The following is a 57671-nucleotide window of genomic DNA, read 5'->3' as shown; positions in this document are numbered from 1 at the left end:
TCTTGCAGTTGTCTCCAATAAAAGTATATCCAAAGCATCAAAAGCATTACATATTACACAGCCTACTTTAAGTACAAGAATACGGAAACTGGAGCAAGAACTCGATTTCGTGTTATTGAAACGCAGCTGGGACGGAATCGAACTGACAGAAGAAGGATATTTTTTCCTTCCCTATGCGATTGAGCTTCTTGAGGAACTGCAGGATGCATCATTTGCGCTCACTGGTGATAACAAGATCAGCTATCAGCTGCTGAGCAGTATTACAGCTGGCAAAGATGAATTGCGGATTGGAATCAATATATGGCTTGCACCGGTATTCAACCACATTATCATCCCCTACATGCAGGAGCACTTCCCGCACATTCCTTTTAAATTCATTACAAGACCGACGAATGTCTTGAAGAAGCTTTTGGAATATGGCAGCATTCAGCTTTCCATCCATTACGAAAACAGAGCTAGGACTCCGTTCCTTTGTGAGCCGCTACTCCAAGACGAATTAGTCTTCGTTTGTCATAAGGATGATGCACCAATTTTAGACGGGAAGCTCGCAAATTCAAACAAGCTCGATAAGAAATTGATCGTCTTCGAGCACGCAGCATTGACTAATAATTTGGATAAAATCAGTTCTCTTTTAGGATTAGTGCAGGCAAAAGACTATCAGATGGTCGATGATGTTCAGAACATGCTTGCTTTTGTAGAAAGCGGACATGGATTTACGGCACTGCCGCGATCCATCTTGTATCATATAAGCGAGCAGCGAATGCCCAATATTGTCATTCTGCCAATAGACGATCTGAATCATACGGCTTCAGTAGCAGTAGAATATCGGGAAAATTGCCGATTCCAGGAGCCGATCAGCGGTTTGACAAAGGAATTGAGACGATTCGTCCAAATCATGTACAAGGAAAAAGAGCTAAGCGAGTGATTCGCTTAGCTCTTCTCTTTTGATAAAAGTATCCCTGCCGGAACGTTTCGCCTCGTAAAGGGCTTCATCCGCTTGACCGATGAAATAGGATAGCTGAATACCGTTTGAAATAGCAGCACTATATATACCAATACTTACAGTCACCTTATCTGCTACAGGTGAAAAGGCATGGTCAATACGGAGTTCCTGGACCGCCTGCCGAATTGCTTCAGCCAGCTCGTCCAATGTCTCTGACGGCTGATCGAAAACAGCAAGTACGAATTCCTCGCCGCCATATCTGGCCCAGCCAGCTGTCGGAATATTTGTTGTCTGATAGACGCTTTGCGCCAAGACGCAATACCTCATCTCCCCGGAGATGTCCATAATGATCGTTATAGCTTTTAAAGGCATCCACATCCAGCAGGAATAAAGCAAGCTGCCGTTCTCGCTCATCCGCCAGCTCAGTATTGATATAGTCCTGGAAGCCCCGTCTATTTGGTACACCAGTCAATTCATCCAGCATCGCTTGTTGCTTCAGCTGCTCGTTCATCGCTTCGTTCTGGGCGATCTGTGCTTCCAATTCCTCATTCATCTCAGTCAGCAAAAGCTTATTGTAAAAGTTTGCAGCGAACCCTTTATACAGCAGCTGCGACGCCAGCCAGCAAAAAAAGATGAAAACAGTAAGATTCGTATAATGACCAGACAGTATATTGTCCGACTGCTGGTAAATAGGTAAGCCAACATAAAGAAAAATAACGTTCGGAAGAGCAAGCAAGAGATAATGCTTACCGTTTGCCAAAAATAACGTCGATACACACATATAATTGACCACAAATGCCATGACATGACCGTAATGGAGCTGATCAAGCAGTGTCACCATCGCCCCCCAAGCAAGGAACAGAAATACAAAGAAATGAGCCGTGATCATTCTATAACTAGTTGAAATCTTCTTTTTCCCCATTATGTATATACAAAGCAAGTAGATTGCAGCTGCACTGAATAGTCCGAGATACAAGCCTACATATAAATCAATTCCACCTGGAAGCTGCCGCACAAGCAAAATAGCTTCAAAGATCAAGATGATGATGGCGAACAGTTTCGTCCTTTTCCAATTTTCCTCTAAGACAGTTTCCTTCAGCTTCTGTTTGTTTTCCTTAGGAACAGACGGCAGTGTAAAGGCATGTTTTATACCCATCCTTCTCCTCGTTTCTCCATTGAATGAGCTTATTATACAGAAAATAAGACTTTTAGCCTAGCAGATTTCCAGCTTAATTAATTAGTATGTTGACAATTTTCTGAATTTAGTTTAGTTTTTATTAATATTCTTACATAAAATTGGAGGCAGATGTACATGTGGAGTGAGATCAGTAGCAACCCTGTCATGATCACCCTTTTATTAATTGCTGTATTAGGCTTAGGAGAACTCATCTCCATCTGGACAAAAGCACGCATCCCGATGCTGCTATCAGCTTTGCTTCTCTATGTTGGTCTCTTGTGGGCTGGAATTATTCCAAATGGACTTATGTCGGAATCCGTTATTACCGCATTCGGATCCCTGATTGTTGCACCATTCATTGTGCACCTTGGTACACTTGTTCCTTTCTCCTTAATCAAAGGACAGCTGAAGCCTATCCTGATTGCACTCATTGGCTCTCTTACTGCGGTAGCACTTGTCTTGGCGATTGTTCCGTTGTTCTTTGATTATGAAACTGCAGTAGCTGGTGCAGGTCCGGTTGTCGGCGGAATTGTAGCATATCTTGTTACGAGTGAAAAACTGACCGAATTAGGATTATCCAGTCTTGTTATCATCCCAGCACTGGTATTGAGCATTCATAAGCTATTCGGTATCCCGCTTGCTTCCTTCTTCTTAAAAAGACATGCAATCATTGTGAAACAGCAAGTACAGGCTCGCCTGCACAGCGGAGCAGCTTTGGAAAAAGGCGAAGTGACAGAAGAACGGCCGAATAAAGTAGTCAAAGCACAGAACGAACGCAAATTACTTTTGCCGGAAAAGTACCAAACATCCCTTATTTTCATCCTGCAGCTATATTTAGGCAGTGGCATCGCTGTCATCCTTGAAGCTGTCACAGGCGTCAACTACACCATCTTCTGTCTGATCATCGGGGTTATCGGTGCCTATATCGGCTTCTATCCCGCAAAAACGATGGAAAAAGCAAATGCAACCGGCATCGCTATGATTGCAGTTATCTTTATCGTTATTTCTTCCATGGATGATGTGACACCAGCAGCATTGGCGAGCTATATTCCAGAAATCTTATTGATTTGTGTGCTCGGTACAGCTGGCGTAACGATTGGAGGATTATTAGCTTCCAAGCTGCTTGGAGTAGGTAAATATCTTGGCATGCCTGTTGCACTGACAGCACTTTTCGGATTCCCCGCGGACTACATCCTTTGTGAGGAAATCAGCCGCGAAGTCGGGGACACGGAAGAAGAACGGGAGGCCATCATGAACGAGATTGTGACGCCGATGCTTATGGGTGGGTTTACGACAGTTACAACTTGTTCAATCCTCATTGCCACTGTTTTGATCGGAACTCTGAACTAAGAAATAAAGGAGAATTATATGAACGCATCTGCATTAAAAGATTATATAGAAACAAACAAACAAGACTTCCTGGACCAGCTGTTCACCTTGCTGCGCCAGCGGAGCATCAGTACACAGAATGACGGTATCGAAGAATGCGCTGAACTATTGAAAGGGATGATGGAGGAACTTGGGATCCATACAAGAATCATCCCTACAGCCGGCCATCCTGTCGTCTACGGAGAATTGATCAAGGATCCGGAAGCTTTCACTTTGCTTATTTATGGCCACTACGATGTTCAACCACCCGAACCTTACGATGCGTGGGATTCCCCTCCATTCGAACCCCAGATCCGCAACGGCAAAATTTATGCCCGCGGTGTGGGCGATAACAAGGGACAGCTGATGGCGCAGCTGTTCGGTGTCAAAAGCTACTTGGCTACAGTCGGCGAGCTGCCCATCAATATTAAATTTGTCTTTGAAGGAGAAGAAGAAAAAGGCAGTACAAATCTAGCAGCCTTCGTGGAAGAGCATAAGGAATTGCTGCAAGCGGATCTTGTCTACACATCTGACGGTCCATCCCATAATAGCTCTTCCCCGCTCGTACTGCTTGGGGTACGCGGGATGCTGTCCATTCAATTCGATGCCAAAGGAGCAGATCGTGATAATCATTCAGGCAACACTGGGAATATCGTTCCCAACCCTGCTTGGAAGTTGATTGAACTGATGCATACGATGCGTGATGCTGACGGTCACGTCAAAATTGAAGGTTTCTATGATGCGATCCGCCCGTTTACTGCTTATGAGGAACAGCTGCTCACAAAGCTCCCTTATGACAAAAAGTCCTTAGGTGAGAAAATCGGCTATCCCGAACTGGCCATGGACGGTCCATCCTACTACCAGAAGATGACTGGCGAGCCCACTTTCAATATCTTCGGAATGGAAAGCGGCTATACAGGTGAAGGAACGAAAACGATCATCCCTTCTACAGCCCGGCTCAAAATGGACATCAGGCTTGTAGTGGATCAGGATCCAAACGATATCTTTGAAAAGATTCAAAAACATGTTCAAACCTATGCGCCTGATGTAGAGGTTACATATTTGGGCAGCATGCAGCCATCTCGCACAAGAGCAGAGCTGCCGATTGTGCAAAAAGTTATCAGCGCTGTCGAGAATGCTTACCAAACAGACCCGCTCATCCAGCCGAGTATGGGCGGCTCCCTTCCGGATTATGTGTGGACGGGGATTCTCGGTCTGCCATCTATCATCGTGCCATATGCGAACTTTGACCAGCATAACCATTCGCCGAACGAGAACCTTGATGTGGATTACTTCTTGAACGGCATCAATTGTACAGCTCACGTTATCCATACACTGGGGAATTCTAAGTAGCAACAAAGCCATGCCTGCTCAGGCATGGCTTTTAAAATATTTACAACCATATATGAGAATCGACTGCCTTGTCTAATAAGAATTAACCTATCTCCTGCATTAAAATGAAAGCGCTTTAATAAAAAGGAGAGGAATGGTTATAGTGAAAAAATGTCTGTTATTGCTGCTCGTCCTGCTGCTGACATTCGCAATCCCCTTCTCTGCCGATGCCAAGAAACTGCCTAAAAGGCAAATGGAATATTTGGAACGTGGAGCTGTTGCCGTTAAGACGGAGGATGGTATTTTCTTAAGCTGGAGATTCCTCGGGAACGATACGAAGAAAACCTCCTTCCATATTTATCGTGACGGTAAGAAAATCACTCGGAAACCAGTGAAACACAGCACGAACTTCCTCGACAAAGATGGCACTGCGGAAAGCGTCTATCGTGTAGAAGCAATCGGGAAAGGTGTGGACCAGGATAATATCAAAGTATGGCAGGACAATCAGCTGCATATTCCCCTCAAGAAGCCAGCCGATGGCAAAACACCGGATGGAAAATCTTATACTTACAATGCCAATGATGCCAGTGTCGGTGATCTGGATGGCGACGGCGAATGGGAAATCATTTTGAAATGGGATCCATCCAATGCGCAGGATAATTCCCGCTCTGGCTACACTGGCAATGTCTTCATCGATGCTTATGAAATGGATGGAACCCATAAATGGCGAATTGATCTTGGCAAGAATATACGTGCAGGTGCTCATTACACACAAATGCTCGTCTATGATTTTGATGGTAACGGAAAATCCGAGCTTGTCGTCAAAACAGCTGACGGTACAAAAGATGCGCAGGGTAAAGTCATCGGAGACCCTGACGCTGATCATCGCAATGCATCGGGCTATATCCTCGAAGGACCAGAATATTTGACCGTCTTTGAAGGTAACACAGGCAAGATCAAACAAACAATCGACTACGAGCCAGCCCGCGGTGATATTTGCGATTGGGGTGACTGCTACGGAAACCGAGGCGATCGCTTCCTTGCCGGAGTCGCGTATCTGGATGGCAAAACGCCGAGTATCATTGAAGCCAGAGGCTACTATGAAAAGACAGTCATTGCAGCATATACCTATAAAGATGGAAAACTGAAAAAGCAGTGGATGTTCAATAGTGAAACGCCTGGAAACGAAGCATATGCACAGCAGGGTAATCATAATTTGAGTATCGGAGACGTGGACGAAGACGGCAAAGATGAAATCATCTATGGCGCAATGGCGCTGGACGATGATGGAACTGGTCTCTATTCAACCGGTCTTGGTCACGGAGATGCCATGCATCTTAGCGATTTAGATCCAAGCCGACCAGGGCTTGAAGTATTCCAAGTCCATGAATCGTACCCGAATGAAGCAGGTATAGAGTTCCGCGATGCTCGGACAGGAGAACTGATCTGGGGCATCCCGACAAACATAGATGTTGGTCGCGGGCTTGCATCTGACATCGACCCTCGCTATCCTGGAGCCGAAATGTGGGCAATTAACGGGGCTTGGAACAGTCCGACAGGAGGACTTTACGCTGCTTCAGGGGAGAAAATATCAACGAACATCCCTCCTGCCAACTTTGCTATCTGGTGGGACGGCGACTTGACTCGTGAGATTCTTGATCATACTTTCGATGAAAGCATCCAAACTGGCACTGGCTTGATCGGAAAATGGAACCCGGAGACAGAAAAATTGGATACTTTACTTGATGCAGAAGGAACTTATTCCAACAATGGAACAAAAGGGAACCCTGCGCTCCAGGCTGATTTAATCGGTGACTGGCGTGAGGAGGCCATCTGGCGTACTGAGGACAGCAGCGCTCTCGTCCTTTACACGACAACAGACATGACCGAAGAAAAACTCCCTACCTTGATGCATGACCCTGTTTACCGCTTAGGCGTGGCTTGGCAGAATGTTGCCTATAACCAGCCGCCGCACACAAGTTATTTCTTGGGAAATGATATGAAACAGCCAGAGATGCCGAGAATTGAAGTAACAAAAGCTAAATGATTGCTGTTTAGAGTACAGGAAACCTCCTGTACTCTTTCATTTGCCTCCTCTGATAAGAACACGGAGTAGGCAACAGCATAGGATAAGATATAAATGCAGCGAAGGAGAAGAAAAAATGTATTATAGAAATCAGTCCCACTATTACGGGTACCCAAGTCCAAACGATTGGCGCAATTATCAGTGGCAGCAGCCAATACACGATCACGGAAATTCACCATATGTTGTCGACATCGAACAAGCTACAGAGCATAATCGCTTCTTCCGGACAGCTATCTGGACTGGAAAGCACCTCCAGGTCACTTTGATGAGCATCAGACCAGGAGAAGATATCGGTTTGGAGAGACATCCGAATGTTGATCAATTCCTACGCATTGAATCCGGTCATGGGCTAGTTCAAATGGGTCCTAGGAAAGACTACTTAAACTATCAGCAATATGTTCAAGATGATTTTGCCATCTTTGTCCCTGCTGGAACCTGGCACAACGTTATAAATACCGGTCAAGCCCCTTTGAAGCTGTACTCAATTTACGCTCCGCCTGAGCATCCCTACGGCACAATCCACCGAACCAAAAAGGAAGCCATGGCCGCGGAATAGCATAAAAAAAAAGACCCACAGCTGTGGGTCTTTTTTTATTAGCTATACGGATATTGTCTGCGATCGTGCTGAATGCTGATCCATTTTGTCGTTGTGAATGCATCGAGGCTCCACTCGCCATTCAGGCGGCCAAGTCCGGAGTTCTTCACGCCGCCGAATGCGACTGTCGGTTCATCATTGATCGTACCATCGTTGATGTGGATCATACCTGTATCCATTTGTTTCGCAAGCTCCGCACCGCGCTCCACATCTCTAGTGTGGATTGCGCCGCTCAAGCCATAGTCACTGTTATTTGCATAAGCTAGCACTTCTTCATCACTTTTCACCTTCAATATGCTAACGACCGGGGCAAACAGTTCTTCGTTTGCAAGTGTCATATCTGGTGTCACATCGCCAAATACTACTGGCTCGACAATGTTTCCTTCAACTTTACCTTTGATTAAAGGTGTTGCACCTTCTTCGATACCCTTCTCAATCAATGCTACCGTCGTTTTCACTTGCTGTTCATTGATAAGAGGTCCGATGATAGTACTTGGATCTTTCGGATCACCGCAAGTAAGCGTGGAAACCTTTGCCAAATACTTTTCAACGAATTCATCATACACATCTTCATGCACAATCAGACGGTTGGCAGACATACAGATTTGGCCTTGGTGCGTGAAACGGCTGAATACAGCTGCACTGACTGCAAGTTCCATATCTGCATCCTCTAAAACCACCAATGCACTGTTGCCGCCAAGCTCCAAATGCGCCTCTTTCAAATTCTTACCTGCTACCATTCCGATATGTTTACCGACTTTAGTAGAGCCTGTGAAGGAAACAGCACGCGGAATCGGATGCTCTACGAAGTTATCACCGATTTCACTGATTTCTGTCACAATCACATTCAGCAAGCCCTTCGGAAGGCCAGCTTCCTCGAAAAGCTTCGCAATCATCGTACCGCCAGTAATTGCTGTATGCTCATGCGGTTTCAATACAACACCATTACCAGCTGCCAATGCAGTCGCAACAGACTTCATGGATAGGAAGAATGGGAAGTTGAATGGGCTGATAACACCAACAACTCCAACCGGCACACGATACACACGGTTTTCCTTGCCATCAATCGGTGACGGAAGAATTTGGCCGTTCATGCGGAATGGGAATGTAGATGCTTCCTTGATGATATTTGTAACGAGACCAATTTCGAATTCAGCCTTCAGTCTTGTACCGCCAATTTCCTCAATGATAGTCTCAACAAATGCCTCATGATTCGCTTCAAGATAAGCAACTGCCTTTTCAAAGACAGCACGCTGTGCTACCGGGTTCGTTTTCGCCCATTCTTTCTGAATCCGGGCAGAAGCTTCATACGCCTCATTCAAATCATCCAAGCTGGCTGCTTGATAAGTTGCGATAAGCTCACCGTTATATGGATTGCGGTTCTCCATTTTCACGCTGCTCTGGCCTTCACGCCATTCTCCGTTAATATACTGACTGTTCAAGTGCTTGAAATTTTCCATGTTGGTCACCTCTATTATTCTTTGATTGAGATATTCTCTTTTGCGAGATTTGCCAGAGTTTTCACATTTGCATTGATTTCTTCCATCGTTGCTGTCAGCTCTTCAATAGCAGCTGATTGTGTATCTGACTCTGCATTTGCTTCTTGAATGGAATTGCTCAGCTTACCGATGACAGTTTTAATTTTCTCGGTAATCTGATGAATCTCGGTAACCTGGTCCTTGGACCCAGTTGCCATCTTGCGGATTTCATCTGCAACTACACTGAATCCGCGGCCCTGTTCTCCAGCTCGTGCAGCTTCAATAGCAGCATTGAGACCAAGCAAGTTGCTTTGATCCGCAATACCTTTAACTACGTTGGATACTTCCTCGATTGTATCTACGCTTTCGGTTACCTCAGAAGCTTTCTTGGATATGTAATTCATGCCTTCTGCCAAACCTGAGATGGATTGCGCCATATCCTGAATTGTTGCTGTCACATCGCCAATAACGTTAGAAAGGTTTGAAGCAATCGAGGACAATTGATTTGCACTATCAATGCTCAAACCGACTCCAACACCGCCGATTACATTCCCTGCTTCATCGTGAAGCGGAATAGCCCGGGCGATGATACTGACACCAAAAAGCTCTTCCGGAACGACTGCATATTGATTCTTATTCTGCCGGATTGCCGCTGTTACGATATCCCCATCCATCAATGGATCTCCGGGTGTAACATTCAATGAAAAGGTCTTAGCCGGGAAATTGATAACCAGCTTCTCTGTGTTATATATACCAATCGTGACATCTTCATTGATTAGATCCTGCAAGAACGGCCCTATTTTCACGAAGGCGTCCAACATTGGATGCAATGCCTGTTCCGTTTGCTCATGTACTTGCATACTCATGACATCATGCTCCTATTTATAAAATTTCACTCTATTACTATATATCGACAATATTCCAGATTTGTAAAGTTAATTGGTAGAAATGGTATATGGATAGCCAAATATCCACAAGGCATTATTCACTATGCAAGCAACAAAATGGTTAAAATTTCGTGTTTAATAGACTTTATGACCTATCACAATAGAAGAGGTGATCAGCATTCAGGCTAGTGTTCATATTGGCAGACAGCAAACAATAAATGTAGGTGTAAGGTTTATTGGCTTTTGCTTAATCAATTGTGGACTTGCTTGATCAGTATCAGAAGAGATTATTTCTAGCGTGTCTTTATTAAAAAAAGTATTCAGCAAATTTCCCAGCCAAGATTCTTCTGCTATTGGTATCTCAGCTGGTATTGCGTTTCGGAAATCTTCTGTAATATATTTTCCATTTGTTTCTTGATACACAGGATCCGAACTGCAAATAAAAATATCTAAGTTCTTGTTTTTCATAGAAACGGATGAATTAGGGTCTGATGAGGCTTCAATGCATGACAAGAGAGGAAGATACAGCAGCATATAAGATATATCGTAATAGAAAGAGACTTGACCTTCATTGATGACACCCCTTTACGCCTGATACCATTAGCATAGCAGAACAATCGGCAGTCTTAGTGTAAATTTACACAAAAAAGCCAGCTGAATGAGCTTCCTCATCAGCCAGCTTCTTTATCTTCTTTTCATTCCTCTTTTACGAGCTTTTATGATACGCCAATATCCTATCTGGAAAAGAACCACTCCTATGACGATGATTACTATACCAGTACTAATCGCAAGCATATCATCAACTCGCCAGAACAAAATCAATAGAATACCGACGATTTCCATCAATACTCCAGCTATAAGCAGCCATTTGTTCATCCTATTTCCCCTCCTCTTTACATGAGGTCCCGAGGGTTAATGATAGCAAGAGTTTGGTGATCCTGCCACTTTCCATTAATTTTGACATTTTGCTTGGCGATACCTTCCTTATGGAAGCCTGCTTTTAGCAGCACCTTGATAGAACCGATATTATGCGGCATGACACCTGCTTCTAACCGATGGAATTCCAATTCTTTAAACGCAATAGATACTACTTGGCGGACTGCCTCTGTCATATACCCTTTTCCGTTTTGTTCCTTATCAAGGAAATAGCCGATCCAGCAGCTCTGAAGATTCCAGCGCACAACCTCCGACAGCATGATAATACCGATTATATGTCCATCCAATAGAATGACAAAAGAATATCCAGTATCCTCCGCGGCAGAAGTAATAGCCCTATCAGTACGCTCCCGTTGTCCCTCCAAAGTGTAAAAATGATCATCACGGCTACCCGTATATAGCTGAAAGAACTCCTTATTACGCAGTTCCAAAGATAAAAGTTCTGCAGTATCCTTTTCTTCGACTAACCTCACTTCAATCACTTCTGCTCCCCTCGCCTTCTCAACATAACATCCCAATCTTCCCCTGCTTCGCGGAATCCTAATGTTCGATAAAGTGATATGGCACGATAATTCTGCTTGGTCACAACCAGATAAAATGTTTCATAGCCTTGTTGACCCAACCCCTGCTCACTATACTGAATCAAGTTTGTGGCTACTCCTTTACCTTGCCATTCAGGAGCAGTGACTACATAAGCAAGCAAAGGAAAACTGCGGTAGATTGTCACCATCGTAACACCGTTGATACCTTCTGCAGTTTGAGAGAAATAAGAACATGAAGGCAGGAATTCACCGTACTTTCCATCAATTACAGCCTGTATTTCACCTAGATAGGCGCTCATGCTGTCATATTCCGCATCTATTGTATTGCGAAAACCCTTATGAAAAAGAGCAGCTAATGCCGTTTTGCTTTGCTCATTAAAAGGATGGAGACCAGTCTGCTTTCTCTCGGCAAACATAATGTTTTTGCACATAATCACCCGCCGCATCACTTTAAATCCGCTTCTCATAATAAATCAATGTAGCCCGTTCATTTAATGGCTGTACCCTACCAGTTAGCTGATATCCTATTTTCTCATACAAATAACAGTTACCCCTTTCTTCCCGCAAAGTAGCCAAACACCAAATCCTTGCATCCGAAAACATGGTCTCTATCAGCTTAAGAACATACTGGGCAATTCCTTTTCCTTGGTGGCTGGGATGAATGAAGATTGGACTAATCCAGTAGGTTCCTGGTTCTTTCGAAAAAAGACAAATTGCGCCCGCAAATTCCCCTTCTGTTTTTATCTTGTAAAATCCACCGTCGGTTCTGTTAATACGGGCTATTGTACGTGACAGCGGCTCATTTGCAGGGTTTGAGCCCATATCCTGATATTTATCAAGCAGAGGCTGAAAAGCTGCTACCTGGCATTCATGGATCAGCTCCGCATCAGCCACTGTCGCTTTATGTAATGTGATATGCATTCGCTTACCTCCTTTCGAGAAATGGGAACCAATAATATGACCAGATTTCTAGCAAACTCTCAGGTCTTTGGTTCTGATTTTTTCAAGATTGCTACAGTCTTAAGTCCCATCAAGAAAGCCCATATACTGTATACAATCAGCACTCCCCATTCCAACCATTTCAAATGACGTACATCTACACTTGTCATAAACACGAGGAAGGTGAACAATATAATTGCATCAGTATAGTTAAATTGTTTTATCATGGTTATCTCCTTTTGCTAATACTCTTTTTTCCGCCCGAAGCGAAGTATATAGGCAGTCAGGGAAAGTACAATAGCCGCACAAATAAGCAAATCCGGTATCCATAGTACATATCCGTCCAGATTGGGACGAATACCTATCATATAAATACATGCAAACACCCAAAATCCTAGTTCCTTCAACACTTGGATCGTCCGCAACTTGCAACTCCTCCTAAAAGATTGTACCTTTTATACGGTAATAATATGGAAATAGTTTCAATAATTACTCTATTCCAATAAGCTATTCGGTTAATTCACCATATGAGATACTAGAAAAGCCAGAAAGGAGATGTTCCATGTACGCTTATTTCAATTTTGCTGATGCAAAGGGACAGACACAGCATCGGCGCTTTACAGAGCAGCATACATTGCTGTCTGCACACTCAATAGATGAAGTCATTCCCTGCCTGGAGCAGGTGCAAGCATATACAGAGAAGGGATATTATGCTGCCGGTTACCTTTCCTATGAAGCCGCTGGAGCATTTGATCCAAGCTATATTACTGTTCCAGATTCAAAGCTGCCCCTTTTACAATTCGGTATTTACAAAGCCTTTCATCATGAACAGCCCGAATCAATAGATGAAGTACCAAATAAGCTCAATTGGCAGCCGGCAATCCCCAAAAAAGCATATGAACAAGCTATCCAGAAAATAAAAGAGGAAATCGCTGCAGGCAATACATATCAGACGAATTTTACGATGCGTCTGCGCACAGCATTTGCAGGTGATCCTGCTGCTCTTTTCCGCCAAATGCAGCGGGCGCAGTGTGCTGATTACACTGCCTATCTTGCTTGGGAGGATGCTGCCATTCTATCTGCTTCTCCTGAACTATTTTTCCGCTGGGATGGAGAGCGCATCATCACAAAGCCGATGAAAGGTACGATCAAACGCGGGCTTACGTACGCACAGGACCTTGAACAGCGGGAAATTCTAGCTGCATCTGTAAAGGACCGCGCTGAGAATGTCATGATTGTAGATTTGCTTCGTAATGATATCAGCCGGGTTGCAAAGCTTGGTACAGTACGTGTTCCAGCTTTATATACTATTGAAAAATACCCGACAGTATATCAGATGACCTCGACTGTGGAAGCAGAAACTGTCCCAGGTACAACAATAACCGATATCATGCGCGCCCTCTTCCCGTGCGGCTCAATCACAGGCGCCCCGAAGGCGAGCACAATGAAAGTTATTTCGGACCTAGAACCGGAACCACGCGAGGTCTATTGTGGTGCTATTGGCTATATTGAGCCCGGTGGTGAAGCTGTTTTCAATGTGCCGATCCGTACTGCAATCATCTCCAAATCAGAGAAACAAGCTACCTATAGTGTCGGCGGCGGTATCACCTGGGATTCGACTGCTGAGGGTGAGTATGAGGAAGCTATTGCCAAATCCTCTGTGCTGCAGGAGCAGCTTCCAGATTTCAAGCTGCTGGAAACAATCGCATATTCAAATGGTCGTTTTACGCTGGAAAATAGACATATTCGCCGTCTGCTGCAGTCAGCAGATTATTTCAGCATCCCGATTGAAGAAGCAGCTGTCCGAAAGCTCCTGCACCAACATCAAATCAAGCACTCGGGAGCATCACACCGGGTGCGTCTTTTAGCTGATTCGAACGGAGAGCTTGAGCTTTCCTACAGTGAAATGCCAGCATTGATGGAAAATAAACAGAGATTTGCTTTGGCTGCGACACCAATAGACAAGACCAATCGATATTATTATCACAAGACAACTTATCGTAAAGTGTATGAAGATTACAAGATAGACAAGCCTGACGTGTTCGATACGCTGCTTTGGAATGAAGCTGGTGAACTGACCGAATTCACGATTGGCAATCTTGTCATCGAGCAGGAAGGCAAACTATTGACGCCTCCTGTTGCCAGCGGTCTGCTGCCAGGTACGTTGCGGGAAGAATTAGTGGAAAAAGGAACGATTCAAGAAGCTGTCTTGACGAGATCTGATCTTCAAACTGCTTCTCGTATCTGGCTGATCAACAGCGTTCGTGGCTGGGTAGAAATGGAGCCCGTCCATTAAGGACGGGCTGTTTTTCTCGCTTTCAAAATAATGAAGGAAGGCCGGCGAAGCTCATGCTCTATCCGCGGCAGCTGAGCAATTGCCTTTTCACTTGGCATTGGCTCGGTTATTTCTTCGAGACTGAAACCATTTTGTATCAGGCCATTGCATAGCGCAGCAATCGACCGATGATAATAAACGACTCCATCCACATACCATTTCGCTTCACGTCGCCCTTGCTCCTGATAGTTGTCTACTGCGAAATGAATCCGGTTCCCTTCTGCATCCGTACTCCATTTGTTTCCTTCTTTTCTGGCAGTCACGATTGGATGCTCGGTGGAGAACAACAAAATACCGTCTTCCTTCAAAGCGTCATGGATGGACTGGATGACTGCTTCGTAGTCTGCAACATAATGCATGACAAGCGAACTGACAGCAATATCGTAACTATCTATTGTCATTACTGCATCCTCTAATGCTGTTTGAACATATTCGATTGAAGGATGACTATTCCTTGTTCTTGCCTCCTGCAGCATTTTGCTGGATGGATCAATGGCTGTTACATGCTCAGCTCCCTGCTCCACACAATACTTAGCTAAATCACCCATGCCACAGCCAATATCCAGGACACGCATGCCCTTCAAGTCAGGCAGCATTCGTTTTATCTCTGGCTGCTCTAGGAGTTCATTGTAATTCACCGGATCTTCCCGCAAAGCTTTGTAATTCTCAAAAAATACTTCATTGTCATAAATATTCTGCTTCATCCTAACGCCTCCTAATCTATAATCGAATACTATTTCATTTTGGCATCAAATAAAAAAAATACTAGACTTATAATTCTGACTTTTGTATCATTTAGATTGAGGCGTACCTTCTTTAAGGTAATAAAAAAGATCACCTATGTGATCTAATTAATTCTTCTCTTTTAGCTTCTCCATCTCTTTTTTCATCTGCTTTTTCATCTGTTTGAACAGCTTTTCCCGTTCTTTCTTTACTGCTTTTTTCACTGCACGTGAGACAAGCTTCTCCACATCCTCTACAGTTACGTTCATTATTTTCTCTGTTTCCGTTTTTTTCTCCTTCGTTTCGGTATGCCCGGTCAGCTTCTGGATTGCATCTGCAAAAGTCATTTTTTCTCCAAGTAATTTCTTTAGCTCTTCAAATGTAGTGATATCCTGTTCTGCATAGATCCGCTGCCCTTTTTCATTCCGCTGAAATGGATAATGTGCACTTTCCAATGCAATCGCCCATCTTCGCAGCGTCGAGGTTGTCACATCCAATGAAGCAGCCAAATCCTTTGCCGTATACTGCATTTCTTTTTCAGACAAATCCATCCCCCCTTGCTTTATGTATAAATGGAAACACTTTCCTAAAGTATACTATAGGAAAGTTAGAATCCAAAGCACAGATAAGCTGATCAAGGTTTAATCTAGTAATCTGAGGTATTGCCGTACAGACCAGGCTTGGTGCTGATGAAATAATCTGCTTGCTGCTTCTTCAGGGGTCAGCCAAATCAATTCATGATCCTCTTCCATTGGTCCACTCTTCTTTACGCCCAGTGAACAGCTGTAGAAACTCCCTATATTTTGTATATATTGGCTGCCATCTCCAGACTTGAAATATTGAGTCCCTTGACATAAAAAAGCCGGCTTGTTAATTGTGTAGCCGGTTTCCTCAAGCATTTCTCTTTCCAGACATTCTAATTCGTTCTCGCCGTTCTCTATTCCTCCTCCAGGCAACATTAACAAGTGGTCATTTTTTAACCGAATCACACCTATTTTTCGGGATGGGTCGTACAGTATTCCGTAAACAGCTCGTCTCTCCACATAATGTTTTCCTAATACCTTATTGCCAAACGCTCGCATACGTATCCCCCTTTGCTTCCGTACACGAAAGTATACAGTAAAAAGAAAAGCCCACAAGGGGCTTTTCTCATGATTTGGATATACGTATTGTCTTTATTTCATATGGAGTGAAGGATAATTCTATACTCCCTTCCTGAGGGCTTTGGTATAAGTTTCTTTCCCTCAAATCACATTCCTCCCAGAAGCTATATTCGAACTCTGGCTGTATTGCCACCTGCTGTGTGCCGCCCGTGTATTCATGCAGACGGATGATGATGTCGTCATCATCTTCAGCTTTCTTAACGGCATCCAGCTGTACATTCGGATTATCTATAGAAAATAGTTTTGCTCCGTCTTTGTCATTTACTCCGCTGTAAACCTGGAAAGGCTGATTCAGCTTCCATGCCTCCTGTACCGTATTCGCCTCTACCCATCCTTTCTCATGGGGATACAGAGAATACGTAAATTGATGTCGCCCTTGATCTTGTTCGATATCTGGCGCGATCGCCGATTTGATCAATGACAAGCGAATGGTATGATCTTTGATATCGTGTCCATACTTGCAATCGTTAAGCAGACTGACGCCATAATTTTGCTCCGAGAAATCGACCCATTGATGAGCGACAGATTCGAACCTGGCTATATCCCAGGACGTATTCCAATGTGTCGGCCGTTTGACGTTGCCGTATTGGATATCATAAGTTGCTTCTGTTGCTCGAATTCGGACAGGAAAGGCTGTTTTCAATAATTGCTGCCGCTCATGCCAATCTACCTCTGTCTTAAAATCTATTACTTTCCGATTGCGATAGAAGATAATATCCTGATGAATAATCGAACTGCCGTACTGCCAGCTTGCTTCTATCACAAGCTGCAGTGGTCCCGCTTCCTTCAACGTAAAATCAAGCAGGTTCGTGATTTCCTTCTTTTTCTCCTGATAAAATAGATCGATATCCCAAGCATCGTAATCCAGCGGCTTATCCTCAAACACCTGAAACACATTTCCATTCTCTGACTCAGCTAGCACATGACGCTTCGCTTTTCTATCGTATAGCGACTGAAGCTGGCCATATTCATTAAAGCTGGCTTCATAAAATGGTGTCACAAGCTCCCGATTGTTCAGTTCGAACCATTCATTTTCTGGTTCTGGAACTTTTTTGTCGGTTCTTAAATGAACCTGTTTACTTCCCGTCCCCGGAACAGCTGGCACATCGACAAACCATCCAGCTTTGTGTTTTTGTGCCACCAAAGCCTTGCCATTTTCATCCTCCCACACACCTTCATCCTCGGTCTCTATCTTAACGATACCATCCAATTCCCAGGATGAGGAATTGACAATACTCCATGTATGCTTTTTATCTGTAATCAAATCATCCGCGGCATCTTTCTGCAGAGATTGAAGCTTTGCATATCCATCCTTGTATTCCTTCTCACTATCTTCATACACTTCCCGAATGGAAGATCCCGGAATAATATCGTGGAACTGATTACGCAATACCGTCCGCCATACCTCTTCCAATGTTAGAGAAGGATACTTCAAAAAGTCTTCTGTCTGGATCGCTTTCCACACATGGAGGAACTCCGTTTCACGCAGCTTAAGCTCCATCCTGCGGTTCATTTTTTTATTATAGGCCTGGCTCGTGTACGTACCGCGGTGATATTCCAGGTAAAGCTCTCCATCCCAGACTGGCATGAACTCTGATGTATTCTGGGTCTGATCATGCAATGATTCAAAATAACTCTTAACATCGCCTGTTTTAACATTAGGCAGTCCCGGCATACGGTCCAGCCTTCTCCTCATCTCAAGCATCGTTCTGTTCACTCCGCCACCGCCATCTCCGTAGCCATAGGACAATAGCAGTTCCTTCGTGAGTGCTTTATTTTTATAGTTATCCCATGTACCTGTTACGGTATCTGGCAGGATTTGACCATTATAAGTGGCGAACCACGTATTTTCACGAGGTGATGGATCTGGTGTCGTGATAAATTGGGTCAATACTTCACTTCCATCTAATCCCCGCCATGTAAATGTATCATTTGGCATCCGATTGAATTGGTTCCAGCTGATCTTGGACGTCAGGAATGTATTGATTCCTGCCTTGCTGAGAATCTGAGGCAATGCCCAGGAATAACCGAACACATCCGGCAGCCAGAGGTAGTTCACATCTTTTCCGAATTCCTCTTGGATGAACTTAGCACCCTGAAGGATCTGACGCACCAGTGATTCACCAGAAGGCAAGTTACAGTCTGCTTCCAGCCACATCGCACCGTCCACTTCCCACTGACCATCAGCGATTCTTTCTTTTATCTGGGCGTACAGTTCCGGGAAGTCTTGCTTTACATAGCTATAGAGCTGCGGCTGTGTTTGGAGAAATTTATAGTCGGGATATTTTTCCATCAGACGCAGAACTGTCGAAAAGGAACGGCCAGCTTTTTCCCTTGTATGTTTCAAACGCCACAGCCACGCTACATCAATATGGGTGTGCCCGATACAGCGAATCGTTAGTGGGGAATCGCTGTCAAGACCATCCAATTCTTTTTGGAGATAGTCGTTTGCTTCATAAATAGAATGATAGAATGTTTCACTTCCAGGGGAGCTCCAATCAATTAACCGGATAGTTTGGTCTAACAGCGACAAGAGCTGAACCCGCTCTGCAGCATTTTCGTCTAGTACACGGATCGTTTCAAGAATGGCAAAGGCCGTATAATACAAATCATCCGTTTGCTCCTCGAAAATGGCTAGCTCAGCCCGTTTTATTTGATGCTCCTGCTCAACCCTTTTGCCGCCTCCTTCCAAGCCGGACCAGAGACGAAATGCCAAGTAGATAGAATCTCCATGCCAGTCGTCCTCAAAGAAAAGCTCCTGATGATTGGAGTCCACTGCTTGATACTGGACATTGTTCACATAGCACTGTGATTCAAAGCCTGAATTTCCTCCACCGCCAGTCTTGCCAAAATCAAATACACCCACAACCTGCTTTCCTGACCACTCCTCAGGAAGAGAAATTTCCTTAGCCAGCCAAAGATAACGATCCCGGCCTTTCCAATGGTCACCTACATGCAGCTTCTCCTTAAATTCGTCCAAACCAGGAACATTAGGTGCCACCTTTTTCTCTCGATCCTCCAATGCTAGAAAATGCTGCAAATCACGCGGATCACGATATCGGTATTTCTCCAATTCTTCTATTCTTCTTTCCAGCTGTCGTTCTTTCAAACTCAACATACTTACACTCCTTTAGCCCTTGGATGCTCCGCCGAGACTGAAACCCTTGGACATGTATTTTTGTGCAAAGATATAAAGAATAATAGACGGCATCGTGTACAGCATGGAGAACGCTGCTAATTTGCCGTACTCGATAATGCCGTAGTTTCCGAAAAACTGGTACAGTGTCACTGACGCCGGAAGTTTTTCCTGTGTCTGCAGCAAAATATAAGGAACAAAGAAGTTTCCCCAGCTGCCTGTAAATGTGAAGATTGCAATGGTGAAGATTCCCGGCAGCATTAACGGCCCAACCACTTTGCGCATGCTCGTCAGCACCGATGCACCATCCACCCATGCAGATTCCTCCAGTTCAATCGGCACCGCATCCATGAAATTCTTCATCATCCAGATAGCATAAGGCAGACCTGATGCTGCTAGGAAGATCGTCGTGAAAAAAATGGAATCCTGGATGTTCAGGAAGAGGAACAGCTGATAGACTGGCACCATAACTGCCGTGATCGGTAAAGACGTCATGAATAAGATAGTAAGAAGGAATGAACGCTTGTAACGCAGCCTGTACCGAGAAAGCGGATAAGCAGCCAATCCAGCAACAATCACGACAATCGTTGCCTGCCCAAGCGAGATGAACAAACCAATCGCAAAAGACCGGATATTACTTGGATCTGACAGAATGGCCGTAAAGTTATCCAGCGTCCATTTCTCCGGCAGCTTGATTGCTTGGGTTGCCTGCTGATCGAAGGAAGCGAATACGAGCCACAAAAAAGGCAGTAAGAAGCAGATAGCTAAGAAGATCAGCGCCAGATAGTGGATTACTAATTCTTTTTTCGATACCTTCATTCTGCATCCCTCCTCCTTATAGTTTTACTTTCATAAAACGCATGTACAGCAGACTGGCTATCGTCCCGATAACAAGCAATACGAGAGAAATGGCAGTACCATATCCGAATTGGTAATTTACAAATGCTTGATTGTACATGAATATCGGCAGAATCTGTGTAGCATTGCCTGGTCCCCCTCCTGTCATCGTGTAGATCAACGTAAAGACGCCGAGCGTCTGCAAGGTTACCAGCATCATATTGGTTACAATCGAGCCTTTGACAATTGGCAGCGTCACACGGAAAAATATTTGCCAGCGGGATGCACCGTCTATGACTGCAGCCTCTTGCACCGATTTTGGCACATCGTCCAATGCCGCTTGGAAAACCATCATTGAAAAGGCAGTACCATGCCAAATGTTTGCGATGATGACACTTACCATCGGGAAGGTGAATAACCAGGTGATTGGCTCAAATCCTATGCCTTGCAGGATCGCATTAAACGTTCCCGCATCACTCAGGAAAGCTACCCAGCAAAAAGCTACGACAATCTCTGGTGTCACCCAGCCAGCAATCACGATCACACCGATGAATCGGCGAAAGCCGCGTCGCTTCTCCTTCATTAACAATGCAAGGATCAATCCTAAGACAACCTGTCCGATTACGGCAGAGAAAAGTAAGAAAATAAGCGTCCGGAACACGCTTATTCGAAATTCAGGATCTTGGAACATATTGGCGAAATTTTGGAATCCGATAAATTGAATGTTGGCTGCATCGGTCCCTGTAAGTGACAAATTCGTAAAAGCAAAGCCGAAAGTCAGTAACATCGGAGTTATGAAAAACAATAATAGAAGAATCCACGACGGAGACAAAAAAAGTATCGCTTTTCTATGCATACATATTCGTCACCTTTCTCCCGCCCAATCAGAGGGGGCTGGATATTCCAGCACCCCTGATGGGATGGTTTCCTATTCAGCCACCTTCGTATTTTCTTTGCCCACCACTCGTTCTACTCCAGCTTTATATTGCTGCACGGCATCTTCCGGAGTCAGCTTGCCTGTTGCCACTGCTTCGACTACTGTCTGCAGCTGCGTGGACACTGCTGGATATTTATCATTTGCCGGTCTGAATTGCGCATTTTCCAGGTATGCCTGTGCCTCTTTGGCATACGGACGGTTCACATACTCTTCTACTTCGACAGCATCTGTACGAGTGTTCAAGTTCCCGTCTGTCAGCGAACGATTGATGCTGTTGTCTTTTTCCATCAGGAATTGAATGAATTCCCATGCTTCTTCCTTCATATCTGCTTTAGATGGAATGGCCCAAGCCCAGCCTCCACTCATCGTAATTGCCCCTGGCTCCTGGCCATTTTGCGTCGGCATCGGTGCAAACCCGATTTTCTCCTCGACATTTTCAATTGGAGCTGCTCCGTTCTCTGCCCAGTTGCGGGCATTCCAGCTGCCATCCAGTGCTATTGCCAGCTTCTTTTGCGGGAATAACTGCTGGAAAGCCACGTTTCCGGATTGACCGCTCATGACCACAGAGAAGTCAGGGCCAACTTTTTCTGTGTTGTATACCTGTTCAATGAAGCGGAACGAATCTAGCAAACCTGGACTATCCACTATCCATTTTTTATCGGAATCGTCATAAAGTGTGTCGCCTGTTCCATATAACAGCATCTCCAGCGTCTGCATGGAAACTGCCTCGCCATTGGCTTTTCCGACTTGCATGAATAGCGGTGTCACTCCGTCTGTCTTCTCTTTGATCGTTATAGCTGCATCCAGGACTTCATTCCAATTTTTCGGCTCCCAAGGAACAGGAAGACCTGCTTCCTTGAATAGTTCCTTGCTGTACCAAAGTCCGCGTGAGTCGGAAGTCGACGGCACTCCATACACCTTGCCATCTTCCGCTGTTACACCGGATTTCAGATTTTCTATGATGTAATCCCATTCCTCCCATTCAGCGATACGATCATCCAAAGGATCAAGATACCCGGCATTTGCATCGGAATTCAGCATGAAGGTATCCTCCGATACAACATCCGGTGCTGTTTCTTCCGATTTCATCTGCAAGGCAACTTTTGAGAAATAATCTCCTTCACTTGCTGTAATAGGTGCTATCTTCACATCAATATCCGGATGCTCTTTTTCGAATTCATCCACGACGCCTGAGTCGAAGAATTTCTTCAGTGAATCTACTGATCCAGGTGACCGATAAACGACAGTCAATTCTTTCTTCCCATCCGCTGAATCCGTATTGCTGGAGCATGCTGCCATCGTGACCAGAATGAGAATAAGCATCAACAAACATATACCTTTAGCACTCTTCCACATCTACAACTCCTCCTTCTGATTCTTGCTTAGAACTTAGTTATGAAAGCGCATACATTTAATTCGTAAAAGAAAAGCCAGGTTTTAACCTGACACCTATAACGGATTATATGCCCTCCTTTCCTCCTTATTCACACGAAAATAAATATTGAATTCTTAAACCCAGGTAGTGGGCTATCTTGACATTGAAAAGCACAAAGAAGAAGGGTGGATCAGAACTTCAATAAAAAAGCTGTCAGCCATTATGGCTGACAGCTTTTTACTAGTACATGGAACTTAATCGAGAAGGCTTGTAGGATATAGTAAAACCAGGAAGTTCCTGCTGTAATAAAACAAACAATAACCTGCCTGCATTGTTGAAATCTTCTTCTGTTTTTACTGCATCAGATATAAGTTTTTCACCTTCCCAATCCAGCCACTCTCCGTACCCCTCCGCCCAGCTTTCTATGTCCTGCTTCAAAGTCCCTGACACCGGAAGATCATCCAGGTCCAGATTCCATTTGCAATCAGCACACCAGACTGCTTCGGCAAAATCTGCCTCGAAAAGGATATGTGTAGTTCTTTGACAGCTGCATTCCATTTAGACAGCCTCACATGAAGTATGCACCAAGTGATCAAGCAGTTGCTTAAGCACATCAACATTTTTTGCTGGAAGCTCCGCCGCTTTCATTACTTCCTCGCTTTGGACGAACACTCCATCATCTAAATAATCCTTATCATGCATTATCAATTTTTCCATGCTTTCTCTAGTCGTTTCAAAATGGAATTGCAGGCCCATAACGTTATCTCTGTATATAAAGCCCTGGTTCTCGCACACTTCATTTCCGAAAAGGCGCGTGGCACCGTCAGGTAACGAGAATTGTTCCCCATGCCAATGAAAAACGGTCATTTTCTCTGGGACGAAGGGAAATAGAGTTGTTACAGTCTGAATTGGGTGCCATCCTACTTCCTTTTGCTCCCCCTGAAACACAGTGGCTCCTAATGCCTTCGCAATTTGCTGAGCACCGAGACAAATACCGAAAACAGGCTTTTGTAGGTCTATCAGCTGACAGATCAACGTGCGCTCATCTTCTATCCAGTGATCTGTATCATTGGCACTCATAGGTCCGCCAAGTATAATTAGCAATGATATATCCTTGGCCTCAGGAAGAACTGCTTTTTCATAGAGATGATGAACACGGAAGCCATGGCCACGCGACTCTCCCCAATCCTTTATAGCAGCAAGATCCTCAAACGGAACGTGCTGCAGAACGTCGATAACCATTCTCTTCCTCCTCTACAAGCCCAACTCATAATGATAAAACTGCTTATCCCGCTCGTATCCTTTTCTTTCATAAAGACGTTGTGCCTTCTCATTGTCAGGAGCTGTACTAAGCGCGATACTCCCTGCACCAGTTTCCCTCGCAAATGCCTCCGCCACATCAAGCAATTTTTCTCCAACACCTTGTTTTCTAGCATTTTCCGCTACATACAAGTCATTCAATATCCACGCGCGTTTCATTCCGATAGAAGAAAAAGTAGGGTATAGCTGCGTAAAGCCGACATATTCATCTCCATCCTTGGCGAGGAAAATGGCAGAATCACCTTTCTCCAGTCTTTCTGTTATGTACGCTTCTGCCCCGATTAAATCTTGCACTTGCTTGTAAAACTGGCGGTATTGATCGAAAAGAATCGCTGTTTCTTTTACGTCTTGTATGGATGCTCTGATGATAGTCATTAAGCCACCTCTTCTTTGGAATCTTATTCTTTCAGTTTCTACTTATCATTCAAGCCCTTTCCATCAAGGATTTGCTGCATATATTTTTCAACCCTTGCCTCACGGGTTTTGCTTTGTTTAGCTTGAGAAAAATAAAATATATATGCTCTTTGCCGTCCTGGTGTCAAAGCCTCAAAGGCAGTTTTTAGAGCAGGGACTTCTTCAAATTTTTTATGAAGTTCTTCTGGAATTATGTATTCTGTGTGCTCTTTTAAATCCACTTTTAAACCGGCTTTTTCGATTTCAATAGCTTCTTGGATATAGGCTTTTATGGTAGTTTTCATTTCCGTTATTTCTTTAACACTTTTAAACCGAAGTTGACGCGCTGCCTGTACATTCTCAGTTTGCTGAATCAGGATCCCCTGAGCATCTTTTAACAAAGCACCTTTATGAAATAACAGCGCACAATAATCTTTAAATCCATGTATTAAAACGATATTTTTCCCTTCAAGCGTGTAACAAGGGTGCTTCCACTTGAAATCTTCGGTTAGCTCACAATCAAGAATAATATCTCTCAGGTTTATAAATTCATCTTTCCACTGCTTAGCTTTACTAATAAATACATCCACCTTAGGATTTTCTTTAGTATTTGTCATGCAGAAATCCCCTCCTCAATTTCAATCAAAATACTCTATAGATAATTATGCTCAATTTTCTCTCTAACTGCACCATCATTTTTGGAACAAATGGTGCAGAAGCCTGCCTCTGTCCTCGAAAAACTGCTTCATAATGCTGTAATGCTGCGTCTCTTCAAGCCCGATCTCTTCAACTCCCGCTGCATCAAGCTGAAGAATCTTTGCATCCGGATAAGCCATCAGCAGCGGTGCATGAGTGGAGATGATGAACTGTGAGCCCTCTTCCACCAGCTCATCAATTCGAGCCAGCATCGATAGCTGGCGGATCGGTGATAAAGCTGCCTCTGGCTCATCGAGTATGTATAAACCTTTTCCGGAAAAGCGCTCCATGAATGCAGCAAAAAATGCTTCTCCATGGGACTGCTCATGCAGGGATTTCCCACCGTAGGAATCAATGATTTTTTGCCCGTGGCCCTCCCGATCCATTTCCTCAATATTAGTAGCTACATTATAGAAAGTCTCTGCTCGGAAAAAGTATCCGTCCCGCGGTCTGTTCCCTCCACGGACTATCCGGATATGTTCATGCAAATCAGAATGTGATTCGAAACTGGAGAAAGAAAAATTCCTTGAACCGCCCTCTGGGTTAAAACCAAGCGCTACTGCAATTGCCTCGAGTAGGGTCGACTTCCCCATGCCATTTTCTCCAATGATATACGTAACATTGGGATGGAAAGAAAGTTTGCCTAACTTTTGAATGACCGGCAGTGTAAATGGGAAATGATTAGGAAGCGCTGCAGATTCTTCCTTCAGGCTCATTTGTCTCACAAATTGATTGGTCGAAGTTAATTTCACATTATCAATCCTATCTTCATGGAAGTCAGTTCAACAAAGGAAAGGAGCATAAATCATGCAGGAATATATTCTGTTAGCTATACTGCTTGTCTTATTTCTAGCAGTCATCCTATCCACACGCTATTTAAATAAAGCTGTTAAAAGTTTATTCATTATTTACTATCTAGTACTCAGTGCTCTGTTTGTTATTGTGAAGGAGCGCATTGATAAAGCATATGAAGGAGCAACAACACCTAATGTCAACTGGATCGTGAATAATGAATGGGTCGCAGATATCCGTCATTTACTGTTTGTACCGATGATCGGTCTATCGATATTTCTGCTGTATAAAGGTTATAAAGATCCAAAAGGTCCCTGGAAACGCTCCAATATCCTTGGCGTCACTATACCGCTGGCGGCCCTGCTAGCAGTCCTTTATTTTCTGTTCACGTACACATATGGCTACCATTCTTGGGATATGTGATCATTTCACCCTTACTATTCCACAGCAGGAGATGTAGTTGTAGTTATGGAAATTATATACTATTAAACTAGTAGGCGGGGATAGTTATGGATTTCCATGCACAAACTAATAAATATACCTACACATCCAGACAAGCAGATCCAAACTGGATGAATCTATTGGAAAAAATATTGGATTATAAGCAAGTAGAACATGCCCTGGATATAGGCTGCGGAGGCGGTATCTATATGAAAGCATTGGTCGAATTAGGCATACCATCTGTAACAGGCGTTGATTCATCTGAAGTCATGCTCGAAGCAGCGCTTGAGAATTGTCATGGTATGCAAGGTGTACAATTCCACAAGGGTGATGCACAGAAAACAGGATTGAGACAAGCTAGCAGTGATCTTATTCTGGAGCGTGCGCTGATTCATCATTTACGGGATTTACAGCCTTGTTTTTCCGAAGCCCACCGCTTATTGCGACCTGGTGGTATCTTCCTCATCCAGGATCGTACGCCGGAGGATTGCTTGCTGCCAGGGAGTCCTGAGCATATAAGAGGATATTTCTTCTCTAGTTTTCCGAGACTTGCAGAAATGGAAATCAGCAGAAGACATGGTTCAAATAAAGTGATAGAAAATCTAAGAATTGCCGGATTTCGAGAAATAGAAAAACATACATTATGGGAAGTTCGTCACGTACATGAAACGAAAGAAAAATTGCTGGCTGATTTGCGTGCCAGACTGGGAAGAAGCATCCTTCATGCATTAACGGATGATGAACTGGAGAGGTTGGTTCTATTTATAGACGATTGTATCACAGAGGAAAGGGATATTGTGGAAAGAGATAGGTGGACGATTTGGAAGGCGGTTAAATAAAAAAAAGCTAAGCACTGACTGCTTAGCTTTTTCTGCTTACATTACTTTTGATAGACCAATTGTTTTCTCGATGATTACAAGCGCAATGACCGACAACGCAATAAAGATTACGGCGATGGCATTGACGCTAGGATCAAAGGTTTGGTCGATATAACCGAACGTTCGAACAGGAATTGTGATCGTCTCCGGCGTACTGACAAACAAACTGATGGAGATTTCACCGAATGATGTTACTGCTGCAAAGACAGCACCAGCGATGATTCCCGGTTTGATCAAAGGCAGTGTGACGCGATAAAATGTCTGCCATGGTGTCGAACCAAGGTTCATCGAAGCAAGCTCCAGTCTGCTGTCCAAGTTCGTGATACTGACAGACACAGTACGCACGACATACGGGAAGCAAATTACGATGTGACCGATGATAAGCCCTAATGTTGACCCAAATAACCCTAGTGAAGAAAACAGATACAATAGCGCAACTCCGAGCACGACTTGCGGAATCATCAAAGGTGACATGATGAAGGACTGAATCAGCCCTTTACCTGGGAACGATAATCGAGCTAATGCATAAGACGACATCGTCCCGAGTAATACCGTCAGCGGTGTCACGATGATCATGACGAGTGTGCTGGACCAAAGTGATTGCATCCACTGTTCACTCTGAAAGACCTCTTTAAACCATCGTACTGAGAAATCGGTTGGCGGGAACTGCGGATACTCCGTCGGACTGAAAGCTGACAAAATGATGACGAGTACAGGAATCGTCAGGAATAGATAGACAGCTATGCCAGCTATCCAAATGAGACTGTCGAGCCATCTTGTACCTTTCTTACCCATTCACACGCACCTCCCATTTCTTCAGGATATAACCGAGTACAGCAATCACAAGGAACACGAGCACCATCAATGTAAAGGCCATCGCTGCTGCTAGCGGCAGGTTATAGACCTGCATGATTTGCTGGTAGATGGAAAGCGGCAGTAAAGGCTGCATTCGTCCGCCCACTAAAAGCGGTGTAATATAACTGCCTGCTGCAAGCGAGAAGACGATCATCGCACCGCTGATCATTCCTGGTATCGTTAGCGGCAAGGTGACACGGAAGAACGTCGCAATGCGGTTTGAGCCAAGAATCATGGATGCAGAACGCAGATTACCCTTGATATCCGACATGGAAGTTGCAATCGGCAGAACTGCAAACGGCAGCATGACTTGTACATAAGCAATAATGACAGCATTCATATTCCAGAGCATATCCAGTGGTTCATCTATGATTGACGTCTTCATCAGGACATCATTAACGAGTCCGTTTTGTGCAAGCAGGATAATCCATGCAAATGTACGGATGACCACACTCGTCAGCAGCGGAGAAACAAGCAAAATGTAGAAAAATGCCCGCCAGCGCTTAGAAGATCGAACAAGCAAATAAGCAGCTGGATAAGCCAGAATCAAGCAAATCACCGTAGTGATAACTGCTACAAATAACGTCTGCCAAATCGTTTTTAAGTAAACTGGTGTTGTCAGCACCTCGACGTAATGACCTAACGTGTACCCGCCGATAACCTCAAAGAAATTATCTACTTGCTGGAAACTCAAAATCAGCAGCTGAATGAGCGGCAAAAGCAAGAAGATACCGAGAAAGATCAGAGTCGGAGCTAATAAAACAGCATAAAATTTCTTTTGTTTAGTTGCTTTCATGATCTAAAACCTCTAAGTAAATGATATCTTCTTTGTTCCACGAAAGTGCAAGCTCCTCGCCTGGAGCCGGAAGAACAGGAAACAGAGGATCCGGTGCATGGACAGCCAGTTCGATTCCGCCAACTTCTGTCCTGATCCGGATGGCATTTCCGATGTAGCTGCTCTCTTTCACAACAGCATGTACGGTATTCAGGGAGCCTATAGCTGCATCCTGTTTAAGGAAGATACGTTCCGGCCGCAGCATGAAACGGGCACGCTTCGGCTGTACATCTTTCCCGTGAGGCTGAGCCTCCAGCTTGAATCCAGCGGCTGTTTCATAAACGGTACCTTCGCTAAGCACTGCATCAAATATATTCACCTGACCGATAAATTCAGCGACAAAGCGGTTAGCTGGGCGCCGGTATACGTCAAGCGGCTCGCCTACTTGCTGCAGGACACCATCTCCTAAGATACCAATCCTGTCGGACAGGCTAAGCGCCTCTTCCTGATCATGTGTTACGAGAACAGTAGTGATGCCAACACTTTTCTGGATTCGGCGCAGCTCGAACTGCATCTCTTTCCGCAGCTTGGCATCGAGGTTGCTTAGCGGCTCATCCAGCAGCAGTACACTTGGTTCAATAGCAAGTGCACGGGCAATTGCGACTCGCTGCTGCTGTCCGCCGCTCAGCTGATGCGGCATGCGCGTTGCATAGGATTCCAGCTGGACAAGTGCAAGTGATTCATCCACTTTCTGCTTGATTGCTTGCTTGGACATTTTCTTGTTCTTAAGACCATATGCCACATTATCCCGGACGGACAAGTGCGGGAAAAGAGCATAGTTCTGAAAAACCATCCCGAGGTTCCGCTTATAAGGAGGTATATTCGTTACGTCCTTATCTCCGATATAAACAACACCAGTCGTCTGACCTAGAAATCCCGCAATGATATTCAAAAGTGTCGATTTCCCGCAGCCGCTTGGACCAAGCAAAGAAAAGAACTCCCCTTGTTTAATTTCCAATTCCACTTCTTTTAATGCTAAATGATTGCCATAATCCAGGCTGATTCCTTCGAGTTTTATTCCACTCATGTTAATCCCCCAACTCTCGTGACCATCTATTTGTCCATTCGGATACTTGGCCTGTGGAAACCTCATAATCGACCCACTTCAAGGAAGCAAACTGATCTTCCCCGACTTTGACTTTATCCTTGATTGCGTCACTGTATTGTGTATTTTCATTTGCCATACCATAGTAGGATTTCTCCGAGAACATACTGTGCACTTCAGGACTGCTCAAGTAATCAAGCAGCTTATAAGCATTCTCTTCATGCGGTGCATTTTTCATCATGGCCCAGCTGGCTACAGCTGCCACCGCACCGTCTTTCGGATATACAAAGTCGATATCCATACCAGCATCCTGCAGCGCAAAAATCCGGCCATCCCAGAATGGAATGATGCTGATTTCTCCTCTATCCAGCAATGTCTGGATCGTTCCAGGATTATCTGGATAAGCGACAGCATTTTTATTGATCTTTTTTAGTTCCTCAAACGTGTTATCGATATCTTCCGGGTTGCCTTCTTCCCCCCCGAGGGCCTGCGTCACACCTGAGAAGAACTGTAAACCTGCCGAATATGATGGAGAAGACAGCCCAAGCTGTCCTTGGTATTCCTCATCAGATAAGTCGAGCCAGTTTTCCGGTACATTCTCTACTGCATCCGGAGCATAGGCGATACCCAGCTGCCCCATACTGAACGCTGCTGCATATTCCTTGCCGTCTTTTTCGAATCGCTGCTGAACAGAATCATACAGCTCTGCTACATGCGGCGCTTTCTCTTCATCAAGCGGCTCCAACAAATCAGCAGACATAGCACGCTGAATCGTATCAGGCTGCAGGATTAACAGATCGTACGGGACGTTGGAGCCGTCTGCTGCCCTCATCTTCATATACCATTCGGCATCTGTTCCAGCAATGACATTGACCTTAATGCCTGTCTCTTCCTCGAAGCTATCAAGGGCTTCCCCGATATTCGCTTCCCAGTCACCGCCGTATACACCGATAGTGACGGATTTTTCTTCTTCACCGCTGCTGCACGAAACCAATACAAGCAATAAAATGAGTGCTACGCTGGCAGCAGCGTATTTACCTATTCGTTTCATTCGTTTCCTCCCCCGTCACTTGGCGTAAAGTATTTAAAACATCCTGTTTTGTCAGCGGCTGCTTTTGTGCTTTGAACTGACGATGCACCTGCCGTTTGAAATCATTACGCAGATTAGCTGGGTAGCGGCGCAGCTCGGTTGCCAATGCAGCACTCGCTTCCGCTGTCCAAACACTTTCGTAATCTGAACGAAAAGCACCGAAATCCCAAGCCTCTTTATCAGCTGCTTCCATTTTTGAACGCGCATCGTTCGTTGCAGCTTCGTCTACGCCATTATCGCCAAAGATGACTCCATAGCCTTCTGCTGCACGCTCCGCAGAAAGCAATCCATCCGCCACTTCTGCTACCACTTTATCGATTGGACGAAGATAGCCAGGACCAAATCCGCCTCCGCCTGGTGATGTGATGGAGATGATGTCTCCCTTCGCTGGGCGGAGTACATCGATTTTCGGCAACTTCTCCGCTTCCTCTTCTGGGTTACGTACAACATAGCCTCGCTGTCCAGCTTGTCCGCCAGCTAACCCCCAAGGCTGGAATCGGAATCTCTCCATTCCCCTTGCAGTTACCATGGAATCCGACTCCAAAATACGGAAAGCAAGCGTAATGGCATGGCCGCCGCGATACTGCCCTGCTCCGCCTGTATTTTTCTCATATTCATATCGCTCGACTAAGACAGGGATATGCTGTTCCAAGCTTTCAATCGGCGTATTTTTTAGGAAGCCTGAAGAATGATCTATCCCGTCGATACCATCCTGTTCCAGCTGAGCTCCGCCTCCGCCGCCCATCGGTTCTACGACAGCCATATTCCGCGTTCCATCAGGCTGCGGGACAGACAGAACGACAATAGCCGATTGACCGGCGCCCGCAGCTGGTACAAGCTCAGGTAAAGCCTGGGCAATCGCACCTAGCACAACATTGTACATCCGCATCGTGATCGAGTGACGGATACCTACTGCCGCTGGATAAGCGGGATTCACTAACGTCCCCTTCGGCGCAACGACAGCGAATGGTCTCGTAATCCCGCCATTGTTCGGAATATGCGGATCAGATGTAATGATGAAATTGATCAGCCCTTGGTACAGAAAACTATGCTTCTGTCCGTTTGTCACCAAGTTGAAAGCTGTTTGTGTCTGAGGATCACTATCCGAGAAATCGAGTGTAATATCCCCATCTTTTACACGCAGTGTGACTGCCAAGCGGATCGGCACCTCTGATACCATGTCATCATCCAAGTAATCGGCAAACGAATACTCCCCATCAGGAATCTGACGAAGCACTTCACGCGACCGTGATTCTGCTTGCTCCAGTAAGTCAGCGATACCATTTTGTACAGCTTCCAATCCAAACTTGTCGATCATACGGTGCAGACGGTTTTCAGCTGTGTTCACGCTTGCCACCATCGCGTTGATATCCCCTTCATTCAAATCGGCTACCCGGCTGTTCAAACGAAGGAATGATAATACATCCTTATTTGGCATCCCTTTGCGATACAGCTTCACAGGCGGGATCCGCAAGCCTTCCTGGTGCACATCTGTCGCAGTCGGGGAAATACTTGCAGGTACAAGACCGCCAACATCACTGACATGGACGAATGCCCACGCATAGCTCACCAGCTTTCCATCATGGAAAATCGGTTTGAACACATGCACATCCGGCAAATGGGTAGCAAGACCATCCGTTGTATACGGATCATTCGTGATGATAATATCACCCTCTTCGATTTCCTCCCCTACCGATTCAATCGCCTTACGCAGACTCAATCCAAGAAAGATCGTTACGCCGATTGATTTTGGATACATGTAGAACTCGCCTTCAGGAGTAGCTAGTGCTGTCGCAAAATCGGCGGATTCTTTAACGAACGTTGTGAAGCTTGTCCGCTCGATGACGTGCCCCATCCCAGTAGCGATGGCATTGAAATAACTGCGCATAATCTCTAGTTGTGCGGGATTCGAACGCATTAGTTCATCTCCTTTCTTTCCAATAACAAGTTGCCTGCTTCATCTGTTTCGGCTTTCCAGCTAGGCAGAACAACTGTCGTTGTATCCGGCTGTTCAATGATTGCTGGTCCTTGTATCTCCATACCTGGCTGCAATGCTGTTCTATCTACAATAACTGCGGTGTATGTTTGTCCATTGATCCGAACGGAACGCTCGCTTGTTTCCAGAGAATTCTGGTTCACCACAGTGGCTGCATGACTATTCACAGCTGTTTCTCCAACAATACGCACTTTAAAATTCATCAGCTCTATGCTCGCGTTTGGATCGCTATGTCCGTAAAGCCGCTCATGCTGCGCATGGAAAATTTCCGCTACCTTCAAACCAGGATCTGATTTCAGCCAATCTAGCTGGAACGGTACCTCCAGTTCAAACGCCTGTCCTTTATAACGGGCATCGATCGTATGATGAAGCTGCGTTGATTGGAGGAAAGCATCTACCTGCTGACGGTCCAGCCATTCTGTTGCTTCCTGTTCCATCGCTGTGAAGATCTCGTGCCATTCCGCATTGTCCATTTCATTCAGCAGTACCTGTCTGGATGTGATCGCATCATAAACAAAATCAGCCGCCAAAGATCCTTGTGCACAAAGATTACCTGGATTTCCAGGTATAAGAACCCGTTTGGCCTGAATTTCTTCTGCAACCATATTGGCAAGAACTGGGCCCGCACCGCCAAAAGCCATCAAACTGAAATCGCCTGGATCAATTCCGTGCTGCTCCAATACATTACTTAACTCGGTGAACATATTCGCTACTGCTACCTGAATCGTCTGGTCAGCCGCTTCCAGCACATCACTTTCTAGATGGTCAGCAATTTTCTGAAAGGCTGCAGCTGATCTATCTTGGTCAAGTCCGACATTTCCCCCGGCAAACGATGCACTATTTAAATATCCGCTCAAAAGAAACGCATCCGTTAGCGCTGGTTCTTCCCCGCGGCCGTAGCATGCAGGTCCTGGGTCAGATCCCGCTGACAGCGGTCCTACCTTCAGGATGCCGCCTTTATCAATCCATGCAAGCGAACCGCCGCCTGCTCCAATCGAATAAATGGCCACTGACGGAAGAATGGTTGGCAGCCCCCCCAATTCATTTGTTTGGGTATAGAGAATTTCACCGCCTTCGATCAACGAAATATCAGCACTTGTACCGCCGACGTCAAAAGTGATGACATTATCAATACCTGATGCGTCAGCTGCTTGAACTGCTCCCATAACACCAGCAGCGGGACCTGAGAACAAGGTTTTAACTGGCTGTTCAGCCGCAGCGTGGATTTCCATCAATCCACCATTGGATTGTGTGATGAACGGCTTCGCTTGGATACCTTCCTGCTCAAGCCGTTCCACGAGTGTTTCGAAATAGCGCTTCACGTTGGGCTGTATGTAAACGTTCATCGCAGCAATAACTGTGCGCTCATATTCCCTCATCTCTGTCCAAATAGATGAGGAAGCCTCGACATACAAATGTGGAGCACGTTCCTTAATTCGCCCCACAACCTGCAATTCATGCGCAGGGTTCCGGTAACTATGTAAGAAAGAAACAACAAGCCCTTCTAGGCCCGCTTCAACAGCTTGATCAATTGCCTGATCTACATCATTCATATCCAATGATGTGAACACTTCGCCGTCGGCTTGCATCCGTTCTTGAATTGGATAAACATGCTGCCGTTCAATCAGACTTTCCGGTAATCTGGAATGAAGATCATATGGCACTGGAAGACGCAGACGCTGGATTGATAGAATATCCCTGAAACCAGCCGTCACCAGCAATCCGATTTTTGCCCCATTCCGCTGTAAGAGCGTATTTAATCCAATTGTCATCCCATGCACGAAATAAGATATCTTCGTCAAATCGATACCCTTTTCCTTGAAAAGCTGCAATCCATTCGTTATACCGCTAGCCGGATCCTTGGGTACAGTTGGTGTCTTTACATTCCAGATGCCAGATCCATCTATCTCCTTTAGGGTTAGATCGGTAAAAGTCCCCCCGATATCGATCCCCAGCTCATAATGTATATCACCCAACACACATCTCTCCTAAATAATAGCAATTTCTTAAAACCTATAAATCTGATAATATCAATAGGGATTATACCGTTTGCTAATTATTTTGACAAATTAATAGCTTGAACAAAAAAAAGGAGATCAAATATTACTTGATCTCCTCGTGTAATTAACTACTAGTGGCATAAGCCAAACTCTCTATTTAGAACGTGTGTTTTGTTAACAGTTTGTTTACAGCCTCTGCAATATCGGTATCACGCAGCTTATAAAAAGTCTTTAAATAATCTACTTTACCAACCTGCCCATACTGCTCACGCACGCCTATTCTATAAGTCGGCACAGGGTGATTCTCAGCTAATACTTCTGAGACTGCACTACCCAATCCTCCGATTACATTGTGATTTTCCGCTGTTACGATAGCTTTGGTCTTTTTAGCATATTCCACAATCAATTCTGCATCAATCGGTTTAATGGAATACATGTCGATGACAGCTGCTTGGATCCCCTGCTGTTCGAGAATTTCTGCAGCTTGCAGTGCTTCTGCAACCATAATGCCGGTTGCAATGATCGTGATGTCTTCGCCGTCACGCAGCAGCTTTCCCTTTCCGTCTTCAAAGGTTTCATTTTCCTCATAAAGCTTGATGGCATTCTTCCGAATTGTACGGATGTAGTGGATGCCTTGCTCCTTTTCAATACGCCGCAGTAGGTAGCCAAGCATGGTCGAATCACTAGCCTCATAAACATGCGCTTGCGGAACCAGCCTCATGAGACCGATGTCCTCAAACGTCATATGAGTTCCGCCGTTATGCTCTGCCGTAATCCCTGCATCAGACCCGAGGATTTTGATATTTGTCTTAGCATATCCGCCGGATACAAACAGCTGGTCGAATGTCCTTCTCGTAGCGAACTGACCAAAAGTGTGTACGTAAGGAATTTTCCCGGTAAGTGATAAACCAGCAGCAACTCCCATCATATTAGCCTCCATGATACCGCTGTTGATAAGCTGATTCGGTATCTCAGCTTTGATTTTATTCGTTGTGATTGCACTCATCAAGTCTGCCTCCAAGGCAATGACTTCCGGGTTTGCTTTTGCCAGTTCCAGGATGGTTTCAGCGTAGACCTGACGCATCTCTCGTTTTTCTTTTTCATAAACAGTCGAGATCATCCTCTCACCTCCTGCTGCAGTTTCGTTTCCAACTCATAGATTGCCTGTTCAATCGCTGCTGTATCTTTTTCGTTCGGCCTGATGTGGTGATTATCTGCCAGCTCCTCTAAATACCGGACTCCCTGTCCTTTGATCGTATCCAAGACTATGGCTACTGGTTTTTCCTTTTGACTGATACCTTGTGAGATTGCTTGATGGATGGCCGCTACATCACTTCCGTCCACTTTGTGAACATAAAAGCCAAAGGCATCCATTTTCGCTGCAAAATCAATCGGATCAATGATATCCTTTGTCGGACCATCTAACTGCTTCTTATTATCATCAATGAAAACACATAAGTCGTGCAGTTTATGATGAGCTGCGAATTGAAAGGCTTCCCAGCATTGACCTTCATTCAGTTCCCCGTCTCCTACGATACAGAATGTCCTGTTATTACGACTGGAAAGTTTATGAGATAGAGCAACTCCCACGGCTGCAGATACACCTTGACCAAGCGAACCCGTTGTCATATCCACTCCTGGCGTCAGGTTTTTGTCTGGATGAGAAGGCAGTTTTGTACCGTTTTGATTCAGTGTATACAGCATCTCCTGAGGAAAGTAACCTTTTACCGCAAGCGCCGCATATAACCCTGGGCCGCCATGGCCCTTGGACAGGATGAAATAATCTCTATCTTCCCATGCTGGATCATCGGGATCGACTTGCATCACGTCGCCGTACAGTACTGCTAATGTTTCAATGATAGACAAGCTTCCTCCATAGTGTCCAAACCCTAAATGGTGAAGTTCCTGCAGCGTCTTCAATCTGATTTCGTCCCGAAACCTCTCTACCTTCGCTAAATCCATCCTCTATCTTCTCCTTTCCTGTTCAGCTTCTATTACGCACCAATCTGATTGGAGTCATTTGTCTTTTTATTACGCTTGAACAATCCGAAGACAACGGCCAGCACGACGAGACCAACAACCGTTACAGTGACACCAGCCGCACCGAACATTTTCGCCACCTGTCCAAGTACGATGCCAGATGCCGCAAAGTCTGCGTCTGAGAAAGTCGTACTAGCGAACCCTAGATCTCCTAGTACCGGCATCAAAAATACAGGAAGGAAAGTAATCAGCAGACCATTTGCAAATGCTCCGATGGTTGCACCTCTCACTCCGCCAGTTGCATTCCCAAAAACACCTGCTGTAGCTCCTGTAAAGAAGTGCGGTACAACGCCCGGCAAAATAATAACCGCTCCCGCGAGACCAAGTGCCACCATGCCAACGATTCCTCCCAGGAAGCTGCAGAAGAATCCAATAAGAACTGCATTCGGTGCATAAGGGAAAACTACCGGGCAATCAAGTGCTGGTTTAGAATTCGGAACAAGCTTTGTAGATATCCCTTTGAACGCCGGAACAATTTCGGCTAGCACAAGGCGCACCCCTGTAAGGATGACGAATACACCTGCTGCAAACGTGACACCTTGGATAATAGAGAAGACGATATAGTGAGTGCCTCCGCTTAATTCACCTTCCACATATGCCGGACCAGCAAATAGTGCAATGATGACATAAAGTACGACCATGGTAAGTGAGATCGTAACCGAACTATCCCTCAGGAAGCCCAGCCCTTTCGGAAACTTGATGTCTTCTGTAGATCTGGATCCCTTCCCTACTACCTTTCCTACCACACCGGAAAGTGCGTAGCCTAGGCTGGAGAAATGACCGAAGCCTACATTGTCGTTACCTGTAATTTTCCGCATGAAAGGCTGACAGATTGCCGGAAAGGCAGCCATGATCAATCCAAGCGCCAAAGAACCGACAATGATAAGCGGAATTCCTTTCAGTCCTGATACAGCAAGGATGACAGCCAGCATACAGGCCATATATAGCGTGTGATGACCTGTGAGAAAGATGAATTTCAATCTAGTGAAACGCGCGATCAGGATATTGGCTAACATACCAAAGAACATAATAAATGCAGTTGTGCTTCCATATTCCGTCAGCGCCATCGCTACGATAGCTTCATTATTCGGTACGACACCATTTACATTGAATGCGTGCTGGAACATTTGTCCGAATGGATCGAGTGAGCCAACAATGATATTCGCACCAGCAGATATTACCAAGAAACCAAGGAATGTTTTCGTCGTCCCTTTGATAATCTCGCTCAGCGGCTTTTTCAAGATGATTAATCCAACCAAGGAAATCAATGCGACCAATACGGCTGGTGTGCTCAGGATGTCAATGACAAGTTTCAGAAATCTTTCGACCATTAGATTTTCCCCCTTTGTTCTTTAGGAAATGATACCTTTCTGTTGAAGAACCTCTTGAAGCTTTGCTTTGATTCCATCCATATCGATGATGCTGTCAATTACGATCACTTCACCTAAATGATGCATCCCATCTGCAATATCCTTAGCAGCGATAAACAAATCTGCATCATCAGGCGTCGCGGAGCTCAAATCAGAATGGCTGACCTCTATCCCGGTAATACCCAACTCCGCCAGAACCTGCTGGACATTCATCTCCAACATAAAGCTGCTTCCTAGTCCTGACCCGCAAACTGCTAATATCTTCATAATAACTCCTCCAATTTTTAAGCTATAGTTGAATAACTTTTGAACAATGCAAGTATCTCTTCCTTACTATCGGATTCAATCAATGTCGTGACATTTTCTTTATCACTGAGCAGTTTTGTCAGCTGCGACAGTGCTCTTAAATGTGTCTTGTTATCAATCGCCGCAATACAAAATAGCAATCTAACTCCTTTTGTACGATCTGCTGAAAAATAGACAGGCTCCTTCAACCTTAAAAAGCTCATCCCTACTGCATGTACACCGGATTCTGGTCTGGCATGCGGAATAGCAACATCCGGACCTATCACCACATAAGGACCTAGTTTTTCTATGTTTTCAATCATTGCCTCTACATAGGATGGCGAGATAGATTTATTTTGCAGTAAAGGCTTGGCAACGCAGGCAATGGCATCTTGCCAGTTTGATAAACTTTCAGCGAATTGAATCGTATCTTCATATAACAAGTCTTGTAACACTGGCTGATTCTCCTTTCTGCGCTCTGTTTTACGATGGAATTGAAGTGTTCGCAGCATGTTCTCCAATTGTTTTTCGTCATGGATGGTAGCATATCGACCGATCTCCTGAAGCAGCTCTCTGACTGATACCCCACTGTATTGGATACCAAATAAAGTTTCATACACGCCATTCACTAAAGAGCTTTTTTCGGTGGGCGACATGATCGGTTTAACATGAAAGCACGGAATACTCGCTTGCAGATCAATTGTTGAGAAGATGACATCATAATCCATTTCAGTTTTCTGTTCGAATTGACGAAGCGAGCATGTATCTTCAACCACGATTTCCGAAAATAATGATTCGAGCATGTATTTCACCATCAAGGAAGAACTTATACCGCTCGGACAGACGACTAGCGCTCTTTTCTTCCTTGGCATTTGCTGTGTCGGCTTTTCTAATAGCGCGCCGAAGTGAATCGTAATAAATCCTAACTCTTCTTCCGGTATAACAATATTCAGCAGGTCTCCCACCGGTTGTAACAGCTCTTGTACAATCAGATACAATTCTTCGTGCTCATTCTTTATCTGCTGTAAAAGCGGGTTGTGTATCGGTATTCGGTATTTCATTCGATAGTAGGCTGGTCTCATATGCTGATAAAGGGTACGTACGACATTCGCCCTCCGTTCAAACACGACAGCAGCCTTATTCTCAAAATCCAAAACCAGCTGCTCGCACAATTTATACAGCAAATCTCGCGTATTGCTTTCCTGCTGAATTTGACCTAATGAAAGAGCAAGCAAGTGGATGCTGAAATAACAGACTTCATGTTCATCAAGCGGCAGTTGAAGCTTTTCGAAAACAGAAAGTGCTACATCCCACATTGCATCTTGTTTCATATTCAGAATTTCGTCTTCATGAAAACGAACTGTTTTTCCTTCACGAAGTCGGCAGGCATACAGCACTAGAAAATAAGTGAAATGATCAAGTCTTTCCTCCACGAACTGAAGTCCAATATCCTTTTCCATTGTCTGTAATAAAGCTTGCACATCTCCTGCCGTCACATCTTTTATATGTGCCGTCAGATGTTCCACTATTGTGGGAAATGCGGGATTTTGCAGTATCTTCGCCAGATGGTTTTGCACCAAAATTCTTTTATCCGCTTCGGAGCCTCTAAGGTGATAGCCATTTTGTCTTGTATACCGAATCTCTACTAAGAATGGATTAATCAGCTTATTGGCACGTTTTATATCTGCAACTACCGTATTTTTACTAACTTGGAGCACATGCGTTAAATGATAGGATGATACAGGCTCCGTCCTTATAAATAGATATAGGTAAAGAAAAGGCAGACGATCTTCTTCTGTTAATAAAAACTGCTGTCCATTTTGTATCAGCTGCTTCTTCTGATAACACTGCACCACCTCCTGTGGAACACGAATGAGCTGTGTACCCTTATATAAGATTTGCGGCAGCTGCTCTGCTGTAAGCCAGTCATTCAGCTTTTCCAAATCATAAGTCAGCTGCCTTTTAGATAAATGAGTGAGATCCATGAGCTGCTGCAATGTAATATGCTGTGAACGGATAAGCAGCTCAAGCAGGATGGATGGCCGCTTGTCTAGCATCATTGGATTCACCTCCTGGTTCCATTCTATATTAAAGCGCTTACATTTTGACTGGTGATTGAGTACAAAAGTTGTATGTCCCTCTTTACAAGATTGGGATAATCACTTTATTTGTACCTAAAATGAGATCAAAAAACCTTGGAAGGAGCACTCTCCATCCAAGGTTTTCTAGTTTTACAGCTCTTCTCCATTCGAACTGATCACATTCTTATACCACTCAAAAGAATCCTTTTTAGACCGCTTCATGCTGCCATTTCCTTCATTATCACGATCAACGTGGATCATGCCGTAGCGTTTTTTCATTTCACCAGTTGTGAAGGAAACGATATCAATGATGCCCCATGGCGTGTAGCCTAACAAATCGACGCCATCGTAATTAACAGCTTTCATGAGCTCTTCGATATGAGAGCGCAGATAATCAATTCGCTGCGGATCGTGGATGGATCCGTCTTCTTCTACGGTATCCACTGCTCCGAATCCGTTTTCGACGATGAACAATGGAATTTGATAACGGTCGTAGAAGCGGTTCAATGTGTAGCGCAAGCCGGTTGGGTCAATGGACCATCCCCAGTCACTTGCTTTGATATAAGGGTTCTCTACACTTTGTGCCAATCCGCCATTTGTCATATTCCTGTCTTGCTCGACTTCTTTATCACTTTTAACAGTTGTACTCATGTAATAACTGAAACCGAGGTAATCAACCGTCCCGTTACGAAGGATCTCTTCGTCACCAGCTTCGAATACGATGTTGTAGCCTTCCCGTTCGAATTCCTTCAGTACATAGCTTGGGTAATAGCCGCGAACATGTACATCCGGGAAGAAGTAACGTTCACGCATCAGCTCTTCTGCGAGCATCACATCGTTTGGATTGGAGGAATATGGATAAATCGGCACGTGTGATACCATGGCGCCAATTTGGAATTCAGGGTTGATTTCCTTCCCTTTGCTAACCGCTAGTGCACTGGCAATTAGCTCATGGTGACCAGCCTGGTACATCACTTCACGTGCATTTTCGCCCTCTTTTACCGTGACACCAGAGTTTGTCCAAAGGAATAAAGGATTATCGGTATCCATTTTATTATTGATTTCATTGAAAGTCATCCAGTATTTAACTTTGTCTTTATAACGGTTGAAGCATACTTCTGCGAAACGGACAAAGTGATCGACAACCTCCCTGCTGCGGAATCCACCGTACTCACGCGCCAAATGTAATGGCATTTCGAAATGGGACAGCGTGATGACCGGTTCAATTCCATGCTTTAGCAGTTCATCGAAAAGATCATCGTAAAACTTCAAACCAGCTTCGTTCGGCTCTTCTTCATCACCTTTTGGGAAGATACGTGTCCAGCCGATGGATGTACGCAAGCACTTAAGACCCATCTCTGCAAATAATGCAACATCTTCTTTGTAGCGATTGTAGAAATCGATAGCTTCGTGGTTTGGATAAAACTTATCCGGTTCCACCGTTTCTGTAAGTTCCCGCGGCACACCATGTGCACCGGCTGTCAAAACATCAATAACGCTTGGGCCTTTCCCATCTTGATTCCAGCCACCCTCGAATTGGTGGGCGGCAAGTGCGCCGCCCCATAAGAAGTCCTTCGGTAATGTACTCATCTCTATCTCCTCCTATTTCACAACCGTCAGCAAGTCATTGCCTTGTGTCGTAATCTCTGTTTCGTCAATGATGATTTCTTTGTAATTAGCCGGATTGGTCACAATGATAGGCGTAATTGTCTGCACTCCTGCCGCTTCAATCGCTTCAATGTCAAACTCACTCAACACATCTCCTCGTTTGACACTGTCTCCCTCTTTTACATACAGCATGAATGGTGAGCCATCCAGCTTAACTGTATCAAGACCTACATGAATCAACACTTCTGCACCTGACTTAGAGCGTAATCCGATCGCATGCTTTGTCGGTGCGAGCATAACGATGGTTCCGTCAAATGGAGCGTAAACTTTATTTTCACTAGGCTCAATTGCCAGCCCTTTCCCCATAGCTCCTGAACTGAACACTTCATCCGGAACTTCTTCCAGCGCAACTAATTTACCGCTTAGTGGAGCATGAATCGTTTCTTCATTGTTTTCTGCTGCAGAGGCTTCTGCGTTGCCAACTTTCTGATCTACTGCCACACTGCTGTCAGCTTGTGCTGCAGTATCTTCACCGAAACCGAAAATCTGAATCAAGATGATTGGCAGCACGATAGCGATAGCGGCACCGATAACAATACCTATGAAACTTGTAGGGTAGTCTCCATTGATACCATTCACAATAGTTAATGGTCCCGGAAGTCCAGCATAAGCGAAATAATATGGATTGAAGAAACTTGCTGCAATTGCCCCAATTGCACCAGATATACAACCAATGATAAATGGTTTCTTGAATCGCAGTGTCACACCGTAGATTGCTGGTTCAGTTATGCCGAATATACCTGTAACACCTGCAGAAACACCGACTTTTTTAACTTCTTTACTTTTCGCTTTCAAAATAACACCAATTACCGCACCAACCTGTGCGATAACCGCAATCGTTTGATAAGCCTGGAAAGAATCACGGCCGTATTGCTCGAAGTTTGCCAAGACCATCGGCGTGATGCCCCAGTGAACACCAAAGATAACGATAACCTGCCATAAGGAACCAATGATCGCTCCAGCAAGCCATGGTGCGTACTCAGCCAAGAAATTGTATCCGTTTGCAATTCCGTTTGCTCCAAGAGAAGTCAATGGACCAATTGCTACAAGCGTGAGCGGAACCATGACTATGATAGAAATCAATGGAACGAACAGCGGGCGGATTACTTCGTTCATATGCTTGTTCAAGAAGCGCTCCAAGTAAGAAAGGATCCAGACTAGGAATAGTGGCGGCAAGACGGATGATGTATAAGTCGTTTCCGTCAAAGGCAGCCCAAGGAAGTTCATGCTGTTTCCGTCTGCAATGCTTGCTGCCATCGTTGCCCAATCAGGACTGACAAGCGCCGCACAAGCAGCAACTGCTATATACGTGTTTGTCTTGAAATGCTTAGAGGCCGTAATAGCAATGAAAATCGGCAGGAACGTAAACGGCGCCCATGAAATAAAGCTAAATACTTGATACGTACTTGTCGTTTCGAAGCTCGGAAAAAGCAAATTTATAAGAATAAGTGCACCTTGCAGAATACCTGCCGCTGCAAGCACATAGATGAATGGCGCAAATACAGCTGACATTGTCGCAATGATTCGATTAAGAATTGAGCCTTTGTTCTCGTTACCTGCTTCAGCAGTATCAACATTTACGAGTTTGGCAAATTCATCATATACTTCGCCGACATGCTGACCGATAACGACTTGGAATTGACCGCCATTTTCTACAACAGTGATGACTCCCGGCAAACTTGAAACCTGTTGTTTAGCAGAAGGTTTCGAACGTTTCAGCACTAAACGTAAACGTGTCGCACAGCGGGTAGCATTTACAATATTCTCTTCACCACCGACAGCCTCCAATATATCTCCAGCAAGTTTTGGATAATCCCTTACCTTTTCAGCCACTTGGAACACCTCTTTTTCTTATAGTATACGCTTACATTATAATTATACCGGTATAATTTATCAAGCGTGAACCAATAAAATTAATAGAGCATTTTAAAAGAGTAGGGTTTTCGTTATAGGCCTAGTGTGCTAAAATCGCTCTATCTAAACAAATAAGGAATGTAGCTATGCTTAAATATCAGCAGATTGCCAATGAAATTCAACAGGATATTGAAAAGAATGATCTTCCGCAAGGCACCAAGCTGCCTGTACTGGAAACCTTGATGTCCCAATATAAAACCAGCAAAAGCACCGTCATCAAAGCTCTTAGCCTGCTAGAACGAAAAGGTCTTGTCTATCAAGTACGCGGCAGCGGCATCTTCGTACGGCGACGCAACCGAAAAGGCTACATCAGCTTCTCGAACCAAGGCTTCAGTGATGAGCTGAGCGGATTCGATATAACTGCCAAAGTGCTGGCGCTCGAAATCCGAAAACCATCAGCAGAAGTCGCCTTCAACCTGAAAATCAATCCTGAAGACGACGTCTATTACGTCAAACGAATCCGTTATATCAACGGACAAACACTTTGTCTTGAAGAATCCTATTACAATAAAGCAATCGTCACCTATCTAAATAATGAGATTGCAACCGGGTCCATCTTTGACTACATCAGCAATGGCTTAGGTGCTAAAATCGGTTTTTCCGATATGTACGTGCATATCCAGAAGCTGAATGAAGATGAAGCACAGCATCTTGGACTTCTTGCAGGTGACCCGAAACTATTCGTGGAGACGATCTTCTATTTGAACAATGGTCTTCCTTTTGACTTCTCACGAATTTCGTATAATTACGAGCAGTCTCAGTTCTTCTTCCAGTCGACGGGGTATTCTTTGTAACATGAGAAGAGAATTGATGAAGGTATTCGAAGATTGGGAGGCGGAGCTAGAGAAGAACGAATGGTATTTTGCTGATTGTTATGAGGAGTTAACAATGAACTTATCATCATCTGAGGCTTTTTCTGCTATACCAGATGTCATTTCTGTCCTCCTCACGGTTATAGATACCTGCTAAAAGAAACAATTGATTTTTTAGATACTTTATACAACCTAGCAGATACAACAGAAATACATCCTATAATTCAAGCGAAATGGGAAAACATAACAGTTCATATTCAACGTTTCGGAGACAATCATAGGCATGTTGCTTGGAAAGGTCTCAAGCACATGCTCCGTATAAGCAAGATGCCATAAGTCTAATAGAAAATAAAAAGCAACCAAGTGCGTTAGCTGCTTGGTTGCTTCTTTACGTATTAAATATTCGGTTTAACCATTTCCTCAGGCCTCACCATTTCATCAAATTGCTCTTCTGTCAGCATTTCAAGCTTAACAGCAGCTTCTTTCAGTGTTAGTCCTTCTTTATGTGCAAGCTTAGCTATTTTCGCTGCGTTCTCGTAACCGATATGTGGATTTAATGCAGTTACTAGCATCAAGGAGTTCGTTAGATTATCCTGAATTGTTTGTTCATCCGGCTCAATGCCTACTGCACAATTATCATGGAAGGATACCATGCTGTCGCTTAATAGCTGAACAGACTGCAGGAAGTTATAGATGATTACTGGTTTGAATACATTCAGTTCGAAATTACCCTGACTTGCTGCAAAACCGATCGTTGCGTCATTTCCCATAACTTGGGCTGCCACCATCGTCAATGCTTCACATTGAGTTGGGTTGACTTTCCCAGGCATGATAGAGCTGCCCGGCTCATTTGCAGGAATGATAATTTCGCCGATGCCACAGCGAGGACCGCTCGCCAGCCAGCGTACATCATTGGCGATTTTCATCAAATCGGCAGCTAGTGCCTTCAATGCTCCATGGGCATATGTCATCTCATCATGGCTTGTTAGCGCATGGAACTTGTTCGGTGAACTTATGAATTTTTGTTCTGTGAACTTGGTAATCTCTTCAGCAACAGTATCTCCAAACTGTGGGTGGGCATTGATACCCGTTCCAACAGCTGTACCACCGATTGCTAAGGCACGCAATTTTTCAGTAGCTTCTGTAATCATTTCTTTTGATCGATCCAGCATATGCACCCAGCCACTGAGCTCCTGGCCAAGCGTTAACGGTGTAGCATCCTGCAGATGTGTACGGCCGATTTTCACGATACTTTGGAACGTTTCCGCTTTTGTGTTCAGTGTGTCACGCAGCTGATCGACGGCAGGAAGCAGCTGTTCATAAACAGCCAGCACGCCTGCGACATGCATTGCTGTCGGGAATGTATCATTCGAACTCTGGCTTCGGTTCACATCATCATTCGGATGAACCATTGCATCTGAACCTTTTTCCTTCAGCAAAGCAGTAGCAAGGTTTGCAACCACTTCATTCATGTTCATATTAGACTGCGTACCGCTTCCAGTCTGCCACACCACAAGCGGGAAATTGTCATCGTACTTACCTGTAAGAATGTCGTCACAGACCGTTACAATAGCGTCCGCTTTTTCTTTGTCCAGATTTCCTAGGCGCTGATTTGCAATCGCCGTACTGCGCTTTAATATAGCGAAAGCTTTCACTACACGCTCTGGCATTCTTTCTGATCCTATTTTAAAATTCTCTTTACTTCGCTGTGTTTGTGCACCCCAGAATCTATCCGCCGGCACCTTTACTTCCCCAAAAGTATCTTTTTCGATTCTATAATCCATGGTAATCCTCCTCAGATTTCCTATATCTTTGTACCACTTTAAAAATCGTAACACTCTAACTGTATAATGTATAATGCATAATAAATATGTTTTTAATTACTCTATGTAATACATAATAAATGGAGGCTTACAGCATGGAATGGGAACAACTAGAATATTTCCAGACACTCGCACGTGAACAGCATGTCACAAGAGCTGCTCAGATCCTGTCCATTACCCAGCCAGCTCTCTCCCGATCGATTGCTCGACTGGAAGGTCAAATTGGTACCCCGCTATTTGACCGTCAAGGCAGAACAATTAAATTGAATAAGTATGGAGAACTACTATTAAGACGAGTCGATCTCATCTTAAAGGAATTCCAGGAAGGAAAAGATGAAATCCAGTCTTTGCTTGACCCGGATAAAGGAGAAATTTCACTTGGATTTCTGCACACACTCGGAACAACAATCGTCCCTAATATAATTGCAGCATTTAAAGAGGAATATCCGCACGTCCGTTTTCATTTGAAGCAAAACCATTCGAATTGGCTGCTGGAGAACTTGCAATCCGGCAACCTGGATCTCTGCCTGCTTGCATCATTCCCTATGGAATCCAAAATGGCATGGACTACGTTATGGCAGGAGGAACTATTCTTGTTCTTCCCAAAAAATCATCCATTGGCCAATCGAGAATCCATCACTTTAGAAGAAATTGCAGACGAGCCCTTTATTCTAATGGAAGAGGGCTACGCATTACGCGTAACAATTGATTCTATCTTCGAACAGGTTGGTCTTGTTCCTAAAATTATGTTTGAAGGCGAAGAGGTAACGACGATTGCCGGTTTCGTCGGAGCAGGAATGGGCATTTCCATCCTTCCTGATGTTAAAAGCTTGGATCGAACGAAAATCGCTAAGGTTCGTATAAACTCCCCAAAGTGTGAACGAACAATCGGTATCGCTAGTATGGAAGGAAAGTTTTTATCTCCTATAGCGGAGAAGTTTAAGCAATATATTGTGGAGCATTTCCACCGAGAAAATTTATGAAAAACCTGTTTTCGTTAATATTATTTGGAACGTATGTTACCAATAATTCTTTATTATTTGAGTGATGCAGACTAGGAATTTAAAGCTGCTATAATAACTTTAGGAGGGATTTTCTAGGTATTACGACATACAAGAACAGCTTCGTTATGTGAAAAAGAAACTGTTCTTGGCTTGCTTTTATATGCTTATTCCAACAGTTTTGCCATAGAATACTCATTAAAAGCCCTACCATCTATAACAAGTGATTTTCTTTTCGTTCCTTCAATATCAAATCCACTTTTCTTGTATAGTGCCACTCCAGCAGTATTTTCTGTAACTGCAGTTAGCTCTAATCGTGTTATATTATGTTTTGCAGCCCACTTAGTGACGGCATCAAATAATTTGGTCCCTATCCCTTTTCCTCTATATTCTAGTAGTACACCTATAACAAGATAAGCAGAATGTTGTGTTCTCTTTACGCTTCCGCCCATAGCAAATAAATATCCAACTAACTTGCCTTCTTCTTCAGCCACAAATATTGTTGCATTACTTTGTGTTTCAATCCGTTCTAGTTGCTTTTGTTGTTGTTCGGGAGTGGTTTTTCTTTCACCAGCTTCCATAAGCATAAACTCGGAGGTTTTCTCAACTTCCTTTATTAGACTTATCAAGTTCTCTGCGTCTTCAACCCTTATCTCTCTAATTAACAAAACAATCTCCTCCACTTCCCAAAACCTGTACTTTAATTGTACCTAAAATCATCTATTACTTTAAACTGCACTAGTTTAAACAGGCAATAAAAAAGGCACGTAAGATCGCATGTCCTCAAGCAATTATCATAGCTTTCTTTTTTCGATACGTACTTTCACACGAGAGAACTTGTATGGAACTTCTGAACATACACCCTATTTTCGTACACTTCCCAGTACCGACTCAGATCGAAGGGTTTATAAGTACAGTCTTTCTCTAGCTTAATCTCGGGATTGTATTTACTAAATTCATAAATATAAAATTGCATAAGGTTATGAAGCATTGTTTCTTCTGAGTTCTTTACTATTTTTATATGAACCATATGTCTTCTCCACTATTCTAGTATTTTTACATAATTTAACTAATTATAACAAAGAAGTATCTTGCAAATTTCTCTAAATAAAAAAACTGCACCTTATCAAAGATGCAGTTTTATATTAAGCTGTTTGATTTATCTTTAGTTTCTTATCGGCTTTCCGTTTCTTCCTATATTCAGCTGCAGCTGTGAAGACGACATCTGTGGAGGAATTAAGCGCTGTCTCAGCAGAATCCTGTACAACACCGATGATAAATCCTACACCTACCACTTGCATAGCTACATCAGCAGGGATACCGAACAGACTGCATGTCAGTGGAAGCAATAGCAATGATCCGCCGGCAACGCCGGAAGCACCACAGGCACTGATAGCTGCAAGAACACTAAGGATAATGGCAGTCAAGATGTCGACTTGGATATTAAGCGTATGAACTGCAGCTAGAGTCAAAACAGAAATTGTGACTGCTGCACCCGCCATATTGATTGTTGCGCCTAGCGGTATGGAGACAGAATACGTATCTTTATCAAGGCCTAGTTTTTCGCTAAGCTTCATGTTCACCGGGATATTAGCAGCAGAACTTCTTGTGAAGAATGCTGTAATCCCGCTTTCCTTCAAGCATGTAAGGACTAGCGGATAAGGATTTTGCCTGCTGAGCAGGTAAACAATAAGCGGATTTACCACAAGGGCTACAAAGAACATACAGCCAAGCAGGATAGCCAATAGCTTACCGTAGCTCAACAGTGATCCCAATCCGTTTTCAGAGATAGATTGGTAGATTAGACCCATGATACCTAACGGAGCAAGCTTGATTACCCAAGTAACTACTTTCGAAACAGCATCTGACAAGTTGGAAATTACAGACTTGGTCGCATCCGACGCATTACGCAGCGCCAATCCGAACAGGATGGCCCAAGCAAGGATGCCGATATAGTTGGCATTTACGATCGCATTGACGGGATTATCAACTATGTTCAGCAATAATGTCTGCAGAACTTCAGCAATACCACCTGGTGCCGCGACATCTTCCGGACTATCGGCAAGTGACAGACTGACAGGGAACATGAAGCTTGCTACTACTGCCACAACTGCAGCAGCAAATGTACCAACAAGATAAAGCACAATGATCGACTTCATATTTGTCTGCTTGCCTTTTTTATGCTGGGCGATAGCCGCTGTTACTAAGAAGAGCACCAGAACTGGCGCAATTGCCTTTAATGCCCCGACGAACAACGTACCCAATATTGTGACAGGCTGTGCAGCATCCGGAATCGTAAGAGCCAGTATGATACCAATAATAAGACCAATAATAATTTGCTGCACTAAGCTTAACCGATTCCACAGTTTCAAAGCATTTCTCATGAAAATCCCCTCACTATCTTATGCTGTACTAAGGGAGAAGTTTTGTTTAAGTCCACCCTAAAAGGACAACTGTCTTTATAATAAGAACAATTATAGTGTTATTTTCATGGGATTACAAGATTAATTGACAAATTATCATTTATTTACAATTTCGGCTAATTTATCTCCTGATTATTTCGTTTCACTTTAAGCACTGCCCAGACACTTATCCCAGCCACAATAGCTCGAGTCAATACCGGGTGCTTCGCCGCTTTAACGATCATGCTTCGTATTCGCTTCCATCCGAGATTTGCGCCACGTTCGTGCATTCCGTAACCAGCATGATACAGATTACTTTCCTCAGGAGTGTTAGATTTCCTGGTCTCATCATACTGTGTCCGAGGAGAAATACGTTCCCATAATTTATCTGTCAGCCTAGGAAAATTCGCTCCTAAAAATTGCAGCATCTTTGCCTGGGAGCCTACATAGATATCCCTTTTCGGATGCGACGCTGCGTATAGGATTGCTTCTGCTACCGCTTCTGGAGGATACATCATGCCTTTATGAACTGGCTGATGTGCGAGATAACTTCTGGCATGCTCGGTATACGGTGTATCAATTCTGCCTGGATGAATAAGTGTAATGGAAGCTGGTGCCCCTTCTCTTTCCATCTCTATTCGCAGGCTGTCAGTCCACCCGTGGATGGCGAATTTCGAAGACGCATAAACAGACTGAATCAATGTACCCTTATCACCGAAAACACTGCCGATATTGATTAATGTCCCTGGAACTCCCCGCTCCAGATAATGCTGTACCGCTGTCCTCGATCCATACACAACACCCCAAAAATTGGTCGCAAAAAGTCGCTTCATATCCTGATAGCTAACATCCATCGCGTTGCCGTATATGGTCACACCCGCGTTGTTAACCCATGTGTCGAATCGGCCAAAAGATTTTATAGCCATCTCAGCAATCTTGTTTACTTCCTCTTCCATACCTACGTCAGCTCGTATATAAACGGCTTCGTGGCCAGCCTGAAGTAATTCTTCTGCTAACTCCTTTAGCGCTGCTTCGTTCCTTGCAGCTAGGACTACTTTCGCGCCTTTAGCTGCTGCCATGCTGGCAGTTACCAGCCCGATACCGCTGGATGCCCCGGTTATAACAATGACTTGATCGTTTAATTTTTTAAGTTTTGTAGTACATTCTTCAAAGGTTTCATGGCTCAATTCCGTTCAGTCTCCTTTTGCTTTCTCTGCTCGTTAGTATGAGACTGATCCGTCATTACATGCATCACTTGGAAAAACATTCTTTCAAAGTTACTGGAAGCTGAAACCAATACCTCCCTTTTCCGTATACTTGTATGTCGAGAGAACAGCTAGTTACTTTTAATTCATGGATGATGTGCACAAGACATACATTTCTAAAGGCTGCCGCTTTTCTCTACATAACATAATGAAAAGGATGAATCGCTTTTGAGTAAATCAACGAAATGGATCACTGGTATCTCTGCTGTCGCCCTCATTGCAGGAATGACAGGATGCTCCAATACGACAAAAGCCAGTTCTCCTCCTAAAGACACAGACTGTAAGGAATGGGAACAGGAAGGCGATGCGTGGGAATGTGAGGACTCCAGCTCCTCCCACTACAATCATTACTTCTACAATGGAGCGTTTTATAACAGCAAGAGCAATCTGAACAGCGCTGTTAAGAAGAACACATCGACCACCAAAGCTAGCAAAGGCTTCGGCAGCGGATCCAAATCATTTGGCGGATAATATGTATAAAGGGGAATATTGAAATGGAATTATTTTTAAGCTTCTTATCCTATTTAGGGGCTGCAATTGTACTGTTAGCCATCGGTACAGCCCTTTTTGAAATCTCGACAAAAGCAAAGGAGTTCAAGCTGATCACACAGGGAAACCAAACAGCTGCTTTGGTTCTTGGCGGAAAAGTAGTTGGTCTTGCATTGGTGCTAGGCTCATCCATCGCACATTCCATCAGTATGATGGATATGGTCATCTGGGGTGCAGTAGGGATCGTCAGTCAAATTGTTCTCTATTATATTGCAGAGCTGGCTACTGTTCGTTTCAGCATCAACAAAGCAGTCGAGGATGACAATAAAGCAATCGGAATCCTGTTGTTCCTGCTATCACTCTCACTCGGCTGGATTATTGCACAATGTCTTACCTATTAAAAAATCCCCTCTATAGGGGATTTTCTTTTGTCATTTCACATATAGCACATAACAGGACCGATCTTCATCAATCTCAGTAGAAGTAACACTCATCTTTCCAAAGGACGGTACTTCCACAGCGTCCTTCGTCAAATAACGCAGCACGTCCCAATGCCTGTCTACTTTGATTGTATTCAAATACGTATTCGCTGCATTCCCTACACTGCCAGGGTAGAGAACTTTTCTGAATTCTATCGGAATACCATGAGCCGGATCATAGGTTCTCTCATCTGGCTGTCTCTGGTTCTCACCAAGGTCCTTTAAGGTAAGTTCTTCTTCCTTGCCATTCATTTCATTTGCCAATAATTCATATTGTCTCCCTTGCAAAATATGATAGGTGCATAATTGCCTGGCCAGCATTTCATCTTTTTCTATGGAAGGAGCTGTATATTCCAAGAACGGCTCATAAGTGCGTAATCCGCGATCAATATAATACGTTAGTTTATTCATTTCCTGCCTCCTGCAAAATTCCAGTATCTAGTATACTTAGTATAAAACAACTCATTTCTGAAAGGTGATTCTGTCGTGAAGCCGTTCAAACAAAAACGAGAAAACTTCTATCACTCCATACCTGATTTTTGGGCTGATATGTATGGGGAAGAATATAGTTTGTATGATATACGGCCCATCACCGAAAAAGATGCAGATTCCAAAAGACTTTTTGCATACCGCTGCGGAAAGATTCTTTTCAAGACCAGCGAGCTATTAGCACGTGAAGACATAGATGATGAGAGCTTGCTTCAGCTTGGCTTTCCTAAGAAAACATTGCGCTTCATCCGACTGCAAACGATGAAAAACAAAACCATCATCGGACGATTTGATTCCGTAGAAGTTGATGGAGAGGAAAAGCTATTGGAATTCAATAGTGATACACCTACATTTATCAAGGAACTGTTCCATGTCAATGGCTTGGTATGTAATGAATTCGGATATAATGATCCGAATCAGGAAGAGGAGAAAAGACTTCAAGCTGTATTAAGAGATGCGATCATCGGGGAAGCACGCAAAGTGAGCACCAATGCACCAAATATTGTCTTCACTTCCCATAGCGACAATATAGAAGATAGGAATACAGTGCTTTATTTAAAAGAACTGGCAGACCTCCCATCAAGATATACACCATTAGACAAATTGACTATTCGCAAAAACGACGGCCTATATGATGATCTTGATAATAAGATCGATGTTCTCTACCGCCAAACCTTTCCTGTAGAAAGCCTTATCGAGGACGAAGATCCCGATAGCGGCGAAAGAATCGGTGTTTTGCTGCTGGAGCTTGTGGAGAAAAATAAACTGCGAATCATCAATCCCCCAAGTGCATTCCAGCTCCAAAACAAAGCCGTCATGGCAATCGTCTGGGCACTGCATGAAGAAAATAATCCGTTCTTCACAGCTGAAGAACATGAATGGATCGATAAGTACTTTCTTCCGACCTATCTGGACCCAGCTCCATTCCTGGAGTCAGGTTCCAGCTTCGTAAAGAAGCCTGCGTTTGGGAGAGAAGGCGATACAGTCGAGATATACGGTAACAATGGAGAGAAAGTGGTGGAGGACAAGAACAAAAGCTACACAAGCTACCTTCCTATCTATCAAAAGTATGTAGATTTACCGAAAGTCACCGTTAACACTGTGAAAGGTGAAAAAGAACTGCATCTTATGACAGGTACTTTCCTGTTGAATGGCAAGCCAAGTGCCATTGGATTTCGGGTAGGGAATCAGATTACGGATAACTTGTCTTATTTTTTGCCGTGTGGATTGCGCGGTTAGATAGGAACACCGGAGGACAATATACGTATGTATATCTCTCCAGTGTTCCTGCTCTCAATAAGAAAGTCATTTAATTATCACATAATGGATTTAATGTGATAATTTTACATATAAGGGTATAAGGAATTTTGTTAGTTACACTCCCTCTTATTCTGATTCACTACTATAAGTAATCATTAATTGTTGCATTTTCATATCCTCTACCTGCTCATTATAATTGCCTACAATTTCTATTACTTTCATTGGTAGAAAAAAGGTCAACTCTTGATCTCGCTTCTTACGTAGAAAAGTTATAGTTTTCATAGAGTCGACGATTTTTCCCTTTTGATCTTCACTAACAATTATATTATTAACGAGATTATAAAAGTTTTCATCCAGCTCTATAATATCTTCAACATGTTTTTTTAGTATTTCTTTTTTATAGCTGAAATCTTCTTCTGGTAATAAACGTTTAGACTTGACTCTTGTAAATTCTGACACCTCAGATCCTCCTTGAAAAGTCGAAAAGCTGCGATATATTATCTTCTTCTTGGAAAAGATCCTCAATAGCTTTACGGTATGTTTCAATGTAGGTGTGACCACTTTCAGCAGACCTTTTTAATTGGTCTATTTCTTCATCCAGATTCGCGTTTCTCAATGGCAAAAATGTTTCAATTACAGAGACAGACTTTACTTTATATAGAGGATACTTATACTCCTCTAGGAAACTAGCATAGCTAGCAGGACTTGCTTCTATCTGATTAATTTCTGCCATCACTTTTAATTTCTCTTCCTTAAAAGATACTGCAAGTTCCTCGTGGATTGCTTCTTCAAGCTTAGAAACAGTTGCTAATTTTTCTTCTAAAACAATGGTTCCTTCTCTATACAGTCGGAGAGACGCGGATATATTTACTTTTATGGGATCACCGTTAGTAGCTGTAAATACCATATCAGTCCCAAGGTAACTTTTATTTCCCTTTGACATAGCAGAAAGCAACTCTGGTATTCCATGACTTTCTACTATCTTATGAAGGTTATCTATTATTCCGCCATCCTGTATTCTTTGTAGGCTTTCTTTAATTGTTCCCATGTGATCATTTAGTAATTTAACGACCAGAGCTATATCTCCTCCAAAGGATGCAAAAGGGTTCCCTGTATCACGTACTTCGACGTTTCTTTCTAACAGCTGCTGAAGTTCATTAATTTCCTTATCTAAGATTCCTATTTCTTCAATCATGATATCCTTTTGATCCTTGGTTATATATCCAGCTTCATAAAGACTGTTAAAAATAGTATCTTTGTTTTCGGTAATAGAATCCAATTGATTGATAAGTGAAGGCACCTTGTCATTAAGAGATCTGATAATTGTATCTACTTCTCCTGGATGGAATAAGTAATAGCCAATATAATTCGCTTTCCCATCTAAGCCATCAAATGCACTAGGATTAACTCCAATCAATTCCTCTATTCCCCCATTTGTTCCGCCTTTTTCAGATGCTATAGTAAAATCGATGGCAAGCTTCTGAAAATCCCTTACAACTTCATCTGGTACACCCGCCATCATTTCACGCAGTCCAGGTACATCAGGATTTGTGTCAATCATCGTGATATTACCTAATGTAAAGAAACCTCGCACTACACTTACTGCGTAAAGCGGATCATCTTTTGAAATGACTTGATTGATGTTTTCACCTTTATCTTTATAATATTCCATTGCAAAATCATGAAGTTCTTTTGGGGGTATTTCATATATATCATTATCATTTAATATAGAAAACTCTTTTATTACAGCTCTTCTAAACTCTGTACTAGCCACATATAATTCATAATAGTTAGGTTGAGCACCATTTACACTAAATACTTCATCAAAAGTGCCGTATGAGAGATAAGCAATTGTATTATTATTATGCCCCAATGAATGAGAGAGACCCGTAATGTCTGTGCTTTCGTTGAGGTTAAAATGATTTGAAGCTTCTCTAACAAAATTATCAGTAGCTTTTGCTTGATCGGCCGTTTTTCCGGCCAACATTGATTTTAGATTGTAAAGCCAATCGTTAGTATCACTAGTGCCTTGTGAAATAACATACATTTCTTCATGGTTTCCTGTATTGATGTGAATAGCAGTTCCATTATAATCCGAGTCTGCTATCGTCTCATTAGTTGATTCTGACGAATTGTATATACTGATTTCTCCATCTAATAACTCTCCTGTCTCCTCTAAATAGAGTTGCCTAATATAATCTTCTAACTTATCAGCTTCTAGATTGCCATATTCGATATCAATAAGACGGGACTTAATCTCTGGAGTGTCTAACAAGCTATTAGCCAAATCCTTCACTCACTTTCATCACCAATCAATTGTATTGATTTAAGCATATCGAGTGCTTTTTCTTTTTGGATTTCTTTTGATTTTGTACATTCTTCTTTATTTGTTTCTTCTTTACAAGTAATTGTGGTATGTGTTTGAATTGCTTCGTTGTTATCGTTCCAAATTAAAGCCTCGATAATAGATAGTGAATCATCTTCATATTCAGCAATTTCTATATGCTGTTTCTCATTACTAGACTCTATAGCTTGGAAATTCAACTCTCTTCCAGCACTATTCACCATTTGTTCTTTACTATCTTCTGCACTTAATTGAGAATGTGAATAGCTTAGGCTTTGAATAATAAAAGCTTTTCCTTGGTGGGAAGGATAAGAGATTACTATAGTTTCTCCTTTATCACTCGATTGAATATTATAGCTTTCTTTGCTTATAACCATATCCTTAGGGAAGTCCATAGTAAAACTATTTGAACCAGATAATAATGGATAATATCCTTTTTTTGTCTGCTCGGTGGATTGTAAAAAGTCCCTTGTAAATTCATCTTGAAATGCCGGCACATCTGGTAAGTCACTTGGATCCATTTCAGAAGGAGAAACGGAGTTTTTTTCGTTGCTCATATTACAACCTCCTACAAATAGTATTGTTAAAATAAGTACTATCATAACTTTCATTCTCACGCAGCCTTACCTCCAATGAAGGATAGTTGGTCCTTAAAAGTATACAAAAATACATCCATTCATTCCCATTATTTTAGTGTAATTTTCCAAAAACCATACTTTAGTCGGGGATATAAAGCTGCTTGGTAGCACTTCCCAAAACAGACAATATATATTGTCCAGCATAGAAACAACAAAAGGACAAATCACTCGCTCCAAGTGA

General features: G+C 43.7%; 57 protein-coding genes (1 of these 57 running past the window's edge). 13 read left to right on the top strand and 44 right to left on the bottom strand.

Translation table 11 applies throughout. From position 1 onward, the window contains the following. Positions 1 to 925, top strand: partial view of a LysR family transcriptional regulator gene (locus CHH91_RS11190; protein WP_095223517.1) — the 3' portion only. It extends 26 nt beyond the left edge of the window; only the last 925 of its 951 coding nucleotides appear in the window; its start codon lies off the left edge, out of view; it ends in the stop codon at positions 923 to 925. On the opposite strand, the gene CHH91_RS20570 is transcribed toward CHH91_RS11190, so the two are convergent. Together CHH91_RS20570 and CHH91_RS11180 are read right to left on the bottom strand one after the other, a co-directional pair. After that, positions 914 to 1225 carry a diguanylate cyclase domain-containing protein gene (locus CHH91_RS20570; protein WP_286160767.1) on the bottom strand — a complete coding sequence of 104 codons (312 nt, stop codon included), beginning with the start codon at positions 1223 to 1225 and terminating at the stop codon, positions 914 to 916. The genes CHH91_RS11190 and CHH91_RS20570 overlap by 12 nt on opposite strands. Beyond that, positions 1134 to 2099 carry a GGDEF domain-containing protein gene (locus tag CHH91_RS11180; RefSeq protein ID WP_095223515.1) on the bottom strand — a complete coding sequence of 322 codons (966 nt, stop codon included), beginning with the start codon at positions 2097 to 2099 and terminating at the stop codon, positions 1134 to 1136. The genes CHH91_RS20570 and CHH91_RS11180 overlap by 92 nt, the downstream gene beginning before the upstream one ends. A gap of 156 nt (positions 2100 to 2255) precedes the next feature. Between CHH91_RS11180 and CHH91_RS11175 the strand changes: the two genes are divergently transcribed. The 4 genes from CHH91_RS11175 to CHH91_RS11160 all read left to right on the top strand — a co-directional run bounded on the left by CHH91_RS11175 (position 2256) and on the right by CHH91_RS11160 (position 7462). Next, positions 2256 to 3470, top strand: a complete 1215-nt coding sequence (locus CHH91_RS11175) for a hypothetical protein (RefSeq protein WP_095223514.1) — start codon at positions 2256 to 2258, stop codon at positions 3468 to 3470. Positions 3471 to 3488: 18 nt separating this feature from the next. Continuing rightward, positions 3489 to 4841 carry a M20/M25/M40 family metallo-hydrolase gene (locus CHH91_RS11170; RefSeq protein ID WP_095223513.1) on the top strand — a complete coding sequence of 451 codons (1353 nt, stop codon included), beginning with the start codon at positions 3489 to 3491 and terminating at the stop codon, positions 4839 to 4841. A gap of 133 nt (positions 4842 to 4974) precedes the next feature. After that, positions 4975 to 6867, top strand: coding sequence for a rhamnogalacturonan lyase (locus tag CHH91_RS11165; RefSeq protein ID WP_176465763.1), 1893 nt, complete (start codon positions 4975 to 4977; stop codon positions 6865 to 6867). A gap of 115 nt (positions 6868 to 6982) precedes the next feature. Then, positions 6983 to 7462: a cupin domain-containing protein gene (locus tag CHH91_RS11160; protein ID WP_095223512.1), complete on the top strand. Its 480-nt coding sequence runs from the start codon at positions 6983 to 6985 to the stop codon at positions 7460 to 7462. A 38-nt stretch (positions 7463 to 7500) separates the two neighbouring features. Here CHH91_RS11160 and CHH91_RS11155 read toward each other — a convergent pair whose 3' ends face one another. The 9 genes from CHH91_RS11155 to CHH91_RS11115 form a co-directional block, all read right to left on the bottom strand. Beyond that, positions 7501 to 8961 (bottom strand): aldehyde dehydrogenase family protein, encoded by a 1461-nt coding sequence (locus CHH91_RS11155; protein WP_095223511.1) that lies wholly within the window; start codon positions 8959 to 8961, stop codon positions 7501 to 7503. A gap of 14 nt (positions 8962 to 8975) precedes the next feature. Further along, positions 8976 to 9845 carry a methyl-accepting chemotaxis protein gene (locus CHH91_RS11150; RefSeq protein ID WP_286160760.1) on the bottom strand — a complete coding sequence of 290 codons (870 nt, stop codon included), beginning with the start codon at positions 9843 to 9845 and terminating at the stop codon, positions 8976 to 8978. Positions 9846 to 10058: 213 nt separating this feature from the next. After that, positions 10059 to 10400, bottom strand: a complete 342-nt coding sequence (locus tag CHH91_RS11145) for a hypothetical protein (RefSeq protein ID WP_141234156.1) — start codon at positions 10398 to 10400, stop codon at positions 10059 to 10061. 150 nt (positions 10401 to 10550) lie between these two features. Continuing rightward, a complete protein-coding gene (locus tag CHH91_RS11140; RefSeq protein WP_095223509.1) occupies positions 10551 to 10742 on the bottom strand; it encodes a hypothetical protein in 192 nt (63 codons plus the stop codon). Positions 10743 to 10759: 17 nt separating this feature from the next. Continuing rightward, on the bottom strand, positions 10760 to 11320 hold the full coding sequence (locus CHH91_RS11135) for a GNAT family N-acetyltransferase (RefSeq protein WP_286160759.1): 561 nt from the start codon (positions 11318 to 11320) through the stop codon (positions 10760 to 10762). Beyond that, positions 11281 to 11775 (bottom strand): GNAT family N-acetyltransferase, encoded by a 495-nt coding sequence (locus CHH91_RS11130; protein ID WP_176465762.1) that lies wholly within the window; start codon positions 11773 to 11775, stop codon positions 11281 to 11283. Before CHH91_RS11130 ends, CHH91_RS11135 begins: the two co-directional genes overlap by 40 nt. A 19-nt stretch (positions 11776 to 11794) precedes the next feature. Next, positions 11795 to 12265, bottom strand: coding sequence for a GNAT family N-acetyltransferase (locus CHH91_RS11125; RefSeq protein ID WP_095223506.1), 471 nt, complete (start codon positions 12263 to 12265; stop codon positions 11795 to 11797). Positions 12266 to 12324: 59 nt separating this feature from the next. Further along, the gene (locus tag CHH91_RS11120; protein ID WP_095223505.1) at positions 12325 to 12510 is read right to left on the bottom strand and encodes a hypothetical protein; all 186 of its coding nucleotides are present in this window, start codon (positions 12508 to 12510) and stop codon (positions 12325 to 12327) included. Between the two features lie 15 nt (positions 12511 to 12525). Continuing rightward, positions 12526 to 12708: a hypothetical protein gene (locus tag CHH91_RS11115; protein ID WP_095223504.1), complete on the bottom strand. Its 183-nt coding sequence runs from the start codon at positions 12706 to 12708 to the stop codon at positions 12526 to 12528. Positions 12709 to 12845: 137 nt separating this feature from the next. On the opposite strand from CHH91_RS11115, the gene pabB reads away from it, so the two are divergent. Beyond that, positions 12846 to 14579 (top strand): aminodeoxychorismate synthase component I, encoded by a 1734-nt coding sequence (pabB, locus tag CHH91_RS11110; RefSeq protein ID WP_095223503.1) that lies wholly within the window; start codon positions 12846 to 12848, stop codon positions 14577 to 14579. On the opposite strand, the gene CHH91_RS11105 is transcribed toward pabB, so the two are convergent. The 12 genes from CHH91_RS11105 to CHH91_RS11050 all read right to left on the bottom strand — a co-directional run bounded on the left by CHH91_RS11105 (position 14576) and on the right by CHH91_RS11050 (position 25950). Next, positions 14576 to 15322, bottom strand: coding sequence for a class I SAM-dependent methyltransferase (locus CHH91_RS11105; protein WP_095223502.1), 747 nt, complete (start codon positions 15320 to 15322; stop codon positions 14576 to 14578). The two genes, pabB and CHH91_RS11105, sit on opposite strands and share 4 nt — an antisense overlap. A gap of 147 nt (positions 15323 to 15469) precedes the next feature. Further along, on the bottom strand, positions 15470 to 15886 hold the full coding sequence (locus CHH91_RS11100) for a MerR family transcriptional regulator (RefSeq protein ID WP_176465761.1): 417 nt from the start codon (positions 15884 to 15886) through the stop codon (positions 15470 to 15472). Between the two features lie 96 nt (positions 15887 to 15982). After that, entirely contained in the window at positions 15983 to 16423 is a 441-nt protein-coding gene (locus tag CHH91_RS11095; RefSeq protein WP_095223500.1) for an NUDIX hydrolase, read from the bottom strand. 67 nt (positions 16424 to 16490) lie between these two features. Then, complete coding sequence (locus CHH91_RS11090; protein ID WP_095223616.1) at positions 16491 to 19619, bottom strand: alpha-mannosidase; 3129 nt, start codon at positions 19617 to 19619, stop codon at positions 16491 to 16493. 15 nt (positions 19620 to 19634) lie between these two features. Continuing rightward, the gene (locus CHH91_RS11085) at positions 19635 to 20459 is read right to left on the bottom strand and encodes a carbohydrate ABC transporter permease (protein WP_095223499.1); all 825 of its coding nucleotides are present in this window, start codon (positions 20457 to 20459) and stop codon (positions 19635 to 19637) included. A gap of 16 nt (positions 20460 to 20475) precedes the next feature. Next, on the bottom strand, positions 20476 to 21333 hold the full coding sequence (locus CHH91_RS11080) for a carbohydrate ABC transporter permease (protein WP_095223498.1): 858 nt from the start codon (positions 21331 to 21333) through the stop codon (positions 20476 to 20478). Positions 21334 to 21405: 72 nt separating this feature from the next. Next, on the bottom strand, positions 21406 to 22770 hold the full coding sequence (locus tag CHH91_RS11075; protein ID WP_095223497.1) for an extracellular solute-binding protein: 1365 nt from the start codon (positions 22768 to 22770) through the stop codon (positions 21406 to 21408). 259 nt (positions 22771 to 23029) lie between these two features. Continuing rightward, positions 23030 to 23347: a hypothetical protein gene (locus CHH91_RS11070; protein WP_095223496.1), complete on the bottom strand. Its 318-nt coding sequence runs from the start codon at positions 23345 to 23347 to the stop codon at positions 23030 to 23032. Beyond that, positions 23348 to 24031 (bottom strand): type 1 glutamine amidotransferase, encoded by a 684-nt coding sequence (locus tag CHH91_RS11065; protein ID WP_095223495.1) that lies wholly within the window; start codon positions 24029 to 24031, stop codon positions 23348 to 23350. 12 nt (positions 24032 to 24043) lie between these two features. Further along, entirely contained in the window at positions 24044 to 24484 is a 441-nt protein-coding gene (locus tag CHH91_RS11060; RefSeq protein WP_095223494.1) for a GNAT family N-acetyltransferase, read from the bottom strand. A 38-nt stretch (positions 24485 to 24522) separates the two neighbouring features. Then, positions 24523 to 25119, bottom strand: coding sequence for a YdeI/OmpD-associated family protein (locus CHH91_RS11055; protein WP_095223493.1), 597 nt, complete (start codon positions 25117 to 25119; stop codon positions 24523 to 24525). A 75-nt stretch (positions 25120 to 25194) separates the two neighbouring features. Further along, positions 25195 to 25950: an AAA family ATPase gene (locus tag CHH91_RS11050; protein WP_095223492.1), complete on the bottom strand. Its 756-nt coding sequence runs from the start codon at positions 25948 to 25950 to the stop codon at positions 25195 to 25197. A gap of 55 nt (positions 25951 to 26005) precedes the next feature. Here CHH91_RS11050 and CHH91_RS11045 point away from each other — a divergent pair, with 55 nt between their 5' ends. Next, a complete protein-coding gene (locus CHH91_RS11045) occupies positions 26006 to 26413 on the top strand; it encodes a hypothetical protein (RefSeq protein ID WP_095223491.1) in 408 nt (135 codons plus the stop codon). A gap of 80 nt (positions 26414 to 26493) precedes the next feature. Next, entirely contained in the window at positions 26494 to 27270 is a 777-nt protein-coding gene (locus CHH91_RS11040; protein ID WP_095223490.1) for a class I SAM-dependent methyltransferase, read from the top strand. Between the two features lie 36 nt (positions 27271 to 27306). Here CHH91_RS11040 and CHH91_RS11035 read toward each other — a convergent pair whose 3' ends face one another. The 13 genes from CHH91_RS11035 to CHH91_RS10975 all read right to left on the bottom strand — a co-directional run bounded on the left by CHH91_RS11035 (position 27307) and on the right by CHH91_RS10975 (position 44407). Continuing rightward, positions 27307 to 28104 (bottom strand): ABC transporter permease, encoded by a 798-nt coding sequence (locus CHH91_RS11035; RefSeq protein ID WP_095223489.1) that lies wholly within the window; start codon positions 28102 to 28104, stop codon positions 27307 to 27309. After that, entirely contained in the window at positions 28097 to 28960 is an 864-nt protein-coding gene (locus tag CHH91_RS11030; RefSeq protein ID WP_095223488.1) for an ABC transporter permease, read from the bottom strand. The genes CHH91_RS11035 and CHH91_RS11030 overlap by 8 nt, the downstream gene beginning before the upstream one ends. Next, the gene (locus CHH91_RS11025) at positions 28947 to 30026 is read right to left on the bottom strand and encodes an ABC transporter ATP-binding protein (RefSeq protein WP_095223487.1); all 1080 of its coding nucleotides are present in this window, start codon (positions 30024 to 30026) and stop codon (positions 28947 to 28949) included. The genes CHH91_RS11030 and CHH91_RS11025 overlap by 14 nt, the downstream gene beginning before the upstream one ends. Before the next feature lies 1 nt (position 30027). Then, complete coding sequence (locus CHH91_RS11020; RefSeq protein ID WP_095223486.1) at positions 30028 to 31095, bottom strand: ABC transporter substrate-binding protein; 1068 nt, start codon at positions 31093 to 31095, stop codon at positions 30028 to 30030. Beyond that, the gene (locus tag CHH91_RS11015) at positions 31079 to 33052 is read right to left on the bottom strand and encodes a hydantoinase B/oxoprolinase family protein (protein WP_095223485.1); all 1974 of its coding nucleotides are present in this window, start codon (positions 33050 to 33052) and stop codon (positions 31079 to 31081) included. Before CHH91_RS11015 ends, CHH91_RS11020 begins: the two co-directional genes overlap by 17 nt. After that, on the bottom strand, positions 33052 to 35106 hold the full coding sequence (locus tag CHH91_RS11010; RefSeq protein ID WP_095223484.1) for a hydantoinase/oxoprolinase family protein: 2055 nt from the start codon (positions 35104 to 35106) through the stop codon (positions 33052 to 33054). Before CHH91_RS11010 ends, CHH91_RS11015 begins: the two co-directional genes overlap by 1 nt. 181 nt (positions 35107 to 35287) lie before the next feature. Beyond that, on the bottom strand, positions 35288 to 36250 hold the full coding sequence (locus CHH91_RS11005) for a transketolase family protein (RefSeq protein WP_095223483.1): 963 nt from the start codon (positions 36248 to 36250) through the stop codon (positions 35288 to 35290). Next, positions 36247 to 37092, bottom strand: a complete 846-nt coding sequence (locus CHH91_RS11000; protein WP_095223482.1) for a transketolase — start codon at positions 37090 to 37092, stop codon at positions 36247 to 36249. The genes CHH91_RS11005 and CHH91_RS11000 overlap by 4 nt, the downstream gene beginning before the upstream one ends. A gap of 32 nt (positions 37093 to 37124) precedes the next feature. Continuing rightward, positions 37125 to 38501 (bottom strand): PTS ascorbate transporter subunit IIC, encoded by a 1377-nt coding sequence (locus CHH91_RS10995; protein WP_095223481.1) that lies wholly within the window; start codon positions 38499 to 38501, stop codon positions 37125 to 37127. A 21-nt stretch (positions 38502 to 38522) separates the two neighbouring features. Then, complete coding sequence (locus CHH91_RS10990; RefSeq protein WP_095223480.1) at positions 38523 to 38807, bottom strand: PTS sugar transporter subunit IIB; 285 nt, start codon at positions 38805 to 38807, stop codon at positions 38523 to 38525. A 17-nt stretch (positions 38808 to 38824) separates the two neighbouring features. Beyond that, positions 38825 to 40885: a BglG family transcription antiterminator gene (locus CHH91_RS10985; protein WP_095223479.1), complete on the bottom strand. Its 2061-nt coding sequence runs from the start codon at positions 40883 to 40885 to the stop codon at positions 38825 to 38827. Positions 40886 to 41056: 171 nt separating this feature from the next. Further along, positions 41057 to 42496: a 6-phospho-beta-glucosidase BglA gene (gene bglA / locus CHH91_RS10980; RefSeq protein WP_095223478.1), complete on the bottom strand. Its 1440-nt coding sequence runs from the start codon at positions 42494 to 42496 to the stop codon at positions 41057 to 41059. A 12-nt stretch (positions 42497 to 42508) separates the two neighbouring features. Beyond that, positions 42509 to 44407: a beta-glucoside-specific PTS transporter subunit IIABC gene (locus tag CHH91_RS10975; protein ID WP_095223477.1), complete on the bottom strand. Its 1899-nt coding sequence runs from the start codon at positions 44405 to 44407 to the stop codon at positions 42509 to 42511. A gap of 167 nt (positions 44408 to 44574) precedes the next feature. Between CHH91_RS10975 and CHH91_RS10970 the strand changes: the two genes are divergently transcribed. Further along, positions 44575 to 45282 carry a GntR family transcriptional regulator gene (locus CHH91_RS10970; protein WP_095223476.1) on the top strand — a complete coding sequence of 236 codons (708 nt, stop codon included), beginning with the start codon at positions 44575 to 44577 and terminating at the stop codon, positions 45280 to 45282. Positions 45283 to 45695: 413 nt separating this feature from the next. Here the strand turns inward: CHH91_RS10970 and fumC are convergent, their stop codons facing one another. After that, on the bottom strand, positions 45696 to 47084 hold the full coding sequence (gene fumC / locus CHH91_RS10965; protein WP_095223475.1) for a class II fumarate hydratase: 1389 nt from the start codon (positions 47082 to 47084) through the stop codon (positions 45696 to 45698). Between the two features lie 134 nt (positions 47085 to 47218). On the opposite strand from fumC, the gene CHH91_RS10960 reads away from it, so the two are divergent. Continuing rightward, entirely contained in the window at positions 47219 to 48106 is an 888-nt protein-coding gene (locus CHH91_RS10960) for a LysR family transcriptional regulator (protein WP_095223474.1), read from the top strand. Positions 48107 to 48291: 185 nt separating this feature from the next. On the opposite strand, the gene CHH91_RS10955 is transcribed toward CHH91_RS10960, so the two are convergent. From CHH91_RS10955 to CHH91_RS10940, 3 genes are all read right to left on the bottom strand, one after another. Further along, a complete protein-coding gene (locus tag CHH91_RS10955) occupies positions 48292 to 48792 on the bottom strand; it encodes a GNAT family N-acetyltransferase (protein ID WP_095223473.1) in 501 nt (166 codons plus the stop codon). A 477-nt stretch (positions 48793 to 49269) separates the two neighbouring features. Further along, the gene (gene sstT / locus CHH91_RS10945; RefSeq protein ID WP_095223471.1) at positions 49270 to 50508 is read right to left on the bottom strand and encodes a serine/threonine transporter SstT; all 1239 of its coding nucleotides are present in this window, start codon (positions 50506 to 50508) and stop codon (positions 49270 to 49272) included. Positions 50509 to 50663: 155 nt separating this feature from the next. Further along, positions 50664 to 51713, bottom strand: coding sequence for an SDR family oxidoreductase (locus CHH91_RS10940; RefSeq protein WP_095223470.1), 1050 nt, complete (start codon positions 51711 to 51713; stop codon positions 50664 to 50666). 246 nt (positions 51714 to 51959) lie between these two features. Between CHH91_RS10940 and CHH91_RS10935 the strand changes: the two genes are divergently transcribed. Together CHH91_RS10935 and CHH91_RS10930 are read left to right on the top strand one after the other, a co-directional pair. Then, on the top strand, positions 51960 to 52262 hold the full coding sequence (locus CHH91_RS10935) for an aminotransferase yhxA (RefSeq protein ID WP_286160757.1): 303 nt from the start codon (positions 51960 to 51962) through the stop codon (positions 52260 to 52262). Positions 52263 to 52285: 23 nt separating this feature from the next. Beyond that, a complete protein-coding gene (locus tag CHH91_RS10930; RefSeq protein ID WP_095223469.1) occupies positions 52286 to 52681 on the top strand; it encodes a DUF350 domain-containing protein in 396 nt (131 codons plus the stop codon). A gap of 30 nt (positions 52682 to 52711) precedes the next feature. Here CHH91_RS10930 and CHH91_RS10925 read toward each other — a convergent pair whose 3' ends face one another. Beyond that, complete coding sequence (locus tag CHH91_RS10925; RefSeq protein WP_095223468.1) at positions 52712 to 53170, bottom strand: RNA helicase; 459 nt, start codon at positions 53168 to 53170, stop codon at positions 52712 to 52714. A 75-nt stretch (positions 53171 to 53245) separates the two neighbouring features. Here CHH91_RS10925 and CHH91_RS10920 point away from each other — a divergent pair, with 75 nt between their 5' ends. Continuing rightward, positions 53246 to 54487, top strand: coding sequence for a glutathionylspermidine synthase family protein (locus CHH91_RS10920; RefSeq protein WP_286160756.1), 1242 nt, complete (start codon positions 53246 to 53248; stop codon positions 54485 to 54487). Between the two features lie 147 nt (positions 54488 to 54634). Here the strand turns inward: CHH91_RS10920 and CHH91_RS10915 are convergent, their stop codons facing one another. The 3 genes from CHH91_RS10915 to CHH91_RS10905 are packed head-to-tail and all read right to left on the bottom strand — an operon-like array spanning position 54635 to position 57409. After that, positions 54635 to 54967, bottom strand: coding sequence for a hypothetical protein (locus CHH91_RS10915; protein WP_095223467.1), 333 nt, complete (start codon positions 54965 to 54967; stop codon positions 54635 to 54637). A 1-nt stretch (position 54968) separates the two neighbouring features. Next, positions 54969 to 56804 carry a DUF6792 domain-containing protein gene (locus CHH91_RS10910; protein ID WP_286160755.1) on the bottom strand — a complete coding sequence of 612 codons (1836 nt, stop codon included), beginning with the start codon at positions 56802 to 56804 and terminating at the stop codon, positions 54969 to 54971. Then, positions 56801 to 57409, bottom strand: coding sequence for a hypothetical protein (locus CHH91_RS10905; protein WP_095223466.1), 609 nt, complete (start codon positions 57407 to 57409; stop codon positions 56801 to 56803). Before CHH91_RS10905 ends, CHH91_RS10910 begins: the two co-directional genes overlap by 4 nt. Between the last annotated feature and the right edge of the window lie 262 nt (positions 57410 to 57671).

The sequence above is a fragment of the Virgibacillus sp. 7505 genome (genome assembly GCF_002272135.1).
GTDB lineage: Bacteria > Bacillota > Bacilli > Bacillales > Amphibacillaceae > Terribacillus.
This window is presented reverse-complemented; position numbering and strand designations above follow the sequence as displayed.

Coding starts and splice junctions, on each gene's coding strand:
- CHH91_RS11035 (WP_095223489.1), bottom strand. CDS start 28,104: ATGGGTAAGAAAGGTACAAGATGGCTCGACAGTCTCATTTGGATAGCT.
- CHH91_RS11160 (WP_095223512.1), top strand. CDS start 6,983: ATGTATTATAGAAATCAGTCCCACTATTACGGGTACCCAAGTCCAAAC.
- CHH91_RS11000 (WP_095223482.1), bottom strand. CDS start 37,092: ATGGATTTAGCGAAGGTAGAGAGGTTTCGGGACGAAATCAGATTGAAG.
- CHH91_RS11175 (WP_095223514.1), top strand. CDS start 2,256: ATGTGGAGTGAGATCAGTAGCAACCCTGTCATGATCACCCTTTTATTA.
- CHH91_RS11105 (WP_095223502.1), bottom strand. CDS start 15,322: ATGAAGCAGAATATTTATGACAATGAAGTATTTTTTGAGAATTACAAA.
- CHH91_RS11020 (WP_095223486.1), bottom strand. CDS start 31,095: ATGAAACGAATAGGTAAATACGCTGCTGCCAGCGTAGCACTCATTTTA.
- CHH91_RS11125 (WP_095223506.1), bottom strand. CDS start 12,265: ATGCATATCACATTACATAAAGCGACAGTGGCTGATGCGGAGCTGATC.
- CHH91_RS11015 (WP_095223485.1), bottom strand. CDS start 33,052: ATGCGTTCGAATCCCGCACAACTAGAGATTATGCGCAGTTATTTCAAT.
- bglA (WP_095223478.1), bottom strand. CDS start 42,496: ATGAGTACATTACCGAAGGACTTCTTATGGGGCGGCGCACTTGCCGCC.
- CHH91_RS10985 (WP_095223479.1), bottom strand. CDS start 40,885: ATGATGCTAGACAAGCGGCCATCCATCCTGCTTGAGCTGCTTATCCGT.
- CHH91_RS11075 (WP_095223497.1), bottom strand. CDS start 22,770: ATGTGGAAGAGTGCTAAAGGTATATGTTTGTTGATGCTTATTCTCATT.
- CHH91_RS11145 (WP_141234156.1), bottom strand. CDS start 10,400: ATGCTGCTGTATCTTCCTCTCTTGTCATGCATTGAAGCCTCATCAGAC.
- CHH91_RS11060 (WP_095223494.1), bottom strand. CDS start 24,484: ATGACTATCATCAGAGCATCCATACAAGACGTAAAAGAAACAGCGATT.
- CHH91_RS10930 (WP_095223469.1), top strand. CDS start 52,286: ATGGAATTATTTTTAAGCTTCTTATCCTATTTAGGGGCTGCAATTGTA.
- CHH91_RS11030 (WP_095223488.1), bottom strand. CDS start 28,960: ATGAAAGCAACTAAACAAAAGAAATTTTATGCTGTTTTATTAGCTCCG.
- CHH91_RS11055 (WP_095223493.1), bottom strand. CDS start 25,119: ATGACAAATACTAAAGAAAATCCTAAGGTGGATGTATTTATTAGTAAA.
- CHH91_RS11180 (WP_095223515.1), bottom strand. CDS start 2,099: ATGGGTATAAAACATGCCTTTACACTGCCGTCTGTTCCTAAGGAAAAC.
- CHH91_RS11080 (WP_095223498.1), bottom strand. CDS start 21,333: ATGCATAGAAAAGCGATACTTTTTTTGTCTCCGTCGTGGATTCTTCTA.
- CHH91_RS11025 (WP_095223487.1), bottom strand. CDS start 30,026: ATGAGTGGAATAAAACTCGAAGGAATCAGCCTGGATTATGGCAATCAT.
- CHH91_RS11130 (WP_176465762.1), bottom strand. CDS start 11,775: ATGTGCAAAAACATTATGTTTGCCGAGAGAAAGCAGACTGGTCTCCAT.
- CHH91_RS11170 (WP_095223513.1), top strand. CDS start 3,489: ATGAACGCATCTGCATTAAAAGATTATATAGAAACAAACAAACAAGAC.
- CHH91_RS11045 (WP_095223491.1), top strand. CDS start 26,006: ATGCAGGAATATATTCTGTTAGCTATACTGCTTGTCTTATTTCTAGCA.
- CHH91_RS10960 (WP_095223474.1), top strand. CDS start 47,219: ATGGAATGGGAACAACTAGAATATTTCCAGACACTCGCACGTGAACAG.
- CHH91_RS11005 (WP_095223483.1), bottom strand. CDS start 36,250: ATGATCTCGACTGTTTATGAAAAAGAAAAACGAGAGATGCGTCAGGTC.
- CHH91_RS10990 (WP_095223480.1), bottom strand. CDS start 38,807: ATGAAGATATTAGCAGTTTGCGGGTCAGGACTAGGAAGCAGCTTTATG.
- CHH91_RS11140 (WP_095223509.1), bottom strand. CDS start 10,742: ATGAACAAATGGCTGCTTATAGCTGGAGTATTGATGGAAATCGTCGGT.
- CHH91_RS11165 (WP_176465763.1), top strand. CDS start 4,975: ATGGTTATAGTGAAAAAATGTCTGTTATTGCTGCTCGTCCTGCTGCTG.
- CHH91_RS11070 (WP_095223496.1), bottom strand. CDS start 23,347: ATGGAATGCAGCTGTCAAAGAACTACACATATCCTTTTCGAGGCAGAT.
- CHH91_RS11095 (WP_095223500.1), bottom strand. CDS start 16,423: ATGCGAGCGTTTGGCAATAAGGTATTAGGAAAACATTATGTGGAGAGA.
- CHH91_RS11085 (WP_095223499.1), bottom strand. CDS start 20,459: ATGAAGGTATCGAAAAAAGAATTAGTAATCCACTATCTGGCGCTGATC.
- CHH91_RS10905 (WP_095223466.1), bottom strand. CDS start 57,409: ATGAGCAACGAAAAAAACTCCGTTTCTCCTTCTGAAATGGATCCAAGT.
- CHH91_RS11150 (WP_286160760.1), bottom strand. CDS start 9,845: ATGAGTATGCAAGTACATGAGCAAACGGAACAGGCATTGCATCCAATG.
- CHH91_RS10925 (WP_095223468.1), bottom strand. CDS start 53,170: ATGAATAAACTAACGTATTATATTGATCGCGGATTACGCACTTATGAG.
- sstT (WP_095223471.1), bottom strand. CDS start 50,508: ATGAGAAATGCTTTGAAACTGTGGAATCGGTTAAGCTTAGTGCAGCAA.
- CHH91_RS10970 (WP_095223476.1), top strand. CDS start 44,575: ATGCTTAAATATCAGCAGATTGCCAATGAAATTCAACAGGATATTGAA.
- CHH91_RS11065 (WP_095223495.1), bottom strand. CDS start 24,031: ATGGTTATCGACGTTCTGCAGCACGTTCCGTTTGAGGATCTTGCTGCT.
- CHH91_RS11120 (WP_095223505.1), bottom strand. CDS start 12,510: ATGATAAAACAATTTAACTATACTGATGCAATTATATTGTTCACCTTC.
- CHH91_RS10995 (WP_095223481.1), bottom strand. CDS start 38,501: ATGGTCGAAAGATTTCTGAAACTTGTCATTGACATCCTGAGCACACCA.
- CHH91_RS11155 (WP_095223511.1), bottom strand. CDS start 8,961: ATGGAAAATTTCAAGCACTTGAACAGTCAGTATATTAACGGAGAATGG.
- pabB (WP_095223503.1), top strand. CDS start 12,846: ATGTACGCTTATTTCAATTTTGCTGATGCAAAGGGACAGACACAGCAT.
- fumC (WP_095223475.1), bottom strand. CDS start 47,084: ATGGATTATAGAATCGAAAAAGATACTTTTGGGGAAGTAAAGGTGCCG.